The organism is Streptomyces sp. NPDC047002 (assembly GCF_040704505.1).
Classification (GTDB): Bacteria; Actinomycetota; Actinomycetes; order Streptomycetales; family Streptomycetaceae; genus Streptomyces.
Genome location: NZ_JBEYWC010000020.1, coordinates 1 through 56,887 on the forward strand (window position 1 = coordinate 1; position 56,887 = coordinate 56,887).

Below are 56,887 nucleotides of genomic sequence, written 5' to 3' on the forward strand. Positions count from 1 at the left end.
AGCGGCAGCTCGACTCGGCCACCATCCTCCACCTCACCTGGGACGACAACAGGCCACAGCCCACCGAACCCCACCTCTCCCGCGAACTGCGCGCCCTGACAGCCGAGTCCGCCGCCGAGTGAGCGCGGCGGGCCACGGGCTCACGGCCGCTCGGCGCCCGGCGGACGGGTGCTCACGGCCGGTCGGCGCCCAGGTCGGCGCCCAGCGACGGGTAGAGGGGGCGGCGGTCGGCGAGCGCGGCGGCCCGGGCCCGCAGCCGATCGAGCGCGGCGCCGTCCAGGTCGGGTACGAGCGCCTCGGCGACGATGTCGGCGGCCTCGGCGAAGTCCACGGCGGTGAAGCCGCGGGCGGCCAGGGCGGGCGTGCCGATCCGCAGCCCCGACGTGACCATGGGCGGGCGCGGGTCGAAGGGCACGGCGTTGCGGTTGACGGTGATGCCCACGGAGTGCAGCCGGTCCTCGGCCTGCCTGCCGTCCAGGCGCGACTCCACCAGGTCGACCAGGACCAGGTGCACGTCGGTGCCCCCGGTCAGCACGCGCGCCCCGTGCTCGCGGCAGTCGGCGCGGCCGAGGCGCTCGGCCAGTATCCCGGCCCCTTCGAGCACCAGCCGCTGGCGCTGCGCGAACTCGGCGCGGCCCGCGAGCGACAGGGCCACGGCCTTCGCCGCGACGACATGGGCGAGCGGCCCGCCCTGCTGGCCGGGGAAGACCGCGGAGTCGACCTTCCTGGCCAGCCCCGCGCCGCACAGGATCAGCCCGCCCCGCGGCCCGCCGAGTGTCTTGTGCGTGGTGGTGGTGACGACGTCCGCGTACGGCACGGGGTTCGGGTGCAGGCCCGCCGCGACGAGCCCGGCGAAGTGCGCCATGTCGACCAGCAGCCGCGCGCCGGTGGCGTCGGCGATCCGGCGGAAGGCAGGGAAGTCCAGGTGGCGCGGGTAGGCGGACCACCCGGCGACGATCAGCTTCGGCCGGTGCTCGCGCGCCAGCCGTTCGACCTCCGCCATGTCGACGCGCCCCGACTCCTTGTCGACGTGGTACGCGACCACGTTGTACAGCTTTCCGGAGAAGTTGATCCGCATCCCGTGGGTGAGGTGGCCGCCGTGGGCGAGGTCGAGGCCGAGGAGGGTGTCGCCCGGGGTGAGCAGCGCTGCCATGGCGGCGGCGTTGGCCTGCGCGCCGGAGTGCGGCTGGACGTTGGCGTGCTCGGCGCCGAACAGCGCCTTCGCCCGGTCGATCGCCAACTGCTCGATCACGTCGACGTGTTCGCAGCCGCCGTAGTAGCGCTTGCCCGGGTAGCCCTCGGCGTACTTGTTGGTCAGGACGGAGCCCTGCGCCTGGAGGACCGCGAGGGGCGCGAAGTTCTCCGACGCGATCATCTCCAACGTGCCGCGCTGCCTGCGCAGTTCGGCCTCGATGGCGGCAGCGGTCTCCGGATCGGCCTCGGCGAGGCCGGTGTCGATGGCGGAGCGGTGAGTGGACGTCACGGTGTCTCCTGTGGCCGTCGGGGGGCGTCGCCCCGCGCTTCCGTGGCCGCCGCTTCCCCGGCGGCCGGGGTGCCGGCGGCATCGGCGTGCCCCGCGGCGGGCGCGGGGTCGCGGAACTTGTCGGCGGCGCCGGCCAGCAGGGTCCAGGTCGTGGAGACGGACCGCGCGACCTGGCCGATGGTCCGCAGCCGCCACGGGTCGAGTGCGGAGGCGAGTTCGCTGCTCTCCCGCATACAGAGCTGGGTGGCCTCCACCAGGTCGGCGGAGGGGCGTTCGAAGTCGTCGAGGCTCTGCCACAGCCGGCGCAGCGCGCGCAGCCGCTTGCGCTGCTCGGTGAGGGAGCGCAGGAGGTACTTCAGCGACTCCCGGTCGGACTCCGAGAGCCCCTCCATCTCCGAGCACGACCTGACGATGCTGGCGCGCCCCTTCGCGGCGGCGTCCAGATCGTGCAGGGCGGCGTACGCGTCGGTACGCAGCGCGCTCAGTGTGCCCGGGGGCGCCGTGGGCGGCGGTGCGGCCCCGCGTCCGCCCGCGACGGGCACCTGATCTGCGTGTATGAGCGCTGTGCTGGACGTCACCACCGTCACCTCGCTTACCTGGCATGTGCGTCGCCGTGGAGCTGCCGCTCTGCCGTGCCGCGGTCCGAGGCAGGGCATCCCGGGAGCGGTATATCTTCCGTGAGCGTACGATTGTTTCCTGGAGATGTCCAGCAGTGCCGCATGGGAAAAAGACCGTAAGAATGCTGTGTACCAGCTGAGTTACCGACGTCCTGTGCCGTGTGTTCCGCCGGTTGCGGCGGTGGCTCTCCGGTGATTTCTTACGTGGGCCAGAGGTATGGAGGCCGCCGCCCGACCGCGGGTCGCCCTCCCCGTGTCCCGCAGGAGGGGCGGCTGGAGAGAGTCCTGTAAGGACTATTGCCAAAATCACCCGCGGACGTGAGGATTCCCATGGGCGAACCTATGAGGGTCTCGCCGGCATGAAGGGGAGCGCACGGCCTGCTGCCTGGCGCCGGACCCTCCCCTTCGCCCCACGTCATGAATGGTGCGGTGGAGGGCGGAGCATGCTGCTCGGACCTCCGCGATCCCGGAAGCGGGTGCCACCCGCAGCACTGGGACATGCCGTTCACGTCACCTTCTGCGGGCGAGCGGACATCCGTGACCGATGCGGGGCCGGCGCATTCACAGGCGGCGGCCCGGTGGCGGTACCGGGCCGGCCGCACGAAGGGAAGGAAAGGTCATGCCCGATCAGATGACGGGCCGGGAGCGGATCTTCGCGGCTGTGACGATGTCGGAGCTGCCGGATCAGGTACCGGTCGTGCCGCTGCTGATGACCCGCGGTATCCGCGAGGGCGGGATCACCGTCGACAAGGCGCTGCGCGACGGAGAGGCCCAGGCGCACGCGAAGATGAAGGCGGTGGAGAAGTTCGGCGGCGACGTGATGGTCGTCGGCACCGACCTGTTCACCCCCGTGGAGTGCGTGACCGGCTGCGAGCTCGACTATCTGCCGTACGCCCAGCCGTCGTTGGTGAAGCACCCGACGCCGGACCGGGAGACGTTCCACCGGTTCAAGGAGTCCTACGGCAGGACCGGCTTCAACGACGACTGGGGCCGGCTGCCCGAGCTGCGCCGCGAGGCGCGCACGTATGTGGACGCGGGCGTGAAGTCGACGCGCGCGCTCGTCACACCGGTCGGCGGTCCGATCACCACGGCGCAGCTGATGACCGGTTCGAGCGAGTTCCTCACGTACATCTCGGAGGATCCGGACTATGCGAAGGAGGTCATCGAACTGGCCCTGGACGTCGTGAAGAACGTCTGCCGGAACATGTACGAGGCGGGCCTCGACGCGTGCAACATCCTGGACCCGTTCTGCTCAAGCGACATCCTGCCGCCCGAGGTCTACCGGGAGTTCGGCCTGCCCTACCAGAAGCGCCTCTTCCAGTACATCAAGGAGACCTTCGGGGCACCGGCGTTCACCCACACCTGCACCTTCACCCAGCCGATCTGGCGGGACATCGCCGACAACGGCTGCGCAAACTTCAACGGCGACATGTATCCGGGCATGGACCACGCGAAGCGGGTGATCGGCGGGGAGATCTCGCTGATGGGCACCCTCAGCCCGTTCTCCACGCTCATGCACGGCACGCCCGACGAGGTCGCCGCCGAGGTGAAGAAGCTGGCGGCCGAGGTCGGCTACAACGGCGGCTTCGTCTGCATGCCGGGCTGCGACATCGACTGGACCGTGCCGGAGGAGAACCTGCACGCGATGATCGACACCTGCGCCTCCATCAAGTACCCCATGGACGTCCAGGCGCTCGGCGACCTCTCGGAGGTGTACCTGCCGGGCCACCCCAAGCACGCCTCGACCCGCGCCAACACCACGGAGTCCGACGACGCGGTGGCCGCGGGCAAGTCCCGGCAGGCCGCGCCCGAGGGGAGCACCGACGAGGTCAACGAGAAGCTCGTCGAGGCCATCATGGACTACGACGGCGACAAGGCCATCGAGTGGACCAAGATCGGCCTCGAACGCGGCATGAGCCCCCAGGAGGTCGTCTTCGAGGGCCTGTCGCTCGGCATGAAGATCGTCGGCGACATGTACGAGCGCAACGAGCGCTTCGTGACCGACATGCTCAAGGCGGCCAAGACCATGGACAAGGCCATGCCGATCCTGACGCCGCTGCTTGAGGCGACCGGCTCCGCCGACGGGCCCACCGGCACCGTCGTCGTCGGCCTGGTGCGCGGCAACACCCAGGACATCGGCAAGAACCTGGTCTGCCTGATGCTCAAGGCCAACGGCTTCAAGGTCATCGACCTGGGCAAGAACGTCAAGCCCGAGCAGTTCGTGCAGGCCGCAGAGGACAACGGCGCCGTCGCCATCGGCATGTCGGTGATGACCAACTCCTCCACCGTCTACGTGGAGAAGACCGTCGAACTCCTCGCCAAGCAGGGCGCGCGCGACAAGTACCTCCTGATGACCGGCGGGGCCGCGATCAACCGGGGCAACGCCGAGCAGATGGGCACGCGGTACGGCTCCGACGCCAACGCGGCCGTGGCCCTGGTCAAGGAGCACCTCACGGGTGCCGCGGCCTGAGCGGCCGCCCACCGCGACAGGAGAGGGGGCGGCGATGCCGCGCTACGACTACCGGTGTGCCGACTGCGGCGCCGTCCGCGAGGTGCGGGCGGCCGTCGACGAGGCCGACTCGCTCGAACTGGTCTGCCTCGGATGCGGCGGTCCGATGGCGAAGGTCTTCACCACGGCCTTCACCGCGGTCGGCCTCGGCCGGGCCCCGGCGCCGCCTCCCTCTGCACAGTCCCCGAAACCGGCGGCGGGGCACACCTGCTCCCACGGGGCCGTCAGGCTCACGGCCGCCAACCCGTTCGCGAAGGCGCTGCCGTCCCCGGGGAGCCCGGGGGAGCGGTGATCGGGCGCCGGCAGAGGAGTTCACCATGTCCCCAGCCCTGGCCGTCGTGGACGCCGAGGTCGCCACCATGGCATCCGCCACCGGAAACCCGAGCGGCGCTGACGGCGCCGGTTACGGTCTGATCCACGACGCGGCCCTCGTCCTCGACGGGGGCCGCGTCGCCTGGGTCGGGCCGCGCGGCGAGCTGCCGCGCGCCTGGGCGTCGGCCGAGCCGTACTCGGCGGGCGGCCGGCTGGTCACCCCCGGCCTCGTCGAGTGCCACACCCATCTGCTGTTCGCCGGCGACCGCCGCGAGGAGTTCGGTGCCGCCGCGCGCGGCGAGCCGGTGCCTGCGGGCGGCGGCGTGCACCGCACCGTCGCCGCGACCTGGGAGGCGTCCGAGGACGACATCCTCGCCGCGGCCCTGCGCCGGGCCCGCTGGCTGGTCCGCCAGGGCGTCACCACGCTGGAGGTGAAGACGGGCTACGGGCTCGAACCCGGCGCCGAGCTGCGGCTGCTGCGGATCGCGGAGCGGCTCCGCGCCGCCCTGCCCGTCCGCACGCTGATCACGCTGCTGGCGGGCCACGCCTATCCGGCGGGCGCCGACCGGGAGGAGTACGTCCTGCGGGTGTGCGACGAACTCCTGCCCGCCGCCATCGAGTCGGGGGTGCCCGACTTCGTCGAGGTCTACTGCGAGGACGCCGACGGCATCTCCATGGAGGACGCGAGCACCATCCTGGAGACCGCCTACCGCAGGAAGGTCCCCACCCGGCTGTCGGCCGACCGCCTCAGCGACAGCGCGGGCGGCGCGCTCGCGCCCGCCTTCTACGCGAAGGCGGCCGCGCACCTCGTCCACACCGACGACATCGCGGTCACGGCGATCGGCCGCGCGGGCACCACCGCCGTGCTCCTGCCGGGGGCCGCGCTCGGTCCCGGCGCCGACGACCGGCGCCCCCCGGTCGGCCTGCTGCGCACCCACGGGGTGCCGATGGCGGTCTCCACCGGCTGCAACCCCGGCACCTCGCCGCTCGCCGACCCCCGGGCCGCCGCCCATCTCGGCGTCTCCCTCTTCGGGTTGGAGCTGCCCGAGGCGCTGCACGGCATCACCTCGACCGCGGCGCGTGCGCTCGCGCTTGCGGACGGCACCGGGACGCTCGCTCCCGGCGCCCCGGCCGACCTCGCGGTCTGGGACGCCGCGCATCCGGCGGAACTCCTCCTCTGGATGGGCGCGCCGCTCTGCCACGAGGTGTGGGCCGCCGGAGTGTAAATCTAACGCTCACGTAAGAAATATATCCGTGACGATCGATCAAATCCCAAGCTCAGAGCCTATGCAGCTTTCGAATCAGCTGGGATTTTCCCGCACGCAGGGTATTGAAAAAATAGTACGTACGCGTCAGGATTGTGGTGGGCGATCGGTTCCGTCGCCGCCGCGAGTCCGACCGCAGTGACGCGCCTGACCCCGCGACGCGGCGACTCCGCTCCACGCCCGGCCCCTGGGAGACCCTTCCGTGGCAGCCGAACACCGTGACGCAGCCGCCGTTTCCGCGGCCGTCTCCTCGCTCATGACCGACTTCAGCCTCGAAGTCACGCCGCGTGAGGTTCGCAAAGAACCCGGCGTGCTCGCCGAGGTCCTGCCGCCCGGAACCCGGGTGTACACGACCTTCCTGCCCGACACCCCCTTCGCCGACACCCTCGCCGCGGCCGAGGCGATCATCGCCCAGGGCATGCGCCCCGTGCCCCACCTGGCCGCGCGCAACGTCGCCGACCTCGCGGAACTCGACGCCATCGCCGGGCAGCTCGCGCAGTCCGGCGTGCGGGAGGTGCTGGTCATCGCCGGCTCGCTCGGCACGCCGCGCGGCTCCGTCACCGACTCGATGGAGGTCCTGCGCTCCGGCATCCTCGCCCGGCACGGCATCGACCGCGTCGGGGTGGCGGGACACCCGGAGGGCAACAGCGACATCGGCGAGCGCGGCCTCGCCGAGGCGCTGCGCCGCAAGAACGCGTACGCGGCCGACAGCGGCAGCGACGTCTACCTGCTCACGCAGTTCTGCTTCGCCCCCGGGCCGATCATCGACTGGGAGCAGAGCATCCGGCGGGCCGGCAACAAACTCCCCGTCCACGTCGGCCTGCCGGGGGTGACCTCCCCGGTCCGCCTCCTCAAGTACGGGGTCGCCTGCGGCGTCGGGGCCTCCCTGAAGGTCCTGCGCAAGCAGAGCGGCGGCGTGCTCAAGCTGGCCACCACCCCCGTCTACTACCCGCAGGAGACCCTCGCCGGCATCGCAGAGGCGCGCGCCGACGACCCGGACAGCCTGCTGACGGCCGTCCACTTCTTCCCCTTCGGCTCCCTGCGGCCCACGGCCGCCTGGGCCCGCGAGACCGGCCGCACCCCGGCCGGCGCCGACACCGCGGCCCCCGGCGCCTCCCGGTAGGCCCGGCGCGACCCCCCGTACGACCCGGCGGCCCGCCCCTGCGAGGGGGCGGGCCGACCGGTCCCGGCCGACGGCACGGCCCCACCGTTCGCACCGTGCGCCCCACCGGACACGATCCGGCCCCCGGCCCCCCGAACGATCGCCCCACGACTCCCTGTGCCCTTCCGACCGCCGGTGTCGTGCGCCGCCCGAGCGCGGCCCCCTCTCGACCCGGCAGACCTGGAGACGAAGCCGTGCGTACTGGCCCGACCCATCTGTTCATCCCCGGCCCGACCAACGTCCCCGAGCCCGTACGCCGGGCCATGAACGTACCGATGCAGGACCACCGGGCCCCCGACTTCCCGGAGTTGACCCTGCCGCTGTTCGAGGACCTGAAGCGGGTTTTCGCCAACGAGTCGGGGCGGGTCCTCCTCTACCCCTCCTCCGGCACCGGCGCGTGGGAGGCCGCCATCTCCAACACGCTCAGCCCCGGCGACCGGGTGCTGATGTCACGCTTCGGCCAGTTCTCGCACCTGTGGGCCGACATGGCGCGCCGCCTCGGGCTCGACGTGGTGTGTGTGGACGCCGCGTGGGGCGAGGGCGTGCCGGTCGGCGAGTACCGGCGGCTGCTGGCCGGCGACCCGTCAGTGAAGGCGGTCTTCGTCACCCACAACGAGACGGCGACCGGGGTCACTTCGGACGTGGCGGCCGTCCGCGCCGCGATGGACGAGACCGGGTCGGGTGCGCTCCTGTTCGTCGACGGCGTCTCCTCCGTCGCCTCCATCGACTTCCGGCAGGAGGAGTGGGGCGTCGACCTGGCGGTGACCGGCTCCCAGAAGGGGCTGATGCTCCCCGCGGGCCTGTCCATGCTGAGCGTCAGCCCCAAGGCGCTCGAAGCCGCCGAGTCCTCGACCATGGCGCGCTGCTACTTCAGCTTCGAGGACCAGATCAAGGCCAACGACGCCGGGTTCTTCCCCTACACCCCGCCCACCCCGCTGCTGCACGGGCTGCGCGCCTCCCTCGACCTGCTGTTCGCCGAGGGGCTCCCGCAGGTCTTCGCCCGCCACCACCGCCTCGCCGAAGGGGTGCGCAAGGCCGTCGCCGCCTGGGGGCTCGACCTGTGCGCCGCCGCGCCCACCTGGCACTCCGACACCGTCTCCGCGGTGCGCGTCCCCGCGGGCGTGGACGGCGCCGAGGTGGTCCGCATCGGCTACGAGCGCTACCGCACCTCGTTCGGCGGCGGCCTCTCCAAGGTCGCGGGGAAGGTCTTCCGCATCGGCCACCTCGGCGACCTGAACGAGGTGATGTGCCTGGCGGCCCTCGCCGCTGCCGAGATGGCCCTGGCCGACGCGGGCGCCCGCGTCGAACCGGGGTCGGGCGTCGCGGCCGCCCAGGCCCACTACCGCGAGACGGCCGGCGCGGGCCCGGCCGCAGAGGGCGGCGCCGCACACCCGCCCCTCGCCCCAGAACTCACCGCCGCCCGCGGGTGAGCGAGCCCTCCGTACGGCATCCGACAGCGATCGAGGAGGACCCCCGATGAGCCACACCCTGAACCCCACCCGCGTCCCCAGGCTCCAGCGCAGCGAACTCGCGGTGCCGGGATCCAACCCGGCGTTCATCGCGAACGCCGCAGACAGCGAAGCCGACTACGTCTTCCTCGACCTGGAGGACGCCGTCGCCCCCTCGGAGAAGGAGCAGGCGCGCGAGAACGTCATCGACGCCCTGCGGGACATCGACTGGGCGGCACGCGGCAAGACCGTCTCCGTGCGGATCAACGGCCTCGACACCCCGTACATGTACCGCGACGTCATCGAGGTCATGGAGCAGGCAGGCGACCGGGTGCACACCCTGCTGGTCCCCAAGGTGGGCGTGCCCGCCGACCTGTACTGCGTGGAGGCCCTCGTCGACCAGGTCGAGCAGGCCCACGGGCACCGCAACCGCGTCGGCCTCGAAGCGCTCATCGAGACGGCGCTCGGCATGGCCAACGTCGAGGCGATCGCGGCCGGCAGCGACCGCCTCGAAGCCCTGCACTTCGGCGTCGCCGACTACGCCGCGAGCAACCGGGCGAGGACCGTCAGCATCGGCGGGCTCAACCCCGGCTACCCGGGCGACCAGTGGCACTTCGCGCTCTCCCGCATGATCGTCGCCTGCCGCGCCTACGGACTGCGCGCCGTCGACGGCCCGTTCGGCGACTACTCCGACCCGGACGGCTTCCGGGCCGGGGCGCTGCGCGCCGCCTCGCTCGGCGCCGAGGGCAAGTGGGCCATCCACCCCAGCCAGGTGGCCCTGGCCAACGAGGTGTTCAGCCCGCCCGAGGCCGAGGTGGAGCGCGCACGGCGCATCGTCGAGGAGCTGCGCAAGGCCGAGGCCGAGGGCCGGGGCGCCGCCTCGCTCGACGGGCGGATGATCGACGCCGCCTCCGAGCGCATGGCGCGCACCGTCCTGCTGATGGACGAGGCCATCAGGGCCACCGCGAAGCAGAGGACGTGAGGCGGCCATGGACATCCACGAGTACCAGGCCAAGGAGATCCTCGCCCGCTTCGGCATCCCGGTGCCGCGCGGCGGCCTCGCCTACAGCCCCGAGCAGGCGTCCTACCGCACCAGGGAACTGGGCGGCGCCGCCTGGGTGGTGAAGGCCCAGGTGCACACCGGCGGGCGCGGCGAGGCGGGCGGCGTGCGGCTGTGCAGGTCGGACCGCGAGGCGTACGACGCCGCCGACGCTCTGTTCGGCCGGCGCCTCGTCACCCGCCAGTCGGCCCCTGCGGGCAAGCCCGTCTACCGGGTCTACGTCGAGGAGGCCACCGACATCGCGCGCGAGCTCTACTTCGCGATCGTGCTGGACCGGGGCGCCGAGCGGCTCAAGGTGGTCGCCTCCGCCGAGGGCGGCACCGAGATCGAGGAGATCGCCGCCGAGCGGCCCGGCTCGCTCACCGGCGCCTCCATCGAACAGGCCGTGGGCTTCCTGGAGTTCCAGGCCCGCGAGCTGGCCTTCGCGCTCGGCCTGCCCGCCGAGCAGATCGCCCGTGCCGCCGGGGTCTTCCTCTCGGCCTACCGGGCGTTTCGCGAACTCGACGCGACCCTGCTGGAGATCAACCCGCTCGCCGTCACCACCGAGGGCGAGCTCGTCGCCCTGGACGCCAAGGTGTCCTTCGACGACAACGCCCTCTTCCGCCACCCCGACATCTCCGAACTGCGCGACCGCAGCCAGGAGGACGCGCGGGAGAGCCACGCCGCCGACCGCGGCCTCGCCTACGTCGGCCTCGACGGTGACATCGGCTGCATGATCAACGGCGCGGGCCTCGCGATGGCGACGCTCGACATGATCGAACTCGCCGGCGGCCGGCCGGCCAACTTCCTCGACATCGGCGGCGGCGCCTCCCCCGAGCGGGTGCTCAAGGCGTTCCGCGCCGTCCTGCGCGACGACAACGTCAAGGTGCTCCTCGTCAACATCTTCGCGGGCATCAACCGCTGCGACTGGGTGGCGCGGGGCATCGTGGACGCCTTCAAGGAGATCGACGTGCCGGTGCCCGTCGTCGTCAGGCTCGCCGGGACGCATGTCGACGAGGGGCAGCGGATCCTGCGCGAGTCCGGTCTGCCGATCCACAGCGCCGACTCCCTGAAGGCGGCCGCCGCCGAGGCGGTCGCCCGGGTCCCGGCGCCCGCCGCGAGCTGAGGTAAGGACGGACATGGCCATTCTGCTCACCGAAGAGACCCCCGTCCTGGTGCAGGGCATCACCGGCCGCATCGGGCGCTTCCACACCGAGGAGATGATCCGCTACGGCACCCGCGTCGTCGGCGGCGTCACCCCGGGCCGCGGCGGCACCGAGGTGCTCGGCCGCCCCGTGTTCGACACGGTCAAGGCCGCCGTCGCCGCCACCGGCGCCACGGCCTCGATCGTCTTCGTGCCCCCGCCGTTCGCCGCCGACGCCGTCATGGAGGCCGCGGACGCCGGGATCCGCTACTGCGTGTGCGTCACGGACGGCATACCGACCCAGGACATGATCCGCGTCAAGCGCTACATGCGGCGCTACCGCGCCGCCGACCGGATGCGGCTGACCGGCCCCAACTGCGCGGGGACCATCACCCCGGGGCGCGCCATGCTCGGCATCATGCCGGGGCACGTCTTCCTGCCCGGCAGGGTCGGCGTCGTCGGCCGCAGCGGCACGCTGGGTTACGAGGCGGCGGCGCAGCTCAAGGACCTGGGCATCGGGGTGTCGACCTCCGTCGGCATCGGCGGCGACCCGGTCAACGGGTCCTCGTTCAAAGACGTGCTCGAACTCTTCGAGGACGACCAGGACACCGATGCCGTCGTCATGATCGGCGAGATCGGCGGACCCCAGGAGGCCGAGGCCGCGGCCTTCGTGCGGGAGCGGATGACGAAGCCCGTCGTCGCGTACATCGCGGGCCTCGCCGCCCCCAAGGGCCGCACCATGGGCCACGCGGGGGCGATCGTCTCGGCGGTCGGCGAGTCCGCGCAGGAGAAGGTCGAGATCCTCACCGGCGCCGGGGTGACCGTGGCGCCCGACCCGTCCAGCATGGGGGAGACGGTGGCCGCCGTGCTGGCAGCCACGGGCGGCGCACTCCCGGCGGCACGATGAGCGGCGCGATGAGCGACGGGGGGAGCGGCGGGGTGAGCGGTGCGCCCGGCACCCCGGGGCCCCGCCCGGTCGTCGTCGTCACCCGCCGCTGGCCCGCCGCCGTGGAGAGCGAACTCACAGAGCGCTACCCGGGCGTCCGGCTGAACGAGACGGACGAACCGCTCGGCACCGAGGGCCTGCGCGCGGCGCTGCGCGAGGCCGACGTCCTGCTGCCCACCGTCTCCGACCGGCTGTCGGCCGACCTGTTCGGCACCGACGTACGGACCCGCTTCATCGGCAACTTCGGGGTCGGGTTCAGCAACATCGACACCGAGGCCGCCCGCCGGCACGGCATCACCGTCACCAACACCCCCGGCGTGCTGACCGACACCACGGCCGACACGGCGATGCTGCTGATCCTCATGGCCGCGCGGCGGGCCGCGGAGGGCGAACGCGAGGCCAGGTCGGGCCGGTGGACGGGGTGGCGGCCCACCCACCTGCTCGGCACGGACGTCACCGGCGCGACCCTCGGCATCCTCGGCATGGGCCGGATCGGCCGGGCCGTCGCGCACCGCGCGCACTTCGGCTTCGGCATGTCCGTCGTCCACTACGACGCAGGACCGCCCGCCGACCCCGGCATCCCCGGGGCCCGGCGGCTGGCGAGCGCCCGAGAGGTGCTGCGCACCGCGGACTTCGTCTCGCTGCACGTCCCCGGCGGCCCCGAGAACACCCACCTCGTCGGCGCCGAGGGCCTGGCGGCGATGAAGCCCACCGCGTTCCTCATCAACACGGCGCGCGGCGAGGTGGTCGACCAGCGGGCGCTGGCCGCCGCACTGCGCGCGGGCACCCTCGCGGGCGCCGGGCTCGACGTGTACGAGGACGAGCCGCATGTCCCCGAGGAGCTGCGGCAGTTGGACAACGTCGTCCTGCTGCCGCACCTCGGCAGCGCCACGATGGGGACCCGTACGGCGATGGGACGGCTCGTGCTGGACAACCTCAGCGCGTACCTCGAAGGCAGGGAGCCCCCGTGCCGCGTGGTGTGAGCGCCCCGCCCCAGGCCCAAAAACCCACCGTCAGAACAGGACCTCGCATGCGCGACCAGAAGATCGGCGCCTATCTCGACCACCTCGCGGCCCGCGTCCCGGCCCCCGGCGGCGGGGCGGTCGCCGCGCTGCACGCGGCCCAGGCGGCCGGACTCCTCGCCATGGTCGCCCGCTACACCGAGGGCGGGAAGTACGCGGAGCACGCGGCCACCGTCCGGCGCGCGCTCGACCGGGCGGAACGCCTGCGGCACGAGGCGCTCCGCCTGGCCGAGCTGGACGCCGAGGCCTTCGGCGGGGTGGCCGACGCCTACCGGCTGCCCCACGCCACGCAGGAGGAGAAGGCGGAGCGCTCCGCGACCATCGCCGCCGCGCTGCTCGCCGCCGCGGGACCCCCGGCGGCCGTCATCGCCGCGGCCGACGAACTCATCTCCGTGGCGGAGGAGTTGGCACCCGTCGGCAACCGCAACGTCATCACCGACGTCGCCGCGGCCGCCGACGCGGCGCGGGCCGCCGCCACCACCGCGCGCGTCAACGTCGAGGTCAACCTCACCGGGGTGCGCGACGTGCGGGAGCGCGCCAGGCTGCGTGCGGCGGCCGACTCGGTCGCCGCGCTCACCGCACGTGCGGACGGCGTCAGTTCGGCCGTACGGGCGATGATCGCGCGGTGAGCGTCCCGGCCGGCGGACAGCCGTCCGCCGGCCGGGGCGCGTCCGGCGGGCCTGCGGCCCGGATGGCCGCCACGGCGCGCGCCGCGTCGACGGCCGCGCGCACCGCGTGCACCCGCACGCCCCAGGCCCCGGCGAGCGCGGCATAGGCCGTCACGGCAGTGGTGGCGTCCTCCCGCTGGGCGACGGGGCGCGGCCTGCCGTCCCGCCCGGCCAGCAGCGCGCCGAGGAACGACTTGCGCGACGCCCCGACGAGCACAGGGAAGCCCAGGGCGCAGAGCCGGTCGAGGTGGGCGAGGAGCAGCCAGTCGTGCTCGGGCGTCTTGGCGAAGCCGAGGCCGGGGTCGAGGACGAGGGCGTCCGCGGGGACCCCGGCGGCGAGCGCGGCGTCCACCCGCCGGGAGAGCTCGTCCACCACCTGCCCCACCACGTCGTGGTACACGGCCAGTCGGCGCATGGTGGCGCTGGTGCCGCGCGAGTGCATCAGGATCCAGGGGCAGCCCGCGTCCCGTACGACCCGGGACATGGCGGGGTCGGCCCGCCCGCCGGAGACGTCGTTGACGGCGACGGCCCCGGCGCGCAGGGCCGCCTCGGCGACCCGGGCCCGGGTCGTGTCGACGCTGGTCCTGATCCCGGAAGCGGCGAGCAGCCCGACCACGGGCACGACCCGCGCCAGCTCCTCGTCCGCGGGGACCCGCCCGGCGCCAGGACGGGTGGACTCCCCGCCGACGTCGACGAGGTCGGCCCCCTCGGCCCGCAGGCGGGCACCCCGCGCGGCGGCGGCGCCCGGGCCGTCCCACCGCCCGCCGTCGCTGAACGAGTCGGGGGTGACGTTGAGGATGCCCAGCACGCGCATCCGGTCGGCCCGCGGCCGGGCGGTGAACGCGCTCTCGCTCATGCGTCAGGTGCTCCTGAGGGGACGGCAACCGAGGGAATTACCGTACGAGCACGTCAGATTTTCTACAAGAGTCGCGTCGGGAAACCGTCTCAGCTGCATGCGGATGTGCAGCAATATGCCCCCTGGGGTCGGATGCGGCCGGGAGGAAACATCTCACGCGTGCGTAAGAAAGAACACCCCACGGCCCACGCGCTCCCGCACGCCCCGCGCCGCCCCTCACCCCGCCGTGCGCGGGATGTGCTTCTCCCAGGTGCGCCGGAAGACGACCTCCTCGCCCTCCCGGCACACGACCTCGTTGACCGTGGTGAAGTGCTCGGCGTCGCAGCTGGTCTCCGAGCGGGTCTCGATCCGGGTGTCCCAGGAGAGCGCGGGGCGGTGGAGGCGGACCGTCCAGCGGGAGACGGCCTTCGCGGAGAGCGGGTCGCTCTCCTGGATGGTGTACGTCTCCAGCGCGTCCTCGGTGAACTCGAGACCGTCGGGGTAGACGCGGGTGCCGCCGTACCGCGGGTCGACCTCCAGACGCCAGACGCCCTCGGCGACGTCCCGGGTGACCAGCCGCTCCGGGCGCGGGGGCGCCGCGCTCTGCGGGTACACCACCTCCAGCGGTGCCGACTGCTCCGGCGGCGGGAAGCCGAGGGGCCGGTCGGCGGCCGAGCGGGTGCGCACCGGCAGGTCGAGCCCCGAGCCCTCGGGGTCGAGCACGAAGCCCGCCGACTCGGCCTGCGGCCAGATCCAGGGCCAGTACGCGGACGACACCGCGAGCCTGATGCGGTGTCCTGGCGGGAAGGTGTGGCCGATGCCGTTCAGCTCGAACTCGACGGTCTCGGTCGCGCCCTCGGGCCAGGGCACGGCGCGGTCGCGGCCCTCGCGGGCCGACAGGTTGAGCGCGCCGCGCGTCACCAGCGTCGACGAGCCGTCGGGCGCCACGTCGCACAGCCGGGCGATCACCTGCCCCGCCGGCGCGTCCACGGTGAGCCTGAGGCGCACGCGGGGCCTGCCGAGGACCTCGATGCCCGAGCCCTCGGGGTCGACGGCGAACTCGAACGACGCGGACTTCGCGTCCTCGTCGCGCTGGTCGGGCGGCAGGTCGGCGTCGTTGCCGAACGGGAAGAAGCGGCCCGCGTCGAGCCCCGTGTGGTGCGGCGAGTCGACGAGCACCGGGTCACCGCGGAAGGCGTACGGCACGGGCGTGACGTTCGGCGAGGGCCAGGACGGTTCGCCGACCCAGCGGCCCGGCAGCTCCGGGTAGACCGTGGCGGGCGGGTGCGAGGCGCTGATCCAGGCGCGCAGCAGCGGCTCGTCGAGCACGCCGGTGTCGCGGTCCTTCAGGTGCTGGTCCCACCAGCGCAGGGTCTCCTGGAGGAACCCGACGGCGGGCCCCGGCGGCAGGCCGCGGTCGGGGTACTGGTGCGACCAGGGGCCGACGATGCCCCGTACCTTCGCCGGGTCGAGGTGCTCCACGAGCCGCAGCACGGTGTCGCGGTACGGGTCGTGCCAGCCGCCGACCGCGAGGACGGCGGCGTCGATCGCCGCGTAGTCCTCGCAGACGCTGCCGTGCCGCCAGTAGGCGTCGCGGGTCTGGTGCGCGAGCCAGGTGTGGATGAGCGGCTCGACGGATCCGAGGCGGTCGAGCCACAGGTCGCGCCAGCCCTCGCCCGCGTACACCGGGTCGGGCGGCCGGGAGGCGAAGGCGAGCATGGTCGAGGCCCAGGCGTGCATGTCGACGCCGAGTACCGAGCCGCCCATGTAGTGGACGTCGTTGTCGTAGCGGTCGTCGGTGGAGCAGACCGTGACGACCGCCTTCAGCGGCTTTGGGGCGAGCGCCGCGAGCTGGAGCGAGTTGAAGCCGCCCCAGGAGATGCCGAACATGCCGACGCGGCCGCTGCACCAGGGCTGCGCGGCCAGCCAGTTGATCACCTCGACGCCGTCGGCGAGCTCCGTCGCGTCGTACTCGTCGCCCGGCGCGCCCTCACTGTTGCCGTGGCCGCGCACGTCGACCCGTACGGAGGCGTAGCCGTGCCCCGCGTACCAGGGGTGCCGCTGCCAGTCGCGCGGCGCGGTCCAGTCGCTCAGCCGGTACGGGAGGTATTCGAGCAGCGCGGGCACGGGCTCGCTCGTGACCGGCCGCCACACGCGTGCGTACAGGCGCAGACCGCCGGGGAGCGGGATGCGGACGTCCTCGCGTGTGGTCTCGTAGGGGAAGTCCGTGCGGACGGCGGGGCCGGGGGCGGAACGGATGCTGGGGGACATACCGGTCACCTTTTTCCGTGCGGGGGCGGTGGGGCGCGGGGTACGCGGAGTGTGCGGGGGATATGGGGGATATGGGGGATACGGGGGGGGGCGCGCGGCGCGCGGCCCGGTCAGTGGACGGGGTGCATGGTCCTGCGCAGCCAGGGCGCGGCCGCTATGACGGCGAGGCCCGCGGCCACGGCGACCGCGCCGTTCACGCCGAAGTACGCGGGGTGCGAGACCTTGTCGTACAGCTTCACGGTCTGCGCCTGGATGCCGTTGGCCAGGGCGAGCGAGAGGAACCAGAGCGCCATGGTCTGGCTGGCGAACGCCCGCGGGGCGAGCTTGGTCGACGCGGAGAGGCCGGAGGTCTCCAGCAGGATGTCGCCGAGCCCCAGCAGGATGTACGAGCCGACGATCCACCACACGGCCATCGTGTAGTGGTCGCCGCTGTGGCCCGAGGTCGGCAGGACGATCAGCAGGAACGACAGGCCGCCGAGCACCACGCCGAACGCGATCTTGTGGGAGGCGTGCGGCTGCCTGCGGCCCATCCGCACCCACACGGCGGCGACGACCGGCGCGAGCGCCACCTCGAAGGCGCCGAGCGCCGAGGTGTACCAGCTCGCGGGGAAGTCGAAGCCGAAGATGCTCGACTCGGCGTTCGACGCGGCCAGCAGGATCATCGTCGAGTACGCCTGGAACAGGATGAAGTTGAACACCACGGAAGCGCAGAACAGCACCACGTAGGGGCGCAGCCGCCCGCGCTCCTCGGGGGTCACCCGGGGGCTCGCGAACATCACGGCGAAGTAGACGACGGGCGCGGCGACCGAGACCACCGTGAGCACGTCGACGAACCGGCCGAGCGTCAGCCGGCCGGCCAGCGAGAGGGCCGTCGCGAGGGCCGCGGCCACCACGGCGCCGAGCACCATCCACCGCACCGCGCGCCGCATCGGCTCCGGCGCGAGGGCGTACTCGGGCGCGCTGTCGCGCCCGGCGAGGTGCCTCCGTCCCCACACGTACTGGATCAGGCCGAGCGTCATGCCGAAGGCGGCGGCGGAGAACCCCCAGTGCCAGCTCGCGTGGTCACCGAGCCAGCCGGTGACCAGCGGCCCGAGGAACGAGCCGATGTTGATGGCCATGTAGTAGAGGGCGAAGCCCGCGTCGCGCCGCTCGTCCCTGGTCCTGTAGAGCTTGCCGACCATGTACGAGACGTTGGGCTTGAGCAGTCCCGTGCCCGCGCTGATCAGGCCGAGCCCGGCCCAGGTCGACCAGGCGGCGGGCACGGCCATCAGGTAGTGGCCCGCCGCGATGAGCACACCGCCCCACAGGACGGCGCGGTACGAGCCGAGGATGCGGTCGGCGAGCCAGCCGCCGCCGACGGAGACCAGGTAGACGAGCGTGCCGTACGCGGCGGAGACGGAGGCGGCGGTGCCGTCGGCCATGCCGAGGCCGCCGTGTGCCACGCTGTCCACGAAGTAGAGGACGAGAATGGCCTGCATCCCCAGGAACGAGAAGCGCTCCCAGACTTCGAGGCCCGACAGCGTGACCAGCCCGCGCGGCTGGCCGAAAAACGCACGGTCGTCCCCGGGCGGAGGTCGCTCTCCGTGTGCTTCCGTATCGGTCACGGTGTCGGACAAAGTACTCTCTCCTGCTCGTACGACTGATCACGAACATACCGCCGGTGCCGGGAAGGCGCCCACGGTGATCGAAACGCGACCGGATACGCTGACTTGAGTGATGGCAGCGACACATCGACAATCCGTGTGATCGTCAGCAGACAGGAGTACCCCTCGTGACCGTCGTCGGGCCGTTCGGGCTGAGCATGCGGGACCAGGCTCTCGAAGCCGATGTGCAGACCGGATTGGCGGCTGTCGAGGCGGGCCTGCTCGATGCCACCAAGAGCGACGTGGCCTTCATCAACGAGGCCGCACAGCACCTGGTACGGGCGGGCGGCAAACGATTCAGGCCGCTGCTCGTGCTGCTCGCCGCGCAGTTCGGGGACCCCTACGCGCCGGGCGTCGTGCCCTCGGCCGTCGTGGTGGAGCTCACCCACCTGGCCACGCTGTACCACGACGACGTGATGGACGAGGCCGAGGTGCGCAGGGGCGTCGACAGCGCCAACGCGCGCTGGGACAACTCCGTCGCCGTCCTCACCGGCGACTTCCTCTTCTCCCGGGCCTCGCAGATCCTCGCCGAGCTCGGCCCCGAGGCCGTGCGCATCCAGGCCGAGGCGTTCGAGCGGCTGGTGACGGGCCAGATCCTGGAGACCGCGGGCCCGCGCGACGGCCGCGACCCGGTCGCCCACTACCTGGACGTGCTGTCGGGCAAGGCGGGCTCCCTGGTCGCCGTGTCCGGCAGGTTCGGCGCGCTGACGGCGGGCGCCGACGAGCGGGTCGTGGACATCCTCACGCAGTTCGGCGAGCGCCTCGGCGTCGCCTTCCAGCTCGCCGACGACGTGCTCGACATCGCGAGCGAGTCGCACGAGTCGGGCAAGACCCCGGGGACCGACCTGCGCGAGGGCATCCCCACCCTGCCGGTGCTGCTGCTGCGCGCCCGCGCGGAGAAGCTGGCGGAGCCGGCCGACGTCGCGCTGGTCGAGCTGCTCGAATCCGACCTCACGGACGACGCGCGCCACGCGGAGGCGCTGCGCGGGCTGCGCGCGCACCCCGCGCTCCAGCAGGCCATGGACGAGGCCGTCAGGTATGCGACGGCGGCGCGCGAGACGCTGGTGCCGCTGCCCGAGTGCTGGGCGAAGTCGGCGCTGACCGACCTGTGCGACGCGGTCGTGCACCGCGCGGGCTGACGCCGTATCGGGGCGGGGCCGGCGCTCCCTCCCGGGGCGCGCGGCCCCCGGGTCATCCCGGAGGCGGACGGAAAGTGCTCCGCCGGGTTGACGACTGTCATACGCCCATTTGGTCAGATGGACATACGCACTCGTCTCCCGCCGGGTGACAATGGCGGCGGGGGACGCAGGGTGCACGGCACCGGTGCACGGCGCCGATGACCGACTGACCGGCCGCCGACCACGGAGGTAGGGCACACATGGCAGGCAACGACAGGGCAGCGACCGCCGAGGACGACGAGGTCCGCGCCACGGGCCCGAGGAAGCTCGCGCGCTACGCGCTCCCGGTGGCCGTCGCCGGGGTGGCCGCGGCCACCGTCGGTCTCGTACCGGCGCTCGCAGCGTCCGGCGACCCGGACCTTCCCACGATCAGCGCGCACGACCTGGTGCAGAAGATCGCCGCGTCCCACACGCAGCAGCTCTCCGGGTCCGTGAAGTTCACCACCGATCTCGGCCTGCCGTCGCTCGGCGGGCTCGGCGGCTCGCTGCCCGGCGGGGCCGCGGGCTCCGGCGGCCCCTCGGGGGCGCCGTCGGGCTCGGGCGCCGACCCGCAGTCCAAGCTGATGGAGCTGGCGTCCGGCACGCACACGCTGCGCGTCGCGGTCGACGGCCCGCAGAAGCAGAAGGTCTCCCTCGTGGAGGACGCCGCCGAGTACAGCCTGATCCGCAACGCGGGCCAGGTCTGGGCGTACGACAGCGCGAGCAACCAGGCGTTCCACACGACGGCCCCCGCGGGCGCCGACACGAAGTCCGACACGAAGTCCGGCACGCGGGCGCTGCCCGCGCTGCCCAGGGGCGCGGAGGCGCCGACGACGCCGGGGCAGTTCGCCGACGACGTCCTCAAGGCCACCGGATCCACCACGGCGCTCTCCGTCGACGGCACCTCGCGCGTCGCGGGCCGCGACGCGTACGACCTGGTGGCCAAGCCGAAGCAGGCCGGGTCCACGGTCGGCTCCGTGCGGATCGCCGTGGACGCGAAGACGGGCACGCCGCTGCGGTTCACGGTGGCGCCCAGCGGCGGCGGCAAGGCCGTCGTCGACGTCGGCTACACCTCGGTCGACTTCGCCAGGCCCGCGGCCTCCACCTTCGACTTCACCCCGCCGAAGGGCACGAAGGTCACCGAGGGCAAGCAGCACGCGGCGGCGCGGCAGGCGCAGCCGACGCCGCAGCAGAAGCAGCGGGCCGAGACGGCGCTGAGCCGGGTCAAGGTCACGGGCAAGGGCTGGACGTCCGTGGTCGAGCTGCCCGGCGCGGCGGGCCACTCCGCGGCCAAGGGCAGCGCCGAGGGCGGCGACGCCCAGTCTTTCCTGAGCTCGCTCGGCACCAAGGTCAGCGGCTCCTTCGGCCAGGGCACCGTGTTCCACACGCGCCTCGTCAACGCGCTGGTGACCGAGGACGGCAGCGTCTACGCGGGCGCGGTCAGCCGGCAGAAGCTGATCGAGGCGGCCGACGCCGCCAAGTAGGCGCGGGGACCGGCCGGGACGGCGGACCGCCCCCCGGCCCGCCTGCGCCGGCCGCCGGCGGCCCCGCCGTACGCTCGTACGGCGGGGCCGCCGCGCGTGGCCCGGCACCTCCGGGGCGCGCCCGCGCGTTCGCGGGGCAGCGGGCTTCCGCGGGCGGAGTGCGAGGGAGGGACAGGGCATGGCGGTGAGCGGCGGGGCGCCCGTGATCGAGGCGCGCGGCCTGACCAAGCGCTACCGGGGCGGCCAGCTCGCCGTCGACGGCCTCGACCTGGTGGTGCCCGAGGGCAGCGTCTTCGGTTTCCTCGGCCCCAACGGCTCGGGCAAGACGACCACGATCCGGATGCTGCTCGGCCTCGTCCAGCCGACCGCCGGGGCGGCGCGGCTGCTCGGCCGCCCCATGCCGGGCGCGGCCCGCGCGGTGCTGCCGCAGGTGGGCGCGCTCATCGAGGGCCCGGCGCAGTACGGCTTCCTCAGCGGCAGGGACAACCTCGTACGGTTCGACGCGACGGACCCGACCGCCGACCCCCGCACCCGCGCGGCCCGGGTGGAAGCGGCCCTCGGCCGGGTCGGGCTCGGCGCGGCGGCCGACAAGCGGGCCAAGGCGTACTCGCTCGGGATGAAGCAGCGGCTCGGCCTCGCGGCCGCGCTGCTGCGGCCCCGCAGGCTCCTCGTGCTCGACGAGCCGACGAACGGCCTCGACCCGCAGGGCATGCGGGAGATCAGGACGCTCGTGCGCGAGCTGGCGGCCGAGGGCACGACGGTCTTCCTCTCCTCGCACCTGCTCGACGAGATCGAGCAGGTCTGCACGCACGCGGCCGTGATGGCGCGGGGCCGTCTGCTCGCGCAGGGGCCGGTCGCCGAGCTGTCCGGGCCCGCGCGCGGCAGGCTCGCCGTCACCACGCCCGACCCCGCGGACGCGGCCAGGGTGCTCGCCGAGCACGGCGTCACCGGCGTCGAGGCGGGGGAGGGCCGGGTCAGCGGCGACCTGCCGCAGGGCGACCCCGGCGTGGACCCGGCCGACCTCAACGCGGCGCTGGTGCGCGCGGGGGTGCGGGTGCGGGCGTTCGGGGTGGAGCGCGGCACGCTTGAGGACGCCTTCGTGGCGCTGACGGGAGAGGGCTTCGATGTCGCGGGCTGAGACGGCGGGAGCGGACCGGGCGGCGGCGGGAGGCGCCGCGGTGCCCGGGCCGCGCGCGGCGGCGCCGGAGCCCCGCAGCCCGGGGCTCTGGTGGACGCTCGGGTTCTTCGGCTCCGAGCTGCTGACGACGTTCCGCAGGGGCAGGACGCTCGCGCTGCTCGGCGTGCTGGCCGCGGTGCCTGTGCTGGTCGGCGTCGCGGTGAAGATCGAGACGTCGGGCGGCTCCGGCGTGGGCGGCGGGCCGCCTTTTCTGACGCAGGTCACCAACAACGGCCTGTTCCTGGTCTTCGCCGCGCTCACCGCGACCCTGCCGGTGTTCCTGCCGATGACGGTCGGCGTCGTCGCGGGCGACTCGGTCGCGGGGGAGTCCGCGGGCGGCACCCTGCGCTATCTGCTGGTGGTGCCCGCGGGCAGGACCAGGCTGCTGCTCGCCAAGTACGCGGCGGTGCTGGTGTACTGCCTGGCCGCGACGGCGGTGGTCGCGGTGTTCGCGCTGGCGACGGGGGCGCTGCTGTTCCCGGTGGGCGAGGTCACGACGATCTCCGGCACGGCGATCCCGTTCGGCGCGGGCCTCGGGCGCGCGCTGCTCGCCGCGGCCCTGGTGGCGGCCTCGCTCGTCGGGTTCGCCGCGGTCGGGCTGTTCGTCTCGACGCTGACGGGCAGCGGCATCGCGGCCATGGCGGCCACGGTGGGGCTGCTGATCACCGTGCAGATCCTCGACTCGATTCCGCAGCTCGACGCGGTCCACCCGTATCTGTTCTCGCACTACTGGCTCTCGCTCGCCGACGTGATGCGGGCGCCCGTGCTGTGGGACGGCGTGGTCAGGAACCTCCTGGTGCAGGCGGTCTACCTGCTGGTCTTCGGCTCGGCCGCCTGGGCCAGGTTCTCCACGAAGGACATCGCGGCCTGACCCGCGCCCGCGCGCCGGCCGCGCGGCGCCGTACGGGCGCGGGTCACGGCCCCGGGTGCCGTACGGGCGCGGCGCAGGGCGCCGCGTCGCGCGCCGCGGCGCGCAGTGCGGCGGCGCGGAGCCTGGTGCGGCGCGCGGTGCGCAGGGCGTCCCAGGTCAGCACGGCGAGCGCCAGCCACACCAGCGCGAACCCCGCCCACCGCTCCGGCGGCATCGGCTCGTGGAAGTACGCGACGCCGAGCGCCAGCTGGAGCACCGGCGTCAGGTACTGGAGCAGGCCCAGCGTGGTCAGCGGCACCCGGATCGCCGAAGCGCCGAACAGGACGAGCGGCACCGCGGTCACCAGGCCCGCGGAGGCCAGCCACGCCGCGTGCCCCGCGCCGTGCGCGGTGAACGTGGAGCGGCCCGTGGCGCCGAGCCACAGCAGGAACGCGAGCGCGGGCGGGAAGAGGACCGCGGTCTCGGCGGCCAGCGACTCCAGGCCGCCGAGCCCGATCTTCTTCTTGGCCAGCCCGTAGGTGCCGAAGGAGAACGCGAGCACGAGCGAGATCCACGGCAGCCGCCCGTACCCCACCGAGATCACCACCACGGCGGCGAGCCCGGTGCCGACCGCGGCCCACTGCGCGGGCCGCAGCCGCTCCTTGAGCAGGACCACGCCGAGCAGGATGGTCACCAGCGGGTTGATGAAGTAGCCGAGCGACGCCTCCACCACATGGCCCGAGTCGACGGCCCAGATGTAGACGCCCCAGTTGACCGTGATCACCGTGGCCGCGAGCACCAGCAGCCCCACCCGGCGCGGCTGCCGCGCCAGTTCGCCGAGCCAGGCCCAGCGCCGCGCGCAGACCAGGGCGACCGCCACCACGCCGAGCGACCACGCCATGCGGTGCGCGAGCACCTCAAGCGCGCCCGCCGGGTCGAGCAGCGGCCAGTACAGCGGCACAAGCCCCCAGATCCCGTACGCCCCGACCCCGTACAGCAGCCCGGAGCGCTGCTCGTCCTCGGTCCCCACCCGGCCCCCTCAGCCCTCGCCGTTCCGCCGTCGGTGCGCGTGTTCGCGTCAACGCCGCCGTCCCCGGGGACGGTAGCGGCCCCGCCCGGCCGTTGTCATGTCCGTTCCGGCATACGGTCATGACAGGGGACGGCGCACAGGGTCACGGGGTAGCCTGCCGCCATGAGGATGTGCTCGATCGACTGTGCAGTGGAGTCGGGCACTCGCGCTCCCCACGGCGAGTGCGCACCACGCGGCCGCACCTTCCTGCGCCGCCGCGGCCGGGTGGGCTCTCCCCCGGCCGCCCGCCTGTGCTGTCGCAGCTCCTGTCGTAGCTGCCGCAGCTGACGGTCCCGGGCCCGGCAGACCGCCGCCCGTACCGCCTTCGTACGCCGTCTCCACCCTCCTTCACGACTCTGTTCGCTTCCGTTCCGCTTCCGTGCGCCCGCGCGGGCGAGGTGACGCCTGCCGCGCCGGTGCGCGCCGTACCCGGAGGACCGCCGTGACTACCCACGCCACCCCTGCCCTGCGCCCCCTGCGCGACTTCCACGTGCCCGCCGACCAGATCACCGAGGGGCCCCGGCTGCTGCGCCGGCTGCCCGAGGGGGCGGTGAGCCGCCCGTACGAGCTGTTCGGACTCGTCCCGCAGGCCGCCACCATCGGCGCCGAGATACGCGGGCTCGACCTCTCCCTGCCGCTGTCCGACGCCCTGCGCGACGAGCTGACGCGCGCACTGCACGAGTGGAAGGTCCTCTTCTTCCGCGGCCAGCACCTCACCTCGCAGGCGCAGCGCGCCTTCGCCCGCAACTGGGGCGAGCTGGAGACCAACCCGCTGCTCGCGACGGCGGGTTCCGACGAGGTCGTACGGTTCGACCGCTCGGCCGTGCCGACCTTCGAGAACGTCTGGCACACCGACGTCACCTTCCGCGAGCGGCCCGCGCTCGGCGCGGTGCTCCAGCTGCGCGAGGTGCCGCCCGCCGGCGGGGACACCATGTGGGCCGACATGGCCGCCGCGTACGACAACCTGCCGCAGCAGGTGCGGGAGCGGATCGACGGGCTGCGCGCGGTGCACGACTTCCTGCCGGGCTTCGCCCGCTTCACCCCGCCCGAGCGGCTCGCCGCCTTCCAGGAGGTCTTCCCGCCGGTCGAGCACCCGGTGGTGCGCCGCCACCCGGCGACGGGCCGCCGGATGCTGTTCGTCAACAGCTCCTTCACCACGCACGTCACCGGCCTCGGCAGGGACGAGAGCGACCGGCTGCTGCGGCTGCTTTTCCAGCAGGCCCACGTGCCGGAGTACCAGGTCAGGTGGCGCTGGTCGGCCGGCGACATCGCCTTCTGGGACAACCGCGCCACCCAGCACTACGCGGTGAACGACTACGGCGGCGCCCGCCGGGTCGCCGAGCGCGTCGCCATCGCCGGCGACCGGCCGTTCTGACCCGGCACGGCACGAGGGGCCCCGAGCCGGTCGGCTCGGGGCCCCTCCTGTGCGTGCGGACGCGCGGTCAGCCCGCGACGGTCCAGGTGTCGCTGCCGGTCAGCAGCGCCGCCAGGTCGCCCTTGCCGCGCTGCTCGACCGCCGTGTCGAGCTGGTCGTTCATCAGGGTGTCGTAGACCGGGCGGCGCACGCTGCGGAAGACGCCGATCGGCGTGCGGTGCAGCGTGTCGGGGTCGGCGAGGCGCGAGAGCGCGAACGCCGTCGTGGGCGACTCGCTCGCGGCGTCGTGCACCAGGATGTCCGCCTCGTTCTCCGGCGTGACGTCCACGACCTCCAGGTCGCCGGTGCGCGGGTCGCGCACGACGCCCTTGCCCCCGTCGGCGCCGAAGCGGATCGGCTGCCCGTGCTCCAGCCGGATCACGGCCTCCTGGGCCTGGTCCTTGTCCTTGAGGACCTCGAACGCGCCGTCGTTGAAGATGTTGCAGTTCTGGTAGATCTCCACCAGCGCCGTGCCGGGGTGGTCGGCGGCGGCGCGCAGCACGCTCGTGAGGTGCTTGCGGTCCGAGTCGACCGTACGGGCCACGAACGACGCCTCGGCGCCGAGCGCCAGCGACACCGGGTTGAACGGGGCGTCGAGCGAGCCCATCGGCGTCGACTTGGTGATCTTGCCGAGCTCGGACGTGGGCGAGTACTGCCCCTTGGTCAGGCCGTAGATCCGGTTGTTGAACAGCAGGATCTTCAGGTTGACGTTGCGGCGCAGCGCGTGGATCAGGTGGTTGCCGCCGATGGACAGCGAGTCGCCGTCACCGGTGACGACCCACACCGACAGGTCGCGGCGGGAGGTCGCGAGGCCGGTCGCGATGGCCGGGGCGCGGCCGTGGATCGAGTGCATCCCGTAGGTGTTCATGTAGTACGGGAAGCGGGACGAGCAGCCGATGCCCGAGACGAAGACGATGTTCTCCTTCGCCAGGCCGAGCTCCGGCATGAAGCCCTGGACGGCGGCGAGCACCGCGTAGTCGCCGCAGCCGGGGCACCAGCGGACCTCCTGGTCCGACTTGAAGTCCTTCATGGACTGCTTGGCTTCCGCCTTCGGGATCAGCGTCAGCAGCTCGTTCGCGTCGATGCCGACCTCAGACATTGATGGCCTCCTCGATGGCCGCGGCGAGCTGTTCCGCCTTGAAGGGCATGCCGTTGACCTGGTTGTAGGAGTGCACGTCGACCAGGTACCGCGCGCGCAGCAGGGTCGCGAGCTGGCCGAGGTTCATCTCCGGCACGACCACCTTGTCGTACCGCTTCAGCACCTCGCCGAGGTTCGCGGGGAACGGGTTGAGGTGGCGCAGGTGCGCCTGCGCGACGGGCTTGCCGGCCTTGCGTAGCCGCCGCACGGCCGCCGTGATCGGGCCGTACGTGGAGCCCCAGCCGAGCACCAGGGTGCGGGCGCCGTTGGGGCCTCCCCTGCTCGAACGAAGCTGAGAGCTTGGGTTGGGGCCTCCCCTGCTCGAACGAAGCTGAGAGCTTGGGGAAGGGTCGTCGACCGCGAGGTCGGGCACCTGGACGCCGTCGACCTTCGCGGCGCGGGTGCGGACCATGAAGTCGTGGTTGGCCGGGTCGTAGGAGATGTTGCCCGTGCCGTCCTGCTTCTCGATGCCGCCGATGCGGTGTTCGAGGCCGGGTGTGCCGGGCACCGCCCACGGGCGCGCCAGCGTCTGCGGGTCGCGCTTGTAGGGGTGGAATGCCTCGGTGCCGTCCTCCGCGGTGTGGTTCGGCGCGGTGGCGAACTGGACGCGCAGGTCCGGGAGTTCGTGCTGCTCGGGGATGCGCCACGGCTCGGAGCCGTTGGCCAGGTAGCCGTCGGAGAGCAGGAAGACCGGCGTGCGGTACGTCAGCGCGATCCTGGCGGCCTCCAGGGCCGCGTCGAAGCAGTCCGCCGGGGTCGACGGCGCGACGATCGGCACCGGGGCCTCGCCGTTGCGCCCGTACATCGCCTGGAGCAGGTCGGCCTGCTCGGTCTTGGTCGGCAGACCGGTGGAGGGGCCGCCGCGCTGGATGTCCACGATCAGCAGCGGCAGTTCGAGCGAGACGGCGAGGCCGATCGTCTCCGACTTCAGCGCCACGCCGGGACCCGAGGTGGTGGTGACGGCGAGCGAGCCGCCGAAGGCCGCGCCGAGCGCGGCGCCGATGCCCGCGATCTCGTCCTCGGCCTGGAAGGAGCGCACCCCGAAGTTCTTGTGCTTCGACAGCTCGTGCAGCACGTCGGAGGCCGGGGTGATCGGGTACGAGCCGAGGTAGAGCGGCAGGTCGGCCTGGTGCGAGGCGGCGATCAGCCCGTACGCCAGGGCGAGGTTGCCCGAGATGTTGCGGTACGTGCCGGTCGGGAAGGCGCCCTGGGCCGGGGCGACCTCGTACGAGACGGCGAAGTCCTCGGTCGTCTCGCCGAAGTTCCAGCCCGCACGGAACGCCGTCACGTTCGCCTCGGCGATCTCCGGCTTCTTCGCGAACTTCGAGCGCAGGAACGACTCGGTGCTCTCCGTGGGCCTGTGGTACATCCACGACAGCAGCCCGAGCGCGAACATGTTCTTGCTGCGCTCGGCCTCCTTGCGGGACAGGCCGAACTCCTTGAGCGCCTCGACCGTGAGCGTCGTCAGCGGCACCGGGTGCACCTGGTAGGCGTCGAGCGAGCCGTCTTCGAGGGGCGAGGTGGCGTAGCCGACCTTGGCCATCGGGCGCTTGGTGAACTCGTCGGTGTTGACGATGATCTCCGCGCCGCGCGGCACGTCCGCGATGTTCGCCTTCAGCGCCGCGGGGTTCATCGCGACCAGCACGTCGGGCGCGTCGCCCGGGGTCAGGATGTCGTGGTCGGCGAAGTGCAGCTGGAACGACGAGACGCCCGGCAGGGTGCCTGCGGGCGCGCGGATCTCGGCGGGAAAGTTCGGCAGGGTCGACAGGTCGTTGCCGAAGGAGGCCGTCTCGGAGGTGAACCGGTCACCCGTCAGCTGCATGCCGTCGCCCGAGTCGCCCGCGAAGCGGATGATCACCCGGTCCAGACGGCGGACCTCCTTGGTGCCGGAGCCCCCCGGCCCTGACTCTTCCGACAGGCCCGGCAACGGGACGCGCTCTCCCCCGACGACGGTGTCACCGTCGTTGGCCTCGCCGGCTGCGCTACTGACCTGGCTGGTCACTGAACTGGACCTCCCTGTGAGGCGGCGGCTCGGGACCGCCGGCCGCCGGCCGTCCCGGAGCAACCCTACGTCGGTAAGGGTCGCCTACCTCTGCTCGCTCGCATGGTGGACGCCTCTATGAGACACCTCGATGGGGGAGAATGCCCCGTTCTGCGGCGGTACGCGGGTCGCGTGCCGACCGGTGCGGCCGCTCGTCCTTTGGGACTAGGACCCGCCGCGGGCCCGGGGCCCGGGCGGGCCGGCGTCCGCGCGCCCCGCCCTCAGGACCTCAGGACTTCAGGTACGTCAGAACGGCGAGCACCCGCCGGTGATCCCCGTCACTCGGGGCCAGGCCGAGCTTCAGGAAGATGTTGCTGACGTGCTTCTCCACCGCGCCGTCGCTCACCACGAGCTGCCGCGCGATCGCCGAGTTCGTCCTGCCCTCCGCCATCAGCCCGAGCACCTCGCGCTCGCGGGGCGTCAGTCCTGCCAGCACGTCCTGCTTCCTGCTGCGGCCCAGCAGCTGCGCCACGACCTCCGGGTCGAGCGCCGTGCCGCCGCCCGCCACCCGCACCACCGCGTCGACGAACTCCCGCACGTCGGCCACCCGGTCCTTCAGCAGATAGCCCACGCCCCGCGTCGAGCCGGCGAGCAGCTCCGTCGCGTACTCCTCCTCGACGTACTGCGACAGCACGAGGACGCCGACCCCCGGGTGCTCCTTGCGCAGCCACACCGCGGCCCGCACGCCCTCGTCGGTGTGGGTCGGCGGCATCCGCACGTCCGCCACGACGACGTCGGGCAGCTCGCCCAGGCCCGCGAGCGCGCCGATGGCATCCGTCAGCGCCACCGCGTCGCCGACGCCCGCGACCACGTCGTGCCCGCGGTCGGTCAGCAGCCGCGTCAGCCCCTCCCGCAGCAGCACCGAGTCCTCGGCGATCACCACCCGCACTCTGTCCTCCGCAACCGCAGCCATTCCTCTTCGCCACCCCCGCGCCTCGCGTCCTGAAGGACCCGGATCCTTCCCGGTCCGCACAGCATCCCAGCCGGGGGACGCGGACGCGCGCTCTCCGGTTGCCCGCGGGGGAGACGGCGCGGCCCGCGGGGGCGGGGCGCGCGGGCCAGGGCGGGGGCGGGGCGCGCGGCCCGGGTCACGTACGCCAGGGCAGTTCGGCCGTCACCGTCGTGGGCCCGCCGCGCTCCGAGTCCACCAGCAGGATCCCGTCCACGGCGCTCAGCCGCTCGCCGAGGCCCGCGAGGCCGCTGCCCGCCGCCGGGTCCGCGCCGCCCACGCCGTCGTCGCCGACCCGGATCAGCAGCCGGTCGCCCGACCGCCACACGTCGACGGCCGCCGCGCGTGCCCCGCTGTGCTTGCTGATGTTCTGGAGCAGTTCGGAGACCGTGAAGTACGCGATCCCCTCGATCGCGGGGGCGGGCCTGCACGGCAGGTCGGCCTCCACCCGCACCGGCACGGCGCACCGGGCGGCCAGCGCGGACAGCGCGGCGTCGAGCCCCCGGTCGGTGAGGACGGCCGGGTGGATGCCGCGCGCCAGGTCCCGCAGCTCCTGGAGGGCCAGCTTCACCTCGCCGTGCGCCTCGTCCACCATCACGGCCGCGGCCTGAGGGTCCTCGGTCAGCTTCTCCTTGGCGAGGCCGAGATCCATGGCGAGGGCGACGAGTCTGGCCTGCGCGCCGTCGTGCAGGTCGCGCTCGATCCTGCGCAGGTCGGCTGCCGCGGTGTCCACCACCACCCCGCGGTCGCCTTCGAGCTCGACCACGCGGGACGCCAGCGGCGAAGGACCGAGCAGCCCGCCCACCAGCCTCCGGTTCACCGAGGTCAGGGCGTGCAGGACGGACGGGGTGACCAGCACGAGCAACAGGCCGAGCGCGCACACCAGCGCGGTCGGCGCGGGCGAGCCGAGCGCGACCGCGGTGCCCGACGAGTCCCTGAACAGGGCGATGCCGTCCACCCCGCGCAGGCCCTCCTCCCACAGCGGCAGCGTGAGCAGCCCCCAGCCCGTCGCCCAGAACACCACGCCCACCACGAACGAGAAGCACGCCCAGGGGAACTGCACCAACAGGTAGCCGAGGCTCCGCCAGGACTCGCCGCTCCTGAGCAGCGCGCCCGTCCAGCCGGACAGGCCGCCCCTGGCCGCCCGCACCGGCGCGGGCGCGCCGACGTCGAGCCCGAGCAGGCCGCGGGCCCGCGCCCGCTCGAAGGCGCCGAGGCCCCTCGCGCTCGCCAGCGTGACCGCCAGGATCGGCACCCCGAGCAGGGTGACCAGCATCCCCATGCCGAACACCAGCATCGTCAGCCCGTACGCGAACAGCGCGGCGCCGACCGGCAGGCCGAGCAGCGTGTAGCAGAGCTCACGCCAGGTCCTGCCCCCGAAGGGCGCCCGCAGGACGGGCGGCAGGAGCCCGCGCCGCGGCGCCCCGCCGCTGCCGCGCCCGGCCGCCGTGCCGTACCGGGCGAACGCCCGTGCCCCGCTCACGCCCCCGCCCCCCGCGCGCCGCGGACGGCGCCGCCCGCACGCGCCTCGCCTCGCCGCCGCCACGGCAGCTCGGCGGTGACCGTGGTCGGGCCGCCCGCGGGCGAGTCGAGCACGAACAGGCCGTCGACCGCGCCGAGCCGGTCGGCGAGCCCCGCCATGCCCGTACCGCCGTCGAGACAGGCGCCGCCCACGCCGTCATCGGTGACCTGGATCAGCAGCCGGTCGGCGGTACGCCACACGTCGACGCTCGCCGCGCGCGCCCTGCTGTGCTTGCTGATGTTCTGGAGCAGTTCGGAGACCGTGAAGTACGCGATCCCCTCGATGGCCTCGGCGGGCCGCTCCGCCAGCTCCACCGTGACCTTCACCGGCACCGTGCAGCGCGCGGCGACCGACGAGAGCGCGGCGTCGAGCCCCCGGTCGGTGAGGACGGCCGGGTGGATGCCGCGCGCCAGGTCCCGCAGCTCCTGGAGCGCCAGCTTCACCTCGCCGTGCGCCTCGTCCACCATGCGCGCCGCGGCCTGAGGGTCCTCGGTCAGCTTCTCCTTGGCGAGGCCGAGCCCCATGGCGAGGGCGACGAGTCTGGCCTGCGCGCCGTCGTGCAGGTCGCGCTCGATCCTGCGCAGGTCGGCTGCGGCGGTGTCCACGACCACCCCGCGGTCGCTCTCCAGCTCCGCGATGCGCGCCTCCAGCTCCTCGTCGGGCGAGAGCAGTCCCCGCACCATCGCGCGGTCCGCGTTGGTCAGGCCGCGCGCCAGATACGGCAGCACGGGCCACAGCACGAAGAGGCTCACCAGGGTCACGCTGAACGTGACGATGCCCCACGGCAGCCGCATGAACGCGTACAGCGCGGTCCGCCACCCCACGGGGTCCTTGAGCGCCGCCACCGTACGCCCGGCGAAGCCCGTGCCCGCGCGCCGGAACATCGGGCTCGGCTCGTCGATCCGCACGCCGAGCAGCGAACGGGCCCGCGCGCGCTCGAACCGCCCGTAGACCCGGGTGCCGAAGAGGCCCGCCACCAGCAGCGGCACGCCGATCACCGTCACCGAGAGGCTCACGCCCACCGCGAGCGTCGTCACCACGTACACGAAGCCGACGACCGCTGCGGGGAAGTTCGCCAGGAGGTGCGCGATCTCCCGCCACGTGCTCAGGTCGTACGCGAAACGCGGGGGCAGCGGTGCGTCTGCGGCGCCCTGGCCCCCGCCGCTTGTGGGGACGCCGATCCGGCGTGGTCTCGCGCTCATGCGCCCAGCCTGCCGCGCCGGGTCGCGGGGCGCCATGGGGTAGTCCGAAGGCCGGGAGGTGGGGCTACCCCCACCCTCGTGGCCCCGGTGTCCCGCCGGGCCGGGCCCGATCGGGGGAGGGCCCGCTTACCGTCTCTTTAACAGGGCCTAGACTTCGGCTCCGTACAGACGGTATGTGGCCGGAGCGCGCGGCGGCAGGCCGGGCCGACGGCTACAGCAGGTGAGGGAGCGAGGAGCGGACGTGCCGGAACCGGTCGTTCTCGCTGCGGGCTACTTCCGCGGCTACACGGTGGTGGGGCTGCTCGCCGTGATCGGCGTGCTGTTCGTCGCGGTCGCCTTCGGCGCGGGGCGGCTGCTGCGGCCCGTCGTGCCCACTCCGGAGAAGCTGCTGACCTACGAGTGCGGCGTCGACCCGGTCGGCGAGGGCTGGGCGCACACCCAGGTGCGGTACTACGTGTACGCGTTCCTCTACGTGATCTTCGCCGTCGACTCCGTCTTCCTCTTCCCGTGGGCGACCGTGTTCGCCGCACCCGGCTACGGCGCGACGACCCTGGTCGAAATGTTCGTCTTCCTCGGCTTCCTGGCCGTGGGACTGCTCTACGCATGGAAGAAGGGCGTCCTCGCATGGACGTGACCCCGACCCCCGCCGCCTCGGCCGCCTCTCAGGCACCCGGCGCCGCCGTCGTCCGCGCGCCGCAGCCGCTGCCCGAGCCCCGGCGCCTCGGCGTGCTCTCCCGGCTCGCCCCCGAGCCGATGAAGGTCGTGCTCAACTGGGGCCGCCGCTACAGCCTCTGGGTGTTCAACTTCGGACTCGCCTGCTGCGCCATCGAGTTCATCGCCGCGTCGATGGCGCGGCACGACTTCATCAGGCTCGGCGTGATCCCGTTCGCGCCAGGACCCCGCCAGGCGGACCTGATGGTCGTCTCCGGCACCGTCACCGACAAGATGGCCCCCGCGGTCAAACGCCTCTACGAGCAGATGCCCGAGCCCAAGTACGTCATCTCCTTCGGCGCCTGCTCCAACTGCGGCGGCCCCTACTGGGACTCGTACGCCGTGACGAAGGGCGTCGACCAGATCATCCCCGTCGACGTGTACGTGCCGGGCTGCCCGCCCCGCCCCGAGGCGCTGCTCCAGGGCATCCTCAAGCTTCAGGAGAAGATCGCCGCGGAGTCGCTCTCCGCGCGCTACGGGCGCGCGCCCGAGCCCTCGGCCGCGCAGCTGCGCAGCGGCCTCGTCCCGCCGCCCGGCGCGAAGGACCCGCGATGACCGAGGCGTACGACGCGCTCCCTTACGCCGTCGCCGACACCTTCGGCGAGGGCGCGGCCGCCGAGCTCTCGTACGGGCTGCTCACGGTCGACGTGCCGGCGGAGCGCTGGCTCGACGCGCTCACCACCGCGCGGTCCGTGCTGGGCTGCGGCTACTTCGACTGGCTGAGCGCCGTGGACGAGGCGGCGGACGGCTTCCGCGTCTCGGCGCGCGTCTTCTCCGTCGCCGACCGCACCGTACGGGCGCTGCTGGTGCGCACGGCGGTGCCGCACGACGCGGCGGAGCTGCCCACCGCGATCGGCGTGTACGCGGGCGCCGCCTGGCACGAGCGGGAGACGCACGAGATGTTCGGCATCGCCTTCACCGGCCACCCGGGGCTCACGCCGCTGCTGCTGCCGGAGAGCTTCGAGGGCCACCCGCTGCGCAAGGACTTCGTGCTGGCCGCGCGGGTCGTGAAGGCGTGGCCCGGCGCGAAGGACCCCGGCGAGTCGGGCTCGTCGCGCCGCCGCCCGATGCTGCCGCCCGGCGTCCCCGACCCCAACGAGTGGGGCCCCCACAAGGGCGAGGCCCCGCCGGAGCCGCCCCGCCCGGCGCGAGCCGCCCGCGCGGGCCGGGCCGCCGCGGGCGCTGCCGCGGGTGCGGAGGCCGCAGGGCCCGACGCCCCGCGCCGCCCGCGCAGGACCCGCAGCGCATCCGAGGGCTCCGCATCCCAGACTCCGGCCCCGGAGCCGGACACCCCGCCCGGGGCGGGCTCACCGCCCGGGGCGGACGGGCCAACTGCGCCGGAGCCTCCGGCCGGGTCGGGTGCTGAGACCGGGCCGGACGGGTCGACCGCGCCGGGTGCTCCGGCCGGGGCGGACGCGTCGACCCGGGCGGGCGGCGAGGCGCCCGGGGGGCCGGGCGCTCCGCGGCGGGGGCGTTCCGCCTCGGGCGGTTCCGCTTCGCAGCGCGCCGGGGGCGACGCCCCCTGGCATCGCCATGCCCCTGAGGCGAGCGGTGAGACGGACGCGGGCGAGCGCGGTGGTCGGGAGCCGCGCGACGCAGGTGACGGGCAGGACGCTCAGGACACCGACGAGGGCCGGGAGCCGCGCGGCGGCCGGGGCGAGGGCCCCGACGGCGGGCGCGACGGCCGGGGCGGTGAGTCCGGGTGAGCGACGTGCTCGACATCGTGCTGCGGCTCGTCGCCGTCTTCGTGGCCTTCCTCGTGCTGCCGCTCCTCGTCGGCCAGGCCGAGCACAAGGTCATGGCCCACATGCAGGGCCGCCTCGGCCCCATGCACGCGGGTGGCTTCCACGGCTGGGCCCAACTCGTCGCGGACGGCGTGAAGTTCGCGCAGAAGGAGGACGTCGTACCGGCCGCCGCCGACCGGCGGGTCTTCCAGCTCGCGCCCGCCGTCGCGCTGCTGCCGTACCTCCTCGTCCTGCTGGTGATCCCCGTCGGACCCGGCGCGAACGCCGTGGGGCAGGCGGTCGACGCCGGACTCTTCTTCGTCCTCGCCGTCATGGGCGTCGGCGTGCTCGGCTCGCTGATGGCCGGCTGGGCGTCGGCCAACAAGTTCTCCCTGCTCGGCGGCTTGCGCACCGCCGCGCAACTCCTCGCCTACGAGGTGCCGATGCTGCTCGCCGCCGCCTCCGTGGCGATGGCGGCGGGCACGGTCTCGCTGACGGGCGTGCTCGACGCCTTCCACTGGTGGTGGGTGCCCTGGCAGATCGTCGGCGGGTTCGTCTTCTTCGTGTCGGGGCTCGCCGAGCTCCAGCGCCCGCCTTTCGACATGCCCGTCGCCGACTCGGAGATCATCTTCGGCGCGTACACCGAGTACACGGGGCTGCGCTTCGCGCTGTTCCTGCTCGCCGAGTACGCGGGCATCGTGGTGCTCTCCGGACTCACCGCCGTCCTCTTCCTCGGCGGCTGGCACGGCCCGTTCGGCGGCGACGGGCTCGGCTGGGTGTGGACCCTGCTGAAGACCGCCGTGCTCGCGTTCGTCGTGATCTGGCTGCGCGTCAGCTACCCGCGGCTGCGCGAGGACCAGCTCCAGAAGCTGGCCTGGACCCTCCTCATCCCGCTCGCCCTCGCCCAGATCGCCCTCACCGGCGTCGTCAAGGTCGTGATCAGCTGATGTCCCCGATCCCCGGCAGCGGGCTCGCCAAGGGCCTCGCCGTCACCCTCCGCACGATGACCCGCAGGACGGTCACCGAGCAGTACCCCGAGGCGCTGCCCGAACTGCCGCCCCGCAGCCGGGGCGTCATCGGCCTCTTCGAGGAGAACTGCACCGTGTGCATGCTCTGCGCGCGCGAGTGCCCCGACTGGTGCATCTACATCGACTCCCACAAGGAGACCGTGCCGCCCGCGGCGCCCGGCGGCCGCGAGCGCAGCAGGAACGTCCTCGACCGCTTCGCGATCGACTTCGCCCTGTGCATGTACTGCGGCATCTGTATCGAGGTGTGCCCCTTCGACGCGCTGTTCTGGTCGCCGGAGTTCGAGTACGCGGAGACCGACATCCGCGAGCTGACCCACGAGCGCGACAAGCTCCGCGAGTGGATGTGGACCGTGCCGGAACCGCCCGCGCTCGACCCGCACGGCGAGGAGCCCAAGGAGCTCGCCGCGGCGCGCAAGGCCGCCGACCGCCTCGCCCAGCAGGAGGCCGCGGCCCGCGCCGACGACACCCCGCCCCCGGGCGACGCCCAGGCCCCCGGTCGCACTCCGCCCCCGGGCGACGCCCCGCCCCCGGGCGACGCCCCGCGCGGTGAGGGGGACGGCGCGTGAACCCGCTCGCCACCGCGGCCCCCGCCGCGCTCGCCGCCGGGTCGCGCGCGGCCCACGGCTTCCTCTCCCCGACCGGGGTCGAGGTGGTGTTCCTGCTCGTGGGCGCCGTGACTCTCGGCGCCGCCCTGGTGACCGTCACCACCCGCCGGCTCGTGCACGCCGCGCTCTGGCTGGTGGTCGCGCTCGGCGGGCTCGCCGTCGAGTACCTCCTCCTCACCGCCGAGTTCATCGCCTGGGTGCAGGTCCTGATCTACCTCGGGTCCGTCGTCGTCCTCCTCCTCTTCGGCCTGATGCTCACCAAGGCGCCCATCGGCCGCTCGCCCGACGCCGACTCGGGCAACCGCGTCGGCGCCCTGGTCGTCGCCGTGGCCGCCGCGGCCACCCTGGTCTGGGTCGTCACCGACGCCTTCCGCGCCACCTGGATCGACCTCGGCGCCGCAGGCGGCTCCACCGAGGTGACGGGCCAGGCCCTCTTCCGGCACTGGGTCCTGCCCTTCGAGGCGCTCTCCGTGCTGCTGCTCGCCGCCCTGGTCGGCGCGATCGTCCTCTCCCGCAGGCGCGCAGCCCAGGACCCGGCGGGCCCGGCCACCACCACGGCGGCCCCCGCGGCGCCGCGTGACGGCGGCGCACCCGGCGCCGCGCGCGGCCGCGCACAGGGCAGGCCCGCCTCCGGGCCTGCCACGGGGGAGCGGCGGCGCTGATGCATCTCGTCTATCCGGCCGTCCTCGCGGTCCTCCTGTTCTGCACCGGCGTGTACGGCGTACTCGCCCGGCGCAACGCGATCCTCGTCCTGATGTCCGTCGAGCTGATGCTCAACGCCGTCAACCTCAACCTCGTCGCCTTCGACGCCTGGCTGCGCGACACCCTCCACGCGGGCCAGGCGCTCACCCTCTTCGTCATCGCCGTCGCCGCCGCGGAGATCGGCATCGGCCTCGCCATCGTGCTGATGGTGTACCGGGCCCGCGGCACCGCCGACGTCGACCGGCTCCGCGACACCTCGGAGCCCGCGATGGACCACGACCCGGACGGCACCGGCCGCCCCGCGCCCGCAGGCGGCACGGCGCCCGCGCACCCTGACGCCCCAGTCGACCCCGCCGGACCCGCGGCGACGAATGCCGAGGCCCCCGCGTGAGCACCACGACCCTGGCCGTACTCGTCCCCCTCCTCCCGTTCCTCGGCGCCGCGCTCGGCCTCCTCACCGGCAGGTCGGCGCCCGGCTTCGCCCGGCCCCTCGCCGTGCTGCCGACGCTGCTCGCCGCCGTGCTCGCCGTCGTCGTCGCCGCGCGCATGGGCGGCGGCGCAGGCGCGGGGGTACGGCCGCTCGACGCGGCCACCCGGCTCACGCCCACCGGCTCCGTGCCCGTCGACCTGGCCCTGCACATCGACGGCTTCGCCGCCCTCGTCGCCGTCCTGGTCGGCGTTGTCGCGACCTGCGTGCAGCTCTACTCGACCGGCTATCTGCGCGACGACCCGCGCTACCCCTCCTACGCCGCGCTCGTCTCCCTCTTCACCTCGGCGATGCTCCTCGTCGTCTACGCGGGCGACCTGATGCTGCTGCTGGTCGGCTGGGAGGTGATGGGCGTCTGCTCGTACTTCCTCGTCGGCCACTACTGGGAGACGCCCGAGGCGCGGGCCGCTTCGGTCAAGGCGTTCCTCGTCACGAAGCTCGGCGACGTCCCCTTCCTCATCGGCCTCTTCCTCCTCGCCGACGACGCGGGCAGCTTCCGCGTCACCCGGATCCTCGACACGGCGGCCCACGGCGGCCTGCACCACCCCACCCTGGTGGCGCTGCTCCTCCTCGCCGGGGTCGCGGGCAAGTCCGCCCAGTTCCCCCTGCACACCTGGCTGCCCGACGCGATGGCGGGCCCCACGCCCGTCTCCGCGCTGATCCACGCGGCGACCATGGTGGCCGCCGGCGTCTACCTCGTCGCCCGGCTCCTCCCCGTCTTCGCGGCGTCCACCGCGGCGCTCGTCGTGCTCGCCGTCGTCGCCGCCGTCACGATGACCGGCTCGGCGCTCGCCGCGCTCGCCCAGGACGACATCAAGCGCGTCCTCGCGTACTCGACGGTCGGCCAGCTCGGCTACATGTCCGGCGCCCTCGCACTCGGCGACCGGGACGCCGCCGTCTTCCACCTCCTGTCGCACGCCGCCTTCAAGGCGCTCCTCTTCCTCGGCGCGGGCGTCGTCATCCACGCGGCGGGCACCAACTCGCTCGCCGCCATGTCCCGCACGGGCGGCCTCGCCCGCCGCATCCCCGACGCCTTCTGGACCATGACGCTCGGCCTCCTCGCGCTCGCCGCCATCCCCCCCTTCGCGGGCTTCTTCTCCAAGGAGTCGGTACTCGGCGCCGCGGAGAACGCCGCGCTCGGCGGCTCGGCGCCCGCCTCCACCGCAACGGGCCACGGTGTGGCCGCTGCCCCGGCGATCGACCCCGCCGCGTCCACCGCGATCGGCTGGACCGTCCTGCTCGCCGGGCTCGCCACCGCCCTGCTGACCGGCGCCTACGCCGCGAGGCTCTGGCTGCTCGCCTTCCGCGGCCGGGGCGCGCCCGCCCCCGACCACGGCCCGGGACCCGCCGTGATGAACGCCGTCCTGTGGGTCCTCGCCGTGCCGACCGTCGGCTTCGGCGTCCTCGCCTGGCACCTCGGCGGCTGGTTCGACGGGCAGCGGCTCACCCCGGCCCTGAACACCTCCGTCCTCGCCACCGGTGTCGCCCTCGTCGGCGCGGGCGCCCTCTACGCCGCCTGGCGCCGCACCGCCCCCCGCACCGCGGCGACCCCGCTCGGCGCCGTAGCCGCCCACCCCGAGGCGGAGCCCGCGCTCTCCGAGGCCGAGGCGATCGCCGCCCACCCCCTCGCCTACGGCGACATCGCCGACGCCCCCGACCCCGCCGACCCCGGCCGGCTGCTGCTCGGCCCGCTGCACCGGCACGCCGCCGCGGGCTTCCACCTCGACGCGCTCTACGACTTGGCCCTCGTGCGGACCGTCAGGGCGGGCGCCGTGCTCGTCCGCTTCCTCGACCGCGAGGTCGTCGACACGTACGTACGGGGCGCGGGCGGCGCGCCGCGCAGGCTCGGGGCCGCCGTGCGCAGGACGCAGACGGGCAACGTGCAGTCCTACCTGAGCGCGCTGATCGCGGGCTCCGTCGTGCTGGCGATCGCCGCCGTACTCGTCGCAGCGGGAGCGTGAGCCGTGCTCGATATCAACGAATCCGTGATGAAGATCCTGCTCGCCGTCGTCGTGGCGGGGCCCCTCGTCGGCGCGGGCGCCGCGCTCCTGCCCGCGCCCCCCGGGCTGCGCGGCCCAGGACCCGAGAAGGCCGTGCTGCGCCACGGCGTCATCGTCACCGGCGCCGTGCTGGCCGCCGCGCTCGCCCTCGCCCTCGGCTTCGACCGGCACCACGCGTCGACCATGCAGGCCACGACGGACATCAGCTGGATCGCGGCGATGAACGTCCGCATCCACCTCGGCATCGACGGCATCTCCCTCCCCCTTCTGGTGCTGACCGCCCTGCTGACCTTCCTCTGCGCCCTCTACAGCTACTTCAGGCCCCCGAAGGGCCCCGGCGCGAAGGGCTTCGTCGCCCTCCTCCTGCTCCTGGAGTCCGGTACCCTCGCGACCTTCGCCGTCCTCGACCTGATCCTCTTCTTCCTCGCCTTCGAGACCGTGCTCATCCCCATGTACTTCCTGATCGCCCGCTGGGGCGGCGACGAGGGCGTGCCTGGGGGCCGGCAGGCGGCCGCCTGGAAGTTCGTCCTCTACACCGTCCTCGGCTCGGTCGTCATGCTGCTCGGCCTGCTGCTGATCGGACTGCGGGCAGGCACGTTCGACATGGTGGCACTCGCCACGGACAACGGCCGGGGCCTCAGCACGTCCACGCAGGTCATCGCCGTTCTGGCGATCGGGCTCGGCCTCGCGGTGAAGACCCCGATGTGGCCGCTGCACAGCTGGCTGCCCGACGCCCACACCGCGGCCCCCACCGTCGGCTCCGTGCTCCTCGCGGGCGTGCTGCTCAAGATGGGCACGTACGGCTTCGTGCGGATCGTCCTGCCGGTCGCGCCGCACGGCATGCACACCTTCGCGCCCTGCCTGGCCGCGTTCGGCGCGGTCGGCGTCGTCTACGGCTCGCTCGCCTGTCTCGCCCTCGTACGGCAGGGCGCGGGCGGCGACCTGAAACGCCTCATCGCCTACTCGTCCGTCGGCCACATGGGCTTCGTGCTCCTCGGCATCGCCTCCATGACCCCCACGGGCGTCAACGGCGCGCTGTTCGCGAACATCGCCCACGGCCTCATCACCGGCCTGCTGTTCTTCCTGGTCGGCGCCGTGAAGGACCGCTACGGCACCGCCGACCTCGACACCCTCGCCGGGGCCACGGGCGCCGCGCTCTACGGCCGCGCGCCCCGCCTCGGCGGCCTGCTCGCCTTCGCCGCCGTGGCCTCGCTCGGGCTGCCGGGCCTCGCCGGGTTCTGGGGCGAGATGCTCACCATGTTCGGCGCGTTCAGGCCCGCGGCGGGGCTCAGCCGCCCCGCGTTCCTCGTCTTCATGTCGCTCGCCGCGTTCGGCACGCTGCTGACCGCCGCGTACCTGCTGTCCGTCGTACGGCGGGTCTGCATGGGCGCCCGGCACGCGGAGGGCGCGCCGGGCGGCGCGGTCGGCGCGCCGGTGCCGCAGCTGCCCGACGCGCGTGGGTACGAGCTCGCCGCCTGGAGCCCGCTCGTCGCCCTGACCGTGCTCGCCGGGCTGTGGCCCGCCGTACTGCTCGGCCTGTCCGACCCGGCCGTCCACCGGCTCCTCGCGAAAGGCGCGTCATGACCGCGGGACACCTCGTCCAGTCCGTCGACTGGCTCGCCGTCGCGCCGCCCGCGATCACCGCGGCCGCCGCGCTCGCCGTCCTCGTCGCCGACCTCTTCCTGGGGGAGCGGCGGGCGCCGCTGCTCGGCGCGGTCTCGGTGGCGGGGCTCGCGCTCGCGCTGCTCTCGCTGCTGCCGCTGCGCGCGGGCGACCGCAGCACGTTCTGCCTCGCGGGCGGCGCGGGCCAGGGCCGGGTGTGCAGCTACACCGCCGACCACTTCACCCTCGTCGTCCAGCTGCTCGTCCTCGGCGGCGCGCTCCTCACGGCGCTGCTCTCCATGCCGGGCAGGGCCCCGCACGACCCCGGGCAGGACGGCCTGCCGGGCGAGTACTGGTTCCTGCTGCTCGCGTCCGCCTCCGGTGCCGCCCTGCTGCCCGCCTCCCGCGACCTCGCGACGCTCGTCGTCGCCCTCGAAGTCGCCTCGCTGCCCGCCTTCGCCCTCGTCGGCATCCGGCGCGGCGACCGGCTGTCCGCGGAGGCCGCGCTCAAGTTCTTCCTCTCCTCCGTCACCGCGACCGCCGTGATGCTGCTGGGCGTGAGCTTCGTGTACGCGGCGACCGGCACGCTCCACCTCACCGCCGTCGCCGACGCGCTCCCGCACGTCCCCGGGCAGCTGCAGGTCCTCGCGAAGACCGGTGTGCTGCTCACCCTCGTCGGCTTCGCCTTCAAGACGGCGGCTGCGCCGTTCCACTTCTGGGTGCCCGACACCTACGTCGGCGCGCCGCTGCCGATCGCCGCCTACCTCTCCGTCGTCAGCAAGGCCGTCGGCTTCTCCGGCCTGATCCTCGTCGCGGTCGTCGCCTTCCCGCCGTACGCGCACCTGTGGGCGCCCGCGCTCGCGGTGCTCGCCGCCCTCACCATGTCCGTGGGCAACGCCGCCGCGCTGCGCCAGGCGCAGGACCGCGCGCGCGGCGCCGTACGCCTGCTGGCCTGGTCGTCCGTCGCCCAGGCCGGCTACCTGCTGGTACCGATCGCCGCCGCAGGGTACGCCGGGCAGCGGGCCGTCGGCTCGACCGTCGCGTACGCCCTGATGTATGCGGCCGTGAACCTCGGCGCCTTCGGGGTGGCCGCGCTGGTGGCCCGTACGAGCCCGCTCAACCGGATCGCCGACTACCGCGGCCTCTACGCGCGCCGCCCGGCGGCGGCGCTCGCGCTCGCCTTCTTCCTGCTCTGCCTGGCAGGGCTGCCGCCCGGCGTGATCGGCCTCTTCGCCAAGGTCACGGTCTTCTCGTCGGCCGTCGACGCGGGGCTCGGCTGGCTCGCGACCGTGATGGGCGCCAATGTCGCCTGCGCGCTCTACTACTACCTGCGCTGGACGGCGCTCCTGTTCCGCGCCGGGCCGGAAGCGGCCCCCGGGCCGGAAGCGGCCCCCGAGCCGGACGCTGCGGCGGCCTCCGCCACGGAGCAGGCCCCCGCACTCGCCGCGGCCCCCGCACGGCCCGCGGTCCCGCGCGCGCCGGGGCCCGTGGTGACCGCGGTGGCCCTCGCCGCCGTCGCGGGCGTCGCCCTCTCGGGCGCACCGCAGCTCGTCCTGAGGTTCACCGACATGCACCTCTTCTGACCCGGGCCACCCGGCCCGCGCGGCCGGGAACCGGATCCCCTCGCCTGGCGTTGACCAGTACGGAAGGGTCCACTTGTAGTGAAGTGGAGCAGCAGCAAGCGAAGGGTTCCCCTGCCGCACGACTTGGAGGGCCTACCGTGCACCGCCGGCACAACGGGCTGAGGACCGCCCTACTCCTCGCAGGACTGTCCGCACTCATCATCGGCATCGGCAGCTTCTTCGGCCGTACGGGCCTGATCGTCGCTGTCCTCGTGGCGCTCGGCACCAACGCGTACGCGTACTGGAACAGCGACAAGCTGGCGCTGCGCGCCATGCGCGCGCGCCCCGTCAGCGAGTTCGAGGCCCCCGAGCTCTACCGGATCGTCCGCGAGCTGTCGACGGCGGCCCGCCAGCCGATGCCCAGGCTGTACATCTCGCCGACCCAGGCGCCCAACGCGTTCGCGACCGGGCGCAATCCGCGCAACGCCGCGGTGTGCTGCACGGAGGGCATCCTCCAGATCCTCACCGAGCGCGAGGTGCGCGGCGTGCTGGGGCACGAGCTGAGCCATGTCTACAACCGCGACATCCTGATCTCGTCCGTCGCGGGGGCGCTCGCCTCCGTGGTGATGTTCCTGGTCAACTTCGCCTGGCTGATCCCGATCGGCAGGTCGGACGACGACGAGGGCCCAGGCATCGCGGGCTTCCTGCTGATCATGCTGCTCGGGCCGCTCGCGGCGACGGTCATCCAGCTCGCCGTCAGCCGCTCCCGCGAGTATCAGGCGGACGCCTCGGGCGCCCAGCTCACCGGCGACCCCGAGGCGCTGGCGAGCGCGTTGCGCAAGCTCGACGCCGGCACCAGGCAGCTCCCGCTGCCCCCGGAGCCGCGCCTCGAAACGGCGAGCCACATGATGATCGCCAACCCGTTCCGCCCGGGGGAGGGCGTCTCCAAGCTGTTCTCGACCCACCCCCCGATGGCCGAACGCATCGCCCGGCTCGAACAGATGGCAGGTCGCCGCCCATGAAGACCATCCTCAACATCATCTGGCTCGTCCTGTGCGGCTTCTGGATGTACCTCGGCTACCTCGCCGCCGGGGTGCTCCTGTGCATCACGGTCATCGGCATCCCGTTCGGCGTGGCCGCGTTCCGGATCGGCGCGTACGCGCTGTGGCCCTTCGGCCGCACGGCGGTGGACCGGCCGACCGCGGGCGCGGGCTCCTTCGTCGGCAACGTCCTGTGGGTGATCCTCGCCGGCTGGTGGCTCGCGCTCGGCCATGTCTTCACGGGCATCGCGCTGTTCGTGACGATCATCGGCATCCCGCTGGCGCTCGCCAACTTCAAGCTGATCCCGCTGTCGCTGATGCCGCTCGGCAAGGAGATCGTCCCCACGGACCAGGCGTTCGCCCAGACCCGCTGGTGACCACGGGCGGGGCCGACGCCCGCCCCCGCCCCCTCCGCCGTGGCCACCCGGCGGAGGGATTGTCAGTGCCCCCGGCCATGATGGTCACGAGAGGTTCACCGGCGCCGCGCAACCGCGCGGCGCCCGCTTCGCGTCTCCACCAGCGTCAACAGCACGCGGCGGCAACACCCGCGGCGGCGACGACCCGTGGCGGCAGACCGCAGCGGCGAAACACCGCGGCGGGCGACTGAGAAGCGGGCAGGCGGGGAAGAGGCACGGCGCAGGCGGCGTGCCTGGCACACACGGAAAGAAACGGGTGGCACTGCATGGGCATCATCGGCTGGATCGTCCTCGGCCTGATCGCCGGCGCGATCGCGAAGATCCTGCTCCCGGGCAGGGACCCGGGCGGCCTGATCGGCACGACGCTGACCGGCATCCTCGGGGCGTTCCTCGGCGGCTGGATCTCCGCCAAGTGGCTCGACCACCCCATCAGCAAGAAATTCTTCGACGGCCCGACCTGGCTGGCCGCGATCGGCGGCGCGCTGGTGCTGCTCATCGCCTACCGCCTGATATTCGGCAACTCACGCGACCGCCGCTGACCCCGCGCCGACGGGCGCGCGACCCGGGGCCCGGGCAGCACGCGGCGCGGAATCAGCCGTCGAGGCCGTCGAGGCCGGTCTCCCGGAGCGTGAGGTTCAGCCGCCCGCCGCGCATCCCGGTCCCCGGGTCCGCCGTGCCCGGGTACACCTTCGGCACGGCGTGGTACGCGAGGCGGGCGGGCCCGCCGAAGACGAACAGGTCGCCCGAGCCGAGCTCCACGTCCGTGTAGGGCCGCCCCCGGTTCTCGGCGTTCCCGAAGCGGAAGACGCACCGGTCGCCGATGCTCAACGACACCACGGGGGCCCGGGACTTCTCGTCCTTGTCCTGGTGCATGCCCATCTTCGCCGCGCCCTCGTAGAAGTTCACCAGCGCGGTGTCCGGCGCGTACGCCTCCGGCAGGTACGACTCCGCGCCCTGCACGCCCTCGTACGCGGCGGCGACGGCCTCCCGCCCCAGGTCGGCGAGCCAGCCGGGGAAGTCCACGACCCGCGCGCCGTTCACGTCGCCCGCCATGCGCGAGTAGCGGTACGGTCGCCAGTGCCAGCATAGGCACTTGTAAAGGACACCGTGGACTACACCGCCCCTGTCAAGACCCGCCCCGTTACCTGCCCCCTGTGCGGCGTCGACGTACCGCAGACGCCTGGCACGGGCCGCGTGCGCCACTTCTGCTCCAAGTGGCACGGAGAGGCGTACCGACGTCGCGTTAGGGCGCTGTTCGGCTGACGTCAGGTGAATACGGGGTACCTGCCCGACAGATAGTCCGTCACTCGCTTGCGAATGCTCGGAACCATGGGCAGGTCGGCAACGTCGGCTGGCGCGAACCACTGGACATCAGTGGATTCACTGGACACCGCCATGCGCCCGCCGACGGGCCGCGCGAGGAAGCAGACGGAGAACTCTTGTCGCACCTCCCCGTCGTCGTACGAGAAGACATGACGAGGGTTCGTGTAGGTGCCAACAAGGCCAACGATCTCGACGTCAATTCCAGTCTCTTCACGGGTCTCGCGGATGGCGCAGTCAGGAAGTGTCTCCCCGATCTCCATTGCACCCCCGGGCAATGCCCACATGCCGTTGTCACTGCGCCGCTGAAGTAGCAACCGCTGTTGGCTATCAACGACAACGGCAGACGCCGCGGGGACGAGGCTGTTAGCCGCCGGCGCGTCCGGGTCATCTTCGTAGTCACGTCGTCCCATCGGACTCCCTCCAGACGGGTCGGCCGCGGGTCCACAATTCTTCAATGTGCGACGCGAAGCGGTCGAAAATACCGTCGTTCTGATGGCGCCGGAGGTGCAGAGTCGGGGCGTCGTGGCCGACGCTATGCGTCAGAAGCGGCGTCACGATCATGTCGTCATCGAACCGGAACACGCTCAGGTATGCGTGCCCGTCGGAGAATCGTGCGTCGACGGACCCCTTCAGCTTCTCGACCTCTGCGAGCGTGACGCGAATCCGCGTCGACAGGGTCAGCGGAACGTTCTCGTCTCGCTCTCGCGATTGGGTCAACTCGCTGTCGGGCTCGCCGACGAGGAAGCGCACCTTGCAACCCCGTTCCGCCTTCCGACGCAGCGCAGTTCCGAAGCGTGCTTGTTCGAGCCACAGGAAGTAATTCGTGTATCCGGCGAACGTCAGCTCGCGCTCAGCGCGGGTAATCAGGGTGCGCCAGAGGGAGGCAGGGACGGCGGATCGGTACGGGAAGACTTCGGCTATCTCCCGATCCGGCCCGACCTTGATTGCTGTCTTTGCTGCCGTCGGCCACAACAACCCTTCGTCCTCCCCAACTGCTTCAGCCACGGCCCAGCGATGCCGGGCGTGGGGGACGCGGCCGGTCTGAGTGATCCAACGCCCAACTGTCTTGGCGTCGACCCCGCAGCGCTCCGCGAGTTCCCTGTCTGTCAAGTGCGCTTTAGCCATTGCCCGGCGCAGTGCTTCGTTCACCTGAACCCCCTAGGACGTTTGGCACGTTTTTGATGGTAGCGGCGCTACGTGCCTAACGGCCCTGGAACGCGGTAGCAACGGCCTGCCGGGGGCGGAAGCGTAACGGTGCACGGAACCCCGGCGACCGCGCGAACGGCCCCGGGGCGTGGCCAACGCTGACAAGGAGCGTCGACATGCAGAGGTTAACCACAGGTTCACCCGCTGTACCAACAGCGCTGTCGGGCGACGTCGGGGACGACCTGACCGGGTGGCTGCGCGCCGCCCCGACAGAGCCTGAGTGTGCCGTGCCCGACGTGTTTACCCCCGTCACCCGCCCCCTGCTGCTCCACGTGGAGGCGGCGTTAGGGAGGTTGCTGTCATGAGCAGCGTGGCCCGCCGGCGCCTGTCGGCCCTCATGGAGCGGGACGGCTCTGACGGCAGACTCGTCGTCCGAACCGACGGCGCTCTGCCCGAGCCGACCCCGGCCCCCGGCTGCGACGTCTGTGCGGCCTGTCTCGGCCAGTGGCGAGAGGCCGTCGACAGGTCTGGCCCCGCCTACAGCCGGCAGCACGCCTTGGACCTGGCAGAAGAGATCCGCCGCCACCCGCACCCGCGAGCGGCCCGCGTCGGGAGCACGCGGTGAGCGCGCGATCCGCCATGGTGCGGCAGTTGCTCCGGTCGACGGGAGTACACGTCGACAACGGAGAGAATCCCATCGCTGACGCCCTGCGGTGCGGTATCGAGCGCGCGAGCGGGATTGGTGTCCGCTTCGTCTGGCAGGACGGCCTAGTGGCTGGCTACTACCAGCGCTGCGAGACGACCACAGAGCGCCTGGAAGCAACCGCGTTCAAGCACTGGCGCGCGCACCTGGAGCGCTGCCCCAGTTGCTTCGGCGGTCGGGAATGCCTCCTCGGCGGAGCCCCGGAGGCGCTGGCACCTTACGTACGCGCTTCTGCGCACGGAGGACGAGAAGCGCGGCGTCGTCCGCCGCTACTGACACAGACTCCCGCACACCTACCACCCCCCGGGGATGTGCGGGCCCGGGGACGGGGGATTGCGTTGCCCCCGTCCCCACCTGAGCCCCCGCGCGTCGGCCGTGACGGACCGGAGCGCGGGAAGGGGGCGGGCGGGGCAGAGGTCGGCACCAAAGCCCCGCCCGTTCAAGCACCACACATCACCCATCGGAACGGGAGGCACCACCAATGACCACCAGTGCACCGATGATCGTGAAAGACCCCCGCGCGCTGCTCGAACCCGAGCAGTTCGCCGACGTCCGCGCCACCGTGCTGGACGCCAACCCCGGCATGACGGAGGACATCGCCGGACGCATCACCGCTCAGGCGCTCGCGTTCGTCGCCACGGCGGCAGCGCACCCGGGCGCGTCCATCGCCCCGTCACCTGTCGTCGACGAGGGCTGGCATGCCCTTGTGCTGCACACGCAGCTTTACGCGGAGCTGTGCGAGCGTCTGTGCAACGGGTTCGTACACCACGTCCCGGAGCGGCCCGACGGGTCGGAGTACGACCCGGACCTGACCACGCGGACGATGCTCACGATGGCGTCCGCCGGCTATCCGGTCGACGTGGAGCTGTGGCGCGGGCCGGATCAGAGCACGATCACGGTGGGGGCCCTGACGTGGCACACGCCGAACGGCCCGAACTGCACGCCGATCATCATCACGCCCAAGCCGAAGCCCAAGGGCATGGCGCCCGAGTAGGCTGCTCGACACCGAAGAAGGGAACAGGGCCATGGAGTGGAACAATCCTCGCTATGAGGAAGTGATCGAGACGCTGAGTCAGGCGAACGCCGAGCGGCACCCCGCCGACGGCCCCGTGCGCGGGTTCGTCATCCCTGAGCCCGACGAGGACTGAGCACACAAGCGCTGAGCCCTGGCCGTCGCAGTGACGACCGGGGCTCTGTGCTGTGCGGAAAGTTTTCGGTACACCACTCTTCAGAGTGGCGGCCCACGCACATGGTCTGCACGGACATCACCCCGCCGCGCGGCAGCCGGGTGTGCCGCATGGGCACGGGCCCCGCGGCCCAGGCGCGGCACGCCGCCACCAGCTCGCGCTGCCGCTCGGGCCCGAGCCACCCCGGCACATGCACGGCGCCCGGCGCCACCACCGTGCGCGGCCGGGGAAAGAGCTCCCCCGAACCGCCGTCGCCCGCGCGGCAGTTCATGCCGGCAGCGCGCCTTCGATACCGAGCAGGCGGCGCTTGCCCTCAAGGCCGCCCGCGTAGCCCCGCAGGGCGCCGTCCGAGCCGATGACCCGGTGGCAGGGCCGCACGACCAGCAGCGGATTGCGCCCGATGGCCGACCCGACCGCGCGCACCCCCGCGCCGCTCGCCCCGACCTGCGCCGCGATCTGCCCGTACGTCGCGGTCGTCCCGTACGGGATGGCGTCGACGGCCCGCCAGACCCTGCGCCTGAACTCCGTGGCGCCCGCCGCCTCCGCGTACGCGATGTCGAAGCCGGTCAGCTCGCCCGCGAAGTAGGCGCCGAGCTGCCGTCCGATCTCCGCGAAGGCGGCGTCGTCCCGCATCCAGCCGTCCTCGACCCGCGCCCCGCCCTTCTGCCCCGGCAGCGAGAGCGAGACCAGCGCCGTGCCACCCGGCACCCCCGCCCTCGCGCGCCCTACGAGCAGCAGCTCCCCCAGCGGGCTCCTCACCACCGCGTACCGCAGTGCACCGGTCTCCGTACCCGAGCTCACGTCCATGCCCGACTCCTTCCTCAGGCCCCCGAGTCTGGCCCACCCCCACCCCCCAAATCCGGCGGCTTTCGGACACGGGCCTCCGCGCCTGCCGTCCGGGCTCGGACGCAGGCCTCCGCGCCCGCTGACCGAGCCGGCCCGCCGGCCGGGGCTCCCGGGGCCGCCCGTCCGGTGCGGCCCCGTGCGGTGCGGGTTGCGTCAGCGGTAGTTGACGAACTGGAGGGCGAAGTCGAAGTCCTTGCCCTTCAGCAGCGCGATGACGGCCTGGAGGTCGTCCCTGCTCTTGGAGCTGACCCGCAGCTCGTCGCCCTGCACCTGCGCCTTGATGCCCTTGGGGCCCTCGTCGCGGATGATCTTCGCCACCTTCTTGGCGTTGTCCTGGGAGATGCCCTCCTCGATGGAGGCGAAGATCTTGTACTCCTTGCCGGAGAGCTGCGGCTCGCCCGCGTCCAGCGCCTTCAGCGAGATGCCCCGCTTGATCAGCTTGGACTGGAAGACGTCGAGGATGGCCTTGACGCGCTCCTCGGAGTTGGCCTCCATGAGGATCTTCTCGCCGGACCAGCTGATCGATGCGCCGACGTTCTTGAAGTCGTAGCGCTGCGAGATCTCCTTCGCCGCCTGGTTGAGGGCGTTGTCGATCTCCTGCCGCTCGACCTTCGAGACGATGTCGAAACTGGAGTCGGCCATGTCCTTGTGGCTCCTTGATGTCGGTGGGGGATACCGGCGGGGGTGTTCCCACCTGCCCGGCAGCGGCCGGGCACGGCCGGCCGCTCCGGGCAAGCCTAGCCACCCGGCCAGGGCAGCCGGCGGATCAATACCGGTGGCGGAGCACCCTCGGGGATCAGGTATCGTTTACGACGTCGCAACGGAGGCCACCCAGGTGAGCCCCGGACGCGGCGCAACCCATGGCGGTGTGCCCGAGTGGCCAATGGGAGCGGACTGTAAATCCGTCGGCTTAGCCTACCCAGGTTCGAATCCTGGCGCCGCCACGCGCGAATGACGGCCCCCGAACTGCACCACGCAGCTCGGGGGCCGTTTTGTCGACCGCAGGTGCCGAGGGGGAACGGCCGTGGACGTGGTGTCGTGGGTGTCCGCCGGGGTCGCGCTCGCGGGCGCCGCCGTCACCGCGGTGCTCGGGTACTGGCAGCAGCAGCGGCTGCGCACCATGGAGCAGCGCAGCCTCATGGACGCTTACGGGGCCTCGCTCGCGTGGGCCGCGTACGACCTCCAGACGCGGGTCTTCAACATCCTGCGCGGGTACGCGGTCGACCGCGCCCCGGGCGGGCACGCCGGCTATCTCACGGCGTTCCTCCTCGGGGGCACCCCGCAGGAGGCCGAGTACGCGCGCCGCAGCACGGTCTTCGTGCTCGCCGAGTACCTGGGCTGGGTCGAGATACTCCGGCGTGACGTGCAGTTCCTCGACCTCGGCAGCTCGGCGACCAACCGCAGCGTCATGGCGCAGATCTCCACGGTCGGCCACGCCCTCAGTCGCATCGGCCCGCACGGCAACGAGCTGCGCCTCTTCCGCGCGGAACAGCGCGCGGTGGGGGAGCTGATGGTCCACCCCGACGGGGAGCCGCCGCGGCGCAGGTGCCTGGGGTTCGCCGAGTTCTGCGCCCGGCTCGACCGGGACGAGGAGTTCCGCGGCTGGTTCGGGCGGCTGCTCGACGATGTCGACGCGCTGGCCGCCGACACCGGGCCCGCCGTCGCGCGCCTCACGGAGGTCCAGTACCAACTGGTGGCCCTGCTGGACCTGTTGGATCCGAGGGCGGAGCGGTTCCCGCAATTCCGTGAGGTCTTCGACCCGCGCCGCGCGTCGGGGCCCTCGGCGTGAGCGCCGCGGGGGCCCGGGCGCGGATGCCGCACCGGCGCCCGCGCGTGCTCTCCCAACTCTCGTCTCTTGACAAGGACATGCGATAGGGAAAGGCTCTCTGAGAGCGCTCTCTCGGCTCGGCCGCCGCCCCATCGGCGCCCCCGCCGCGGGCCGCTCGTGCTCGTGCCGGGTCGGACGAGGCCGTCATCTGGCTGGACGGCCGCCGTGTCCGCTTCGTACCTTCGCAGCCAGGGAGGAATGCATGCCCCCCACATCCCCCTCCGTGCGCAGGCCGCGCCGCACCGCCGCGCGGCTGACCGCCGCCCTCGGCGTGGCGCTCGCCCTCTTCGGCGCCGCCGCCACCGCGTCGCCGTCCGCGGCGCTCGCGGCCGACGCGCCGCTCGGCTCCGCCGCGGCCGCCGCGCCCGCGGGCGAGACCCCGCCCGACTCCTTCTGGGGCGACACCAGCTCCATCCCGCCCGCGCAGAACGTGCTCACGGTCAAGGTCCTCAACCGTACGAACGGTGCCTACCCCGACGACCAGGTCTACTGGAAGTTCGGCGACGAGGAGCACTCGATCGCGGAGCAGCCGTACATCGACATGCCGGCCAACTCGGCCGGGCGGATGTACTTCTACCTCGGCTCGCCCGACAGTCAGTACCAGGACTTCATCGAATTCACCGTCGGCGACGGCGCGTTCAACGGCAACACCACCCGCGTGGACGCGTGGGCGCTGCCGCTTGCGATGCGGCTGCACGCGAGCGACGGCTACGACGTCCAGGTCGGCGACAGCTACGACGTCTTCCAGCAGAGCAGGGACGCCCTGTTCCAGCAGTTCAAGAGCGAGGTGCCGACCGAGTTCCAGGGGCTCGCCGACGTCCAGGCCCCGTACCGCATCCCGGCGCCCGGCAGCTCGCCCGACTTCCAGGCGGGCGGCAAGTACGCGGACTACTTCACCAGTTACGCCCAGTCCTTCGGCGTGAACGAGTCCACGTCCAACATCACCGGCTGCGCGGGCTCGCTCGCGGGCGACCCGGACATGTGCGCCGCGCTCAACCGCCATGTGGCCCAGCTCCCCGCGGACCAGCAGTCCGACCCGAGCCAGTACTACAAGGCGGGCCCCGCGAACTACTACGCAAAGTTCTGGCACGACCACGCCATCAACGGCCTTGCCTACGGCTTCCCGTACGACGACGTGGCGGGCCAGTCCTCGTTCGTCTCGCACGCCGACCCGCAGTGGCTGGAGGTCGCGGTCGGCTTCTGAGCCCGCCGCTTCCTCTCCGCTGCTCCGCAACGGCAGGGCGGGCCCCCGGGCAACCGGGGGCCCGCCCTCGTCAGCCGTAGACCCGCATCTCCCAGAGGGAGTAGCCCCACGGGCCGGATTTCGCGGTGCCCTGCATCCGCACGTACCGGGTCGTAGCGGACAGCGGGATCTTCTCGGTGCCGCCCGCCGAGTCGGTCTGCGTGTACAAGTCCTTCCAGGTGGTGCCGTCGGTGGAGCCCTGGAGCCGGTACCCCTTGGCGTAGGAGTCCTCCCATGCCAGGTCCACCTCGCTCACGGACCGCACCGTGCCCAGGTCGACCTGGATCCAGCTGTCCGCGCTCGGGCCGGCACTCCACCGGGTGGCCGGGTCGCCGTCGAACGCCTTGGCCGCGCCCTGGTCGCCGTTGGACTCCGAGGAGGCCGTCGCCGGCCTGCCGAGCGCCAGGTTCGCCCGCGGCGCATCCAGCGTCAGGTGGACGGTGACCGTCTTCCCGCGCTGCAGCGGCAGCACCCTCGCGATGTTCCCGAGCGGTGAGCTCTGCACGCTCACCCCTTCACCGGTGGCCGACGCGATCCCCGCGCGCTGGATCAGCGTGAGGTCCTGGTCGGTCCCCGAGGTGAGGGTGACGTCCGCGGTGTGCGCGGCGGTGTCCCAGCTCAGCTTGTCGATGGTGAACTGCCCCTTGCCGAGCATGCCGGAGATCGAGCCCTTGTCCAGGCCCTTCGGCAGCGCCGGCAGCAGTTCGAGGGTGCCTGGCTGGGTGGCGGCCAGCATCTCCATCATCACCGTGGGCACCGAGTTCACGACGTCCGTGGCGAAGGTGTTGTGGCCGTTGTAGTGCGAGGTCGCCATGCTGCTGTAGTAGTAGTCGTCCTTCGCGAAGCGCAGCAGCTTGGCTCCGACCGAGTCCGCCATGTCGAGGTCGGCGGCGATCAGTGCGCCGTGCAGCAGCCCGTGGCCGGCGTTCTCGTAGCTGCCCTGGTCCTTCTTCTGCAGGAACACCTGGGCGGCCTTGAACAGCGCCGGGTTCTTCTCCGGGGTGATCTCCCGATAGGGCCACACCGGCATCAGCCCGCTGGAGTGCCGGTGCTGGTAGTTGTTCTTGTTCTCCAGGTCGGGCCAGGCCCATTCGGCCAGCGCCCCGTCGTCGTTGACGAGGTACGGCGGCAGGTTGTCCAGCTTCTCCTGCCACACCGGGATCTTGTCCGCGTCGCGGCCGAGGATCTTGCTGGTCTGGATGAGGGTGGACAGCGCGAAGCGCGCCCCGGAGATGTCGTAGACGGAGTTGACGGCGAGCGGCACCCCGCCGGGCGGGGTGTTCTCCGGGGAGATCGACCCGGCGAAGATGTATTTGCCCTTGGCGTCCTTCTTGACGAGGAAGTCCTCGTAGAAGTCGCCCATGTCGCGGATCAGCGGGTAGAACTGGTCGGCGAGGAACTGCTTGTCCCCGGTCACCTCGTAGTGCTCCCAGAACGGGTAGAGCAGCCACGACTCGCCACCGGTGACGTACTGGTACGGGTAGTCGAAGTTGATGTTCGAGATCAGGCCCTCTCCGTTGGGCGTGTTGCCGCCGGTCAACATGCCGCGGGTGCCGAGCAGTTTGCGGGCGTTGGTCTCGAAGTCCTTCTGCCACTGGTGGTTGAGGGAGAAGTAACCCGCCATGGCCTCCGGCATGTTGCCGATGTTCCCGCTGGAGATCTGCAGGTTGAGGTTGGCGTCGAGGTGGTAGTAGCCGTCCCAGCCGACGTTGCTGTCGCCCGTCCAGTTGCCCAGCAGGTCGGGCGCCGCTGTGGCGTTGCTCGACCCGAGCAGGTGGTAGCGGCCCGCGTAGAACATCCGCTCGTAGAGCGCGGGGACGGGCAGCGGGGAGTTCTTCTGCTCGGCGAGCAACTCCTCGGTGGACTTGGCGCGGTCCTGCGGGGTGGCGCCGAAGTCGACCGAGACACGGCCGAAGATTCTGCGGTGTTCCGCGGTGTGCCGGTCGAGCAGCGTCTGGTAGCTGTCGTCGATCGCGGCGAGCCGGGTCTGGAGCGGCTGCCCAGCCCACTCCTGCTCGGCCGGGGCGCCGCCGTTGTAGGTGCCGTTGTAGCGCTGGGTGAGCGACAGCAGCATCACGTAGCTCGCGCCCGACACCGACACGTCCGAGCCTGCCATCGTCTTCGTGCCGTCGGTGACGATCCGGGTGACGCCCTCGTACCCGGCGTCGTAGCTGCCGCTCGGGTACTTGGCCCGCAGGTCGAGGAAGTCGGGCGTGGAGTTGTCGGTGTAGGTGACGCCTTTGTTCAGCAGGTTCATCCCCGGGTCGATGGACAGGCCCAGCTTCACGTCGAGGCGCTGCCCGGCGGGGGCCGGGAGGTACTGCACCGTGACGCCGTCGGTCCGCGAGACGAACGAGTCCCGCTCCCAGGCGCCCTTGTCGTCGTGCCAGTTCACCTTGACCACGCCCGAGGCGTAGTCGGTCGAGCGTACGTAGTCGCTGACCGGGCCGGTGTCGGGGAGCTGGATCGTCATCTTGTAGCCGGGGTGTTTGCTGCCCTCGCCGCCGCCCTGGTAGCCCTGCACGTCGGCGGCGAGCTGGTTGGCGTCCCGGTAGTCGCCAGCGATCAGCTCGTCGCGTATGCGGTTGATGTCGTTCTGGCTGACGGTGTTGAACGTGCGGTGCGGATGGGCCTCCGTCCGCGCCATGAAGAAGTCCTTGTCGTCGAAGACGACGGTGTCGTCGCGCGGATCGCCGAACTCGATGATGCCCTGCTTGCCGTTGCCGGCGAGCAGGCCGTCCTGCCAGTCGCTGTAGGTGTGCGGGTAGGTGGTGGACGGGGCCACGGTCGGCGAGCCGGCCGCTGCGGGCGCTGCCGCCCGCGTCGCGCCGGTCGCGCCGGTCGCGCCGGCCGTGCCGGACTGCGGCCCGGTGGCGAGCAGGAGGGCGAGCGGTACGGCCGCGCCGAGCAGCCGCCTGCCGAGGGCGCCGAGGGGGCGGGGCCTTGCGGCCCCGTGGGGGAGTGCGGGTGGGGTCATGAGGAGTCCTTTTTACGGGGGGAGGGGGGCGTCGCGGCGGCGGCGTCAGCGCCGGGCGGCGGGGCTGTGCGCCGGGGTGCCGTACACCTCGAACTCGTAGAGGGAGTAGCCCCATGGGGTGGCCGGGGTGATGCCCTGCATGCGGAGGTAGCGGGCGGTCCTGCCGATGTCGACGGTCTCGGTGCCGCCGTGTCCTGTGAGGGTGCCGGTGGCGTCGGTCCAGTGGACGGCGTCGTCGCTGACCTCGACCTTGTAGGCGGATGCGTAGGCGGCCTCCCATTCCAGGACGGCCGTGTTCAGGGCGTACTCGCCGCCGAGGTCGACCTGGAGCCAGGCGTTCGGGTCGCCGCTGTGGTCGCTCGACCAGCGCGAGGACGCGTTGCCGTCGATCGCGTCGGCCGCGAGGTAGGTGCCGTCCTGGTAGGAGGCGGTGGCCGTGGCGCCGGGGTTCAGCGCGAGGTTCACCGGCAGGCCGGCCGGCGGCTTCGGCACGCTCTGCCCGGCCGGGGGCCACAGCGTGAAGGAGTTGGCGCCGCCGTGCGCCGCGGCGAACGGCCCCGCCATCGGGTTGCCGGTGTCGACCGCCCCGCCGAAGAAGTCGGTGGTGACGTCGGCTGCGATGCTCTGGTTCGCCTTGGGGATCAGCCCGACCCGTGTTTGCGTCACCGGTGCGAGACCGTGGATGCCGGAGGCGTCGAGGTCGAAACCGAGCGCCACGTGGGCGCTGTCGGCCGTGTAGTGGACGTTCGACAGGACGCCGGTGAAGTCGCCTTCCTTCACCTGGGTCTTGTCGGTCGTGTCGGCGGGCAGCGCCGAGCCCTGGACCAGGTTGTTGTACCAGAAGAACTTCTCGGGCGAGGTGAGCGCGGTGGTCTCGTTCATCGTGCCCGGCTGGAAGTAGTACGCGTCCCGGCCGCTGCCGTCGGTGTGGATCGCGTTGTTGTCCAGGAACAGGTTGTGGGCGAAGACGATGCCGGTCGCGTCCAGCGTGCGGATGTCGCTGTTGCCGATGAAGACGTTGTTGTCGACGAGGACGGGTCCGAAGACCGCCTCCGCGTAGTAGCCCCAGGGGCTGTTCATCACGATGTTCCGGGTGACGCGGACGTTCTGGCTGCCCCAGTCCGTCCAGATGCCCGCGGAGTTGGAGCCCTTGGAGTTGTGGATGTAATTGCCCTTGATCAGGCCCTCGTTCATGTAGTGCACCTTGATCGGGGCCGTCTCCGCGCCGCTGAACTCGTTGCGGTAGTTGGTGTCCTCGATCTCGTTGTACAAGATCTGGGAGTGCCAGGAGAAGACGCCCGCGATCCCGGACTGGCCGCAGCGCGCGATGTAGTTGTTGCGCACGATGTGCGAGCCGTAGAGGTCGGTGTCGTGGAAGTCGGTGCGGGTG

General features: G+C 72.7%; 50 protein-coding genes, 1 tRNA gene and 1 pseudogene (1 of these 52 cut by a window edge). 33 read left to right on the top strand and 19 right to left on the bottom strand.

Annotated elements, in window-relative coordinates; all coding sequences use genetic code 11:
- Positions 1–172: 172 nt before the first annotated feature.
- Together glyA and AB0910_RS19210 are read right to left on the bottom strand one after the other, a co-directional pair.
- Complete coding sequence (gene glyA, locus AB0910_RS19205) at positions 173–1,483, bottom strand: serine hydroxymethyltransferase (RefSeq protein ID WP_366745807.1); 1,311 nt, start codon at positions 1,481–1,483, stop codon at positions 173–175.
- Positions 1,480–2,061 (bottom strand): hypothetical protein, encoded by a 582-nt coding sequence (locus tag AB0910_RS19210; RefSeq protein ID WP_366745808.1) that lies wholly within the window; start codon positions 2,059–2,061, stop codon positions 1,480–1,482. The genes glyA and AB0910_RS19210 overlap by 4 nt, the downstream gene beginning before the upstream one ends.
- A 658-nt stretch (positions 2,062–2,719) precedes the next feature.
- Here AB0910_RS19210 and AB0910_RS19215 point away from each other — a divergent pair.
- The 10 genes from AB0910_RS19215 (at position 2,720) to AB0910_RS19260 (ending at position 13,576) form a co-directional block, all read left to right on the top strand.
- Positions 2,720–4,570, top strand: a complete 1,851-nt coding sequence (locus AB0910_RS19215; protein ID WP_366745809.1) for an MtaA/CmuA family methyltransferase — start codon at positions 2,720–2,722, stop codon at positions 4,568–4,570.
- Between the two features lie 34 nt (positions 4,571–4,604).
- Positions 4,605–4,901, top strand: coding sequence for a zinc ribbon domain-containing protein (locus AB0910_RS19220; RefSeq protein ID WP_366745810.1), 297 nt, complete (start codon positions 4,605–4,607; stop codon positions 4,899–4,901).
- Positions 4,902–4,926: 25 nt separating this feature from the next.
- Positions 4,927–6,147 (top strand): imidazolonepropionase, encoded by a 1,221-nt coding sequence (gene hutI, locus AB0910_RS19225; protein WP_366745811.1) that lies wholly within the window; start codon positions 4,927–4,929, stop codon positions 6,145–6,147.
- Between the two features lie 241 nt (positions 6,148–6,388).
- Positions 6,389–7,309: a methylenetetrahydrofolate reductase gene (locus AB0910_RS19230; protein ID WP_366745812.1), complete on the top strand. Its 921-nt coding sequence runs from the start codon at positions 6,389–6,391 to the stop codon at positions 7,307–7,309.
- A 233-nt stretch (positions 7,310–7,542) separates the two neighbouring features.
- Complete coding sequence (locus AB0910_RS19235; RefSeq protein ID WP_366745813.1) at positions 7,543–8,778, top strand: aminotransferase class V-fold PLP-dependent enzyme; 1,236 nt, start codon at positions 7,543–7,545, stop codon at positions 8,776–8,778.
- Positions 8,779–8,824: 46 nt separating this feature from the next.
- A complete protein-coding gene (locus tag AB0910_RS19240) occupies positions 8,825–9,778 on the top strand; it encodes a CoA ester lyase (RefSeq protein WP_366745814.1) in 954 nt (317 codons plus the stop codon).
- Positions 9,779–9,785: 7 nt separating this feature from the next.
- A complete protein-coding gene (locus AB0910_RS19245; protein WP_366745815.1) occupies positions 9,786–10,961 on the top strand; it encodes a malate--CoA ligase subunit beta in 1,176 nt (391 codons plus the stop codon).
- Positions 10,962–10,974: 13 nt separating this feature from the next.
- Positions 10,975–11,886: a succinate--CoA ligase subunit alpha gene (sucD, locus tag AB0910_RS19250; protein WP_366745816.1), complete on the top strand. Its 912-nt coding sequence runs from the start codon at positions 10,975–10,977 to the stop codon at positions 11,884–11,886.
- A gap of 8 nt (positions 11,887–11,894) precedes the next feature.
- On the top strand, positions 11,895–12,908 hold the full coding sequence (locus AB0910_RS19255) for a D-glycerate dehydrogenase (protein WP_366745817.1): 1,014 nt from the start codon (positions 11,895–11,897) through the stop codon (positions 12,906–12,908).
- A 47-nt stretch (positions 12,909–12,955) separates the two neighbouring features.
- Positions 12,956–13,576 carry a cyclodeaminase/cyclohydrolase family protein gene (locus AB0910_RS19260; RefSeq protein WP_366745818.1) on the top strand — a complete coding sequence of 207 codons (621 nt, stop codon included), beginning with the start codon at positions 12,956–12,958 and terminating at the stop codon, positions 13,574–13,576.
- Here the strand turns inward: AB0910_RS19260 and folP are convergent.
- The 3 genes from folP to AB0910_RS19275 all read right to left on the bottom strand — a co-directional run bounded on the left by folP (position 13,542) and on the right by AB0910_RS19275 (position 18,325).
- On the bottom strand, positions 13,542–14,471 hold the full coding sequence (gene folP / locus AB0910_RS19265; protein WP_366745819.1) for a dihydropteroate synthase: 930 nt from the start codon (positions 14,469–14,471) through the stop codon (positions 13,542–13,544). The two genes, AB0910_RS19260 and folP, sit on opposite strands and share 35 nt — an antisense overlap.
- A 216-nt stretch (positions 14,472–14,687) precedes the next feature.
- Complete coding sequence (locus tag AB0910_RS19270) at positions 14,688–16,721, bottom strand: CocE/NonD family hydrolase (protein ID WP_366745820.1); 2,034 nt, start codon at positions 16,719–16,721, stop codon at positions 14,688–14,690.
- Between the two features lie 110 nt (positions 16,722–16,831).
- Positions 16,832–18,325 carry an oligopeptide:H+ symporter gene (locus AB0910_RS19275; protein WP_366745821.1) on the bottom strand — a complete coding sequence of 498 codons (1,494 nt, stop codon included), beginning with the start codon at positions 18,323–18,325 and terminating at the stop codon, positions 16,832–16,834.
- 167 nt (positions 18,326–18,492) lie between these two features.
- On the opposite strand from AB0910_RS19275, the gene AB0910_RS19280 reads away from it, so the two are divergent.
- The 4 genes from AB0910_RS19280 to AB0910_RS19295 all read left to right on the top strand — a co-directional run bounded on the left by AB0910_RS19280 (position 18,493) and on the right by AB0910_RS19295 (position 23,053).
- Entirely contained in the window at positions 18,493–19,503 is a 1,011-nt protein-coding gene (locus AB0910_RS19280) for a polyprenyl synthetase family protein (protein WP_366745822.1), read from the top strand.
- A gap of 239 nt (positions 19,504–19,742) precedes the next feature.
- The gene (locus AB0910_RS19285; protein WP_366745823.1) at positions 19,743–21,005 is read left to right on the top strand and encodes a DUF2092 domain-containing protein; all 1,263 of its coding nucleotides are present in this window, start codon (positions 19,743–19,745) and stop codon (positions 21,003–21,005) included.
- A 178-nt stretch (positions 21,006–21,183) separates the two neighbouring features.
- Complete coding sequence (locus AB0910_RS19290; RefSeq protein ID WP_366745824.1) at positions 21,184–22,143, top strand: ABC transporter ATP-binding protein; 960 nt, start codon at positions 21,184–21,186, stop codon at positions 22,141–22,143.
- A complete protein-coding gene (locus tag AB0910_RS19295) occupies positions 22,130–23,053 on the top strand; it encodes an ABC transporter permease (protein WP_366745825.1) in 924 nt (307 codons plus the stop codon). Before AB0910_RS19290 ends, AB0910_RS19295 begins: the two co-directional genes overlap by 14 nt.
- A 43-nt stretch (positions 23,054–23,096) precedes the next feature.
- Here the strand turns inward: AB0910_RS19295 and rarD are convergent, their stop codons facing one another.
- Positions 23,097–24,062 (bottom strand): EamA family transporter RarD, encoded by a 966-nt coding sequence (rarD, locus tag AB0910_RS19300; RefSeq protein WP_366745826.1) that lies wholly within the window; start codon positions 24,060–24,062, stop codon positions 23,097–23,099.
- Positions 24,063–24,543: 481 nt separating this feature from the next.
- On the opposite strand from rarD, the gene AB0910_RS19305 reads away from it, so the two are divergent.
- On the top strand, positions 24,544–25,476 hold the full coding sequence (locus AB0910_RS19305; RefSeq protein ID WP_366745827.1) for a TauD/TfdA family dioxygenase: 933 nt from the start codon (positions 24,544–24,546) through the stop codon (positions 25,474–25,476).
- 67 nt (positions 25,477–25,543) lie between these two features.
- Here the strand turns inward: AB0910_RS19305 and AB0910_RS19310 are convergent, their stop codons facing one another.
- The 5 genes from AB0910_RS19310 to AB0910_RS19330 form a co-directional block, all read right to left on the bottom strand.
- Entirely contained in the window at positions 25,544–26,614 is a 1,071-nt protein-coding gene (locus tag AB0910_RS19310) for a 2-oxoacid:ferredoxin oxidoreductase subunit beta (protein ID WP_366745828.1), read from the bottom strand.
- The gene (locus AB0910_RS19315; protein ID WP_366745830.1) at positions 26,607–28,655 is read right to left on the bottom strand and encodes a 2-oxoacid:acceptor oxidoreductase subunit alpha; all 2,049 of its coding nucleotides are present in this window, start codon (positions 28,653–28,655) and stop codon (positions 26,607–26,609) included. Before AB0910_RS19315 ends, AB0910_RS19310 begins: the two co-directional genes overlap by 8 nt.
- Positions 28,656–28,923: 268 nt before the next feature.
- The gene (locus AB0910_RS19320) at positions 28,924–29,583 is read right to left on the bottom strand and encodes a response regulator transcription factor (protein WP_366745909.1); all 660 of its coding nucleotides are present in this window, start codon (positions 29,581–29,583) and stop codon (positions 28,924–28,926) included.
- A 199-nt stretch (positions 29,584–29,782) separates the two neighbouring features.
- Positions 29,783–31,126, bottom strand: coding sequence for a sensor domain-containing protein (locus AB0910_RS19325; protein ID WP_366745831.1), 1,344 nt, complete (start codon positions 31,124–31,126; stop codon positions 29,783–29,785).
- Entirely contained in the window at positions 31,123–32,367 is a 1,245-nt protein-coding gene (locus tag AB0910_RS19330; RefSeq protein ID WP_366745832.1) for a sensor domain-containing protein, read from the bottom strand. The genes AB0910_RS19325 and AB0910_RS19330 overlap by 4 nt, the downstream gene beginning before the upstream one ends.
- A 241-nt stretch (positions 32,368–32,608) precedes the next feature.
- On the opposite strand from AB0910_RS19330, the gene AB0910_RS19335 reads away from it, so the two are divergent.
- From AB0910_RS19335 to AB0910_RS19395, 13 genes are all read left to right on the top strand, one after another.
- A complete protein-coding gene (locus tag AB0910_RS19335) occupies positions 32,609–33,001 on the top strand; it encodes an NADH-quinone oxidoreductase subunit A (protein WP_366745833.1) in 393 nt (130 codons plus the stop codon).
- The gene (locus AB0910_RS19340; protein WP_366745834.1) at positions 32,992–33,633 is read left to right on the top strand and encodes an NADH-quinone oxidoreductase subunit B family protein; all 642 of its coding nucleotides are present in this window, start codon (positions 32,992–32,994) and stop codon (positions 33,631–33,633) included. The genes AB0910_RS19335 and AB0910_RS19340 overlap by 10 nt, the downstream gene beginning before the upstream one ends.
- Positions 33,630–34,784, top strand: coding sequence for an NADH-quinone oxidoreductase subunit C (locus AB0910_RS19345; protein ID WP_366745835.1), 1,155 nt, complete (start codon positions 33,630–33,632; stop codon positions 34,782–34,784). Before AB0910_RS19340 ends, AB0910_RS19345 begins: the two co-directional genes overlap by 4 nt.
- Positions 34,781–35,749, top strand: coding sequence for a complex I subunit 1 family protein (locus AB0910_RS19350; RefSeq protein WP_366745836.1), 969 nt, complete (start codon positions 34,781–34,783; stop codon positions 35,747–35,749). The genes AB0910_RS19345 and AB0910_RS19350 overlap by 4 nt, the downstream gene beginning before the upstream one ends.
- Positions 35,749–36,396, top strand: a complete 648-nt coding sequence (locus tag AB0910_RS19355) for a 4Fe-4S binding protein (protein ID WP_366745837.1) — start codon at positions 35,749–35,751, stop codon at positions 36,394–36,396. Before AB0910_RS19350 ends, AB0910_RS19355 begins: the two co-directional genes overlap by 1 nt.
- Positions 36,393–37,097 carry an NADH-quinone oxidoreductase subunit J gene (locus AB0910_RS19360; RefSeq protein WP_366745838.1) on the top strand — a complete coding sequence of 235 codons (705 nt, stop codon included), beginning with the start codon at positions 36,393–36,395 and terminating at the stop codon, positions 37,095–37,097. Before AB0910_RS19355 ends, AB0910_RS19360 begins: the two co-directional genes overlap by 4 nt.
- The gene (gene nuoK, locus AB0910_RS19365) at positions 37,097–37,528 is read left to right on the top strand and encodes an NADH-quinone oxidoreductase subunit NuoK (RefSeq protein WP_366745839.1); all 432 of its coding nucleotides are present in this window, start codon (positions 37,097–37,099) and stop codon (positions 37,526–37,528) included. The genes AB0910_RS19360 and nuoK overlap by 1 nt, the downstream gene beginning before the upstream one ends.
- Entirely contained in the window at positions 37,525–39,585 is a 2,061-nt protein-coding gene (locus AB0910_RS19370; protein WP_366745840.1) for an NADH-quinone oxidoreductase subunit L, read from the top strand. The genes nuoK and AB0910_RS19370 overlap by 4 nt, the downstream gene beginning before the upstream one ends.
- Positions 39,586–39,612: 27 nt before the next feature.
- Positions 39,613–41,208: an NADH-quinone oxidoreductase subunit M gene (locus AB0910_RS19375; protein WP_366745910.1), complete on the top strand. Its 1,596-nt coding sequence runs from the start codon at positions 39,613–39,615 to the stop codon at positions 41,206–41,208.
- The gene (locus AB0910_RS19380; protein WP_366745841.1) at positions 41,205–42,809 is read left to right on the top strand and encodes an NADH-quinone oxidoreductase subunit N; all 1,605 of its coding nucleotides are present in this window, start codon (positions 41,205–41,207) and stop codon (positions 42,807–42,809) included. Before AB0910_RS19375 ends, AB0910_RS19380 begins: the two co-directional genes overlap by 4 nt.
- A gap of 137 nt (positions 42,810–42,946) precedes the next feature.
- Entirely contained in the window at positions 42,947–43,810 is an 864-nt protein-coding gene (htpX, locus tag AB0910_RS19385; RefSeq protein WP_366745842.1) for a zinc metalloprotease HtpX, read from the top strand.
- A complete protein-coding gene (locus tag AB0910_RS19390) occupies positions 43,807–44,205 on the top strand; it encodes a YccF domain-containing protein (RefSeq protein ID WP_366745843.1) in 399 nt (132 codons plus the stop codon). The genes htpX and AB0910_RS19390 overlap by 4 nt, the downstream gene beginning before the upstream one ends.
- Positions 44,206–44,510: 305 nt before the next feature.
- Positions 44,511–44,783: a GlsB/YeaQ/YmgE family stress response membrane protein gene (locus AB0910_RS19395; RefSeq protein WP_366745844.1), complete on the top strand. Its 273-nt coding sequence runs from the start codon at positions 44,511–44,513 to the stop codon at positions 44,781–44,783.
- A gap of 52 nt (positions 44,784–44,835) precedes the next feature.
- Here AB0910_RS19395 and AB0910_RS19400 read toward each other — a convergent pair whose 3' ends face one another.
- The 3 genes from AB0910_RS19400 to AB0910_RS19410 form a co-directional block, all read right to left on the bottom strand.
- Positions 44,836–45,420, bottom strand: a complete 585-nt coding sequence (locus AB0910_RS19400) for an alpha-ketoglutarate-dependent dioxygenase AlkB (RefSeq protein ID WP_366745911.1) — start codon at positions 45,418–45,420, stop codon at positions 44,836–44,838.
- A gap of 89 nt (positions 45,421–45,509) precedes the next feature.
- The gene (locus AB0910_RS19405; RefSeq protein WP_366745845.1) at positions 45,510–45,977 is read right to left on the bottom strand and encodes an NUDIX domain-containing protein; all 468 of its coding nucleotides are present in this window, start codon (positions 45,975–45,977) and stop codon (positions 45,510–45,512) included.
- Positions 45,964–46,716, bottom strand: coding sequence for a DUF5919 domain-containing protein (locus AB0910_RS19410; protein WP_366745846.1), 753 nt, complete (start codon positions 46,714–46,716; stop codon positions 45,964–45,966). The genes AB0910_RS19405 and AB0910_RS19410 overlap by 14 nt, the downstream gene beginning before the upstream one ends.
- Before the next feature lie 1,181 nt (positions 46,717–47,897).
- On the opposite strand from AB0910_RS19410, the gene AB0910_RS19415 reads away from it, so the two are divergent.
- Both AB0910_RS19415 and AB0910_RS19420 read left to right on the top strand, forming a co-directional pair.
- Complete coding sequence (locus tag AB0910_RS19415) at positions 47,898–48,410, top strand: hypothetical protein (RefSeq protein ID WP_366745847.1); 513 nt, start codon at positions 47,898–47,900, stop codon at positions 48,408–48,410.
- Positions 48,411–48,441: 31 nt separating this feature from the next.
- Positions 48,442–48,564 carry a hypothetical protein gene (locus tag AB0910_RS19420; protein ID WP_366745848.1) on the top strand — a complete coding sequence of 41 codons (123 nt, stop codon included), beginning with the start codon at positions 48,442–48,444 and terminating at the stop codon, positions 48,562–48,564.
- Between the two features lie 85 nt (positions 48,565–48,649).
- On the opposite strand, the pseudogene AB0910_RS19425 reads toward AB0910_RS19420, so the two are convergent.
- The 3 genes and pseudogenes from AB0910_RS19425 to AB0910_RS19435 form a co-directional block, all read right to left on the bottom strand.
- A pseudogene (locus AB0910_RS19425) lies at positions 48,650–48,874 on the bottom strand (alpha-ketoglutarate-dependent dioxygenase AlkB); the annotation flags it as partial.
- Positions 48,871–49,410 (bottom strand): methylated-DNA--[protein]-cysteine S-methyltransferase, encoded by a 540-nt coding sequence (locus AB0910_RS19430; protein WP_366745849.1) that lies wholly within the window; start codon positions 49,408–49,410, stop codon positions 48,871–48,873. The pseudogene AB0910_RS19425 and the gene AB0910_RS19430, both read right to left, overlap by 4 nt.
- Before the next feature lie 192 nt (positions 49,411–49,602).
- On the bottom strand, positions 49,603–50,091 hold the full coding sequence (locus AB0910_RS19435; protein ID WP_366745850.1) for a YajQ family cyclic di-GMP-binding protein: 489 nt from the start codon (positions 50,089–50,091) through the stop codon (positions 49,603–49,605).
- 220 nt (positions 50,092–50,311) lie between these two features.
- Between AB0910_RS19435 and AB0910_RS19440 the strand changes: the two genes are divergently transcribed.
- From AB0910_RS19440 to AB0910_RS19450, 3 genes are all read left to right on the top strand, one after another.
- Positions 50,312–50,393 (top strand) — tRNA-Tyr (locus AB0910_RS19440).
- 80 nt (positions 50,394–50,473) lie between these two features.
- On the top strand, positions 50,474–51,238 hold the full coding sequence (locus tag AB0910_RS19445) for a hypothetical protein (protein ID WP_366745851.1): 765 nt from the start codon (positions 50,474–50,476) through the stop codon (positions 51,236–51,238).
- A 241-nt stretch (positions 51,239–51,479) separates the two neighbouring features.
- Positions 51,480–52,481, top strand: coding sequence for a glycoside hydrolase family 64 protein (locus tag AB0910_RS19450; protein WP_366745852.1), 1,002 nt, complete (start codon positions 51,480–51,482; stop codon positions 52,479–52,481).
- Between the two features lie 70 nt (positions 52,482–52,551).
- Here AB0910_RS19450 and AB0910_RS19455 read toward each other — a convergent pair whose 3' ends face one another.
- Positions 52,552–55,497 carry a glycoside hydrolase N-terminal domain-containing protein gene (locus AB0910_RS19455; RefSeq protein ID WP_366745853.1) on the bottom strand — a complete coding sequence of 982 codons (2,946 nt, stop codon included), beginning with the start codon at positions 55,495–55,497 and terminating at the stop codon, positions 52,552–52,554.
- A 45-nt stretch (positions 55,498–55,542) separates the two neighbouring features.
- Positions 55,543–56,887, bottom strand: partial view of a discoidin domain-containing protein gene (locus AB0910_RS19460; RefSeq protein WP_366745854.1) — the 3' portion only. Its footprint extends 974 nt past the window's final position; 1,345 of the gene's 2,319 nt are visible here — the last part of the coding sequence; its start codon lies beyond the right edge, outside the window; it ends in the stop codon at positions 55,543–55,545.

What these genes read in the sequence shown, in the direction of transcription:
- AB0910_RS19215 (WP_366745809.1), top strand. Translation starts at nt 2,720, where the DNA reads ATGCCCGATCAGATGACGGGCCGGGAGCGGATCTTCGCGGCTGTGACG.
- AB0910_RS19220 (WP_366745810.1), top strand. Translation starts at nt 4,605, where the DNA reads ATGCCGCGCTACGACTACCGGTGTGCCGACTGCGGCGCCGTCCGCGAG.
- hutI (WP_366745811.1), top strand. Translation starts at nt 4,927, where the DNA reads ATGTCCCCAGCCCTGGCCGTCGTGGACGCCGAGGTCGCCACCATGGCA.
- AB0910_RS19240 (WP_366745814.1), top strand. Translation starts at nt 8,825, where the DNA reads ATGAGCCACACCCTGAACCCCACCCGCGTCCCCAGGCTCCAGCGCAGC.
- AB0910_RS19245 (WP_366745815.1), top strand. Translation starts at nt 9,786, where the DNA reads ATGGACATCCACGAGTACCAGGCCAAGGAGATCCTCGCCCGCTTCGGC.
- sucD (WP_366745816.1), top strand. Translation starts at nt 10,975, where the DNA reads ATGGCCATTCTGCTCACCGAAGAGACCCCCGTCCTGGTGCAGGGCATC.
- AB0910_RS19255 (WP_366745817.1), top strand. Translation starts at nt 11,895, where the DNA reads ATGAGCGACGGGGGGAGCGGCGGGGTGAGCGGTGCGCCCGGCACCCCG.
- AB0910_RS19260 (WP_366745818.1), top strand. Translation starts at nt 12,956, where the DNA reads ATGCGCGACCAGAAGATCGGCGCCTATCTCGACCACCTCGCGGCCCGC.
- folP (WP_366745819.1), bottom strand. Translation starts at nt 14,471, where the DNA reads ATGAGCGAGAGCGCGTTCACCGCCCGGCCGCGGGCCGACCGGATGCGC.
- AB0910_RS19270 (WP_366745820.1), bottom strand. Translation starts at nt 16,721, where the DNA reads ATGTCCCCCAGCATCCGTTCCGCCCCCGGCCCCGCCGTCCGCACGGAC.
- AB0910_RS19285 (WP_366745823.1), top strand. Translation starts at nt 19,743, where the DNA reads ATGGCAGGCAACGACAGGGCAGCGACCGCCGAGGACGACGAGGTCCGC.
- AB0910_RS19290 (WP_366745824.1), top strand. Translation starts at nt 21,184, where the DNA reads ATGGCGGTGAGCGGCGGGGCGCCCGTGATCGAGGCGCGCGGCCTGACC.
- AB0910_RS19295 (WP_366745825.1), top strand. Translation starts at nt 22,130, where the DNA reads ATGTCGCGGGCTGAGACGGCGGGAGCGGACCGGGCGGCGGCGGGAGGC.
- AB0910_RS19310 (WP_366745828.1), bottom strand. Translation starts at nt 26,614, where the DNA reads ATGTCTGAGGTCGGCATCGACGCGAACGAGCTGCTGACGCTGATCCCG.
- AB0910_RS19330 (WP_366745832.1), bottom strand. Translation starts at nt 32,367, where the DNA reads ATGAGCGCGAGACCACGCCGGATCGGCGTCCCCACAAGCGGCGGGGGC.
- AB0910_RS19340 (WP_366745834.1), top strand. Translation starts at nt 32,992, where the DNA reads ATGGACGTGACCCCGACCCCCGCCGCCTCGGCCGCCTCTCAGGCACCC.
- AB0910_RS19345 (WP_366745835.1), top strand. Translation starts at nt 33,630, where the DNA reads ATGACCGAGGCGTACGACGCGCTCCCTTACGCCGTCGCCGACACCTTC.
- AB0910_RS19355 (WP_366745837.1), top strand. Translation starts at nt 35,749, where the DNA reads ATGTCCCCGATCCCCGGCAGCGGGCTCGCCAAGGGCCTCGCCGTCACC.
- nuoK (WP_366745839.1), top strand. Translation starts at nt 37,097, where the DNA reads ATGCATCTCGTCTATCCGGCCGTCCTCGCGGTCCTCCTGTTCTGCACC.
- AB0910_RS19375 (WP_366745910.1), top strand. Translation starts at nt 39,613, where the DNA reads ATGAAGATCCTGCTCGCCGTCGTCGTGGCGGGGCCCCTCGTCGGCGCG.
- AB0910_RS19380 (WP_366745841.1), top strand. Translation starts at nt 41,205, where the DNA reads ATGACCGCGGGACACCTCGTCCAGTCCGTCGACTGGCTCGCCGTCGCG.
- AB0910_RS19390 (WP_366745843.1), top strand. Translation starts at nt 43,807, where the DNA reads ATGAAGACCATCCTCAACATCATCTGGCTCGTCCTGTGCGGCTTCTGG.
- AB0910_RS19395 (WP_366745844.1), top strand. Translation starts at nt 44,511, where the DNA reads ATGGGCATCATCGGCTGGATCGTCCTCGGCCTGATCGCCGGCGCGATC.
- AB0910_RS19405 (WP_366745845.1), bottom strand. Translation starts at nt 45,977, where the DNA reads ATGGGACGACGTGACTACGAAGATGACCCGGACGCGCCGGCGGCTAAC.
- AB0910_RS19415 (WP_366745847.1), top strand. Translation starts at nt 47,898, where the DNA reads ATGACCACCAGTGCACCGATGATCGTGAAAGACCCCCGCGCGCTGCTC.
- AB0910_RS19420 (WP_366745848.1), top strand. Translation starts at nt 48,442, where the DNA reads ATGGAGTGGAACAATCCTCGCTATGAGGAAGTGATCGAGACGCTGAGT.
- AB0910_RS19430 (WP_366745849.1), bottom strand. Translation starts at nt 49,410, where the DNA reads ATGGACGTGAGCTCGGGTACGGAGACCGGTGCACTGCGGTACGCGGTG.
- AB0910_RS19435 (WP_366745850.1), bottom strand. Translation starts at nt 50,091, where the DNA reads ATGGCCGACTCCAGTTTCGACATCGTCTCGAAGGTCGAGCGGCAGGAG.
- AB0910_RS19450 (WP_366745852.1), top strand. Translation starts at nt 51,480, where the DNA reads ATGCCCCCCACATCCCCCTCCGTGCGCAGGCCGCGCCGCACCGCCGCG.
- AB0910_RS19455 (WP_366745853.1), bottom strand. Translation starts at nt 55,497, where the DNA reads ATGACCCCACCCGCACTCCCCCACGGGGCCGCAAGGCCCCGCCCCCTC.